Raw genomic sequence first — 48,940 nt, 5'->3', positions numbered from 1 at the left:
CTGTCGCCCAGGCTCAAGTCACCTTTCGTCCCACCGCGTGAGCTGTTTCGGCTCATCGAGTCTCTTTTGGTCGCGTTCTCGGTACGATTCCTCGGGTATCGCACACACCCTCGGTGCAGGAGGTCAGGCGGTTCGACCATGACCATCGCCCTCAAAGTCCTTCTCCAGGACCAGCGCTTGCATGAACACTCCGCCTTCTCAGCGGAGTACAAACGGCACGCCGCAGCCCTGGGATTGGACAGACATGCGGCGCCCCCGCCAACCAAGGGCCAGTACTACAAGTGGCTCGCCGGAACCCTGACCAGCGTTCCGCGAGGCCATCACTGCCGCGTCCTGGAAAGCATGTTCCCGGGCTGGACTGCAGAAGATCTGTTCTCAACGACCGACATGGTGGCTGACCGGTTGAAGCGGCTGTCCCGCAACCGTTTCGGACGAGGACAGCTTGCCGACTCTGTCGCAGCGGCATTGCAGGCTCGGGACATCAGCGTGACGGGTTGGGGCTCCGCGCGTCTACCGGTGGCAGTTGGCACTGGCGCACCTCAATTGCCCGATGCCGTAGGCGATTTCGACAGTGCCGATCTTCCTCCGGATGCAAGGCGGATCGGCAAGAAGCTGGCAGCACTCGCTCAGGTTCTTCGGCTCAGTCCGACGGAGACGGTTCAGTTGGCCGGCTTGGTCGGCAACGTCGTGGAGCTGGAACTGAGAATCGAAGTCCACATCGACGGCAACGGCAACTCCCGACTGGTCTATACGCACGACGTGTTCAACATGTCCGGCGAGCCACTGACGCGCGTCGCCCGCCAACTATGGTTCGAGCACGCCGTGTCGAACGGCCTACGCATCGAACCCCTCCGCCGAGATCACCGCCAAGTCTCCATCGACCGCACACACAATGCGGGCCCGACCATGGCCAAGTTCTCCTGCCAGGTCTCCCCAGCAATCCAGCCAGGTGAAACGGGAGTCATCAGCTACACGTGCACCGGTGGCCAATTCATCGATGCCTTCTACTGGCGGCAAGACATCCTTCGCTACACCCGCCACTTCACCATCGTGATGCGCCAAGCAGGTCGACACCGACTCCTCACCTGCAGCGGCGAGCAAGTCCAGCCGAACGGGCTGATCAACAGCGCGACCGAGGACCTACTGTGGGACTACGACGGCGATGACATCGTGGTCACGCTGACCAGAGACTATCTGCGACCGAACGAATCGGTGACGCTACGTTGGGAGATTGATCGTGACCAGGCCACTACGTGACGCCGCCGAGCACGTTCTACGAGCCTGGAACCGATACGAAATCGAACGCGGCGCGCACCCCGTCATCGACTACGACTGCTCGCCGGTAACCTCCGACGTCCCGGCAGTCGACAACAGGCTCGAAGCCCTGCAACGCCTGTCGGAACTCCACGCCGAAGCCGCAGCCGCTGGCGACACCGCCCTTGCAACCAGAATCGACGCAGACATCGCCTACTGCGCCGCACTGCTCGGTGAGCACGACTCCCTCGATCGGTACGTTCGCCGCACGCAGGGATGCGCGCCCAAGGGATGGTCGGACGAATACCTCCAGCAACACCTCGAGCGAGCACAACACTGCCTCGCCGCACTCGGCATCGACTGGGGACCCAAAACCCTCACCGACTTGATGGAAGCCGAAGGCCCACTCGACGCCTCGGTCAGCGCAGACGCGATCCGCGAAGCCGCCGCCGACCTCGAACCCAGCGTGCGCGCCGCAACAGGAGCGACCGCGGACTACGACCTCACCATCGAATCCGTCGACATCGACGCCTACTGGAGCTACTGGCTCGACGGCGCCGGCCAGAAACCCCGACTACGAATCAACCTCCGAAACGCCCGCTTCACCCAGGTAGTAGCCCGCCAATTCGCACTCCACGAAATCCTCGGCCACGCACTGCAATTCGCAAGCATCGCCGCACGCTGCGCCGAAGAAGACGTGCCGTGGATCCGCCTCTGCTCGGTCCACTCACCGAACCAAGTACTGTTCGAAGGCCTCGCCCAGGCAATGCCGCTATTCGTCACTCCCGACGACGAAAACCTCACCGCCCGAGTGCGTTTGGATCACTACCACCAGCTCGTGCGCGGCCAGCTACACCTCGCGCTAGCAGCCGGACACCCGATTCTCGACCTAGCAGAACATGCCCGGCGCAGCGTACCCTACTGGACCGATTCCCAGATCGCCGACCTGCTCACCGACCGTGGCGCCAATACCCTCTTGCGGTCCTACATGTGGGCGTACTCCGCCGGGATAGATTGGTTCGTTCGCCTCGCCGATACTCCTGATGCGCCGACGGATCACGTCTTGCGCGCCGTCTATCAGGCACCACACACTCCCGGCGACCTCATGGCGTATTGGCCTAGCGGTCCAGACATCGGAGCGGAATGACACCAGCGCCAAGCCCTGCGAACCGACCGATAACTGATCGCGAACTGTCTTCTTATCATTCGTGACACTCCCGAATCCAGTTGGGGCGTCGAGGTGGATCGGATCTGAGATTCTCCGAAGAAAAAGAGCAAGATTCGATATACCCCTTCCCCTTTGGCGACGCGGATGGAAGCCTCGAACGTATCTGGCGTAGCGCGAGGAACTCGATAGGAACCGAATCGAGGCCTCGACCATGCTGCGACTCTGGAATTTCCGCCAAGGTAGTTGCGCCGACAATTCCGAACACAGCTGCACGCCCGGCACGCCGAGCGCACTAGTCGGATTCGAAAGCTGTCCCCGTGCGGCTGCCTACATTTCGCCACCGATTCTTACTTCCGCGGCAACCGTGGATCCGTCCGATGCGGGCAGCACGACCGCAGGACTCGCCTTCCGCCAGGCGGTACGGCGTTGCGCACCGTGCCGACCACTCCAGCAACGCTGCCTTCTCGCCGATGAGCCACACCGACAGCTATCAGACAGCAATCATTCGGTTCTTGTAATTCGATGCAGAGCCGAGAATCTTCATACCCGCAACCAGTCTCGAACGGCCCGCAGTTCGGCCCTCCGGTGCGTCTCAGGAACGTCGGATGCCTAGTGGCGGCGGCAGACCTATCGGCGAGCGACGTGAGCATCACCTTGTCGTCGAAGGCGATCGGCGCGATCCGCCAGATCTTCGCAGGCTCAGCCGAGTCGTCATCGAGCTGGCGAAAGAATCGACAACCACCGAGGAGGAAGACCGTTGAACGGCACCGTCGCGCTCGCTGTCGCCTACCTGCGCGTCTCGGACAAGAAGCAACTGAACACCGCCATCGACATCGACCCCGACGGCAATTCCATTGCCACCCAACGCACGATCGTCCAACAACGAGCCCACACACTGCCCGCCCAGATCGTCCAGGAATTCGTCGAGCCAGGAGTCTCGGCCCAGTCGATCGAAAAGCGCCCCGCCTTCCAGCGGATGCTCACCCACCTCCAGCAGAACCCGCAGATCAAGTACGTCATCGTCTACATGCGCTCCCGCGCCTTCCGCAACTACATCGACGCCGCTATCACCAAACGGCAACTCGACCTGCTGGGCGTGAAGCTGATATCGGCCAAGGAAGACTTCGGCGACGGCATCTACGGCGACATGATGGCCGCCATCACCGACATCTTCAACGACACCCAGAACCGGTTGTCCGGCCAGGACATCAGCACCAAGATGCTGAACAAGGCCATGAACGGCGGCACCTGCAGCCGGGCAAAACTCGGCTACGTCAACGCACGGATCACCGTCGAGGGCCGCCAGGTCAACACCATCAAGACCGACGAAGAACGCGCATCATTGGTCGTTCGGGCATGGGAGCTCTACGCGACCGGCGATTACTCGATCGAGGACCTCGAAGCAGCAATGGCCGACATAGGCCTCACATCCCGCCCCACCGGCGCCCGCCCGAACCCGCGGCCCGTCTCCGCGGCGACTCTTCACAACATGCTGCGCGATCCCTACTACGTCGGCTACGTCACCTGGAAGGGCAAGATCTATCCCGGTCGGCATGAGCCACTGATCGACCATGAACTCTTCGAACGTGTGCAGAACGTCTTGCGCAAGCGAAGCGGCAACGGCACCCGGGACCGCATACACGCCCACTACCTGAAAGGGTGGCTCTTCTGCGCACGCTGCCGAGACGAAGACACCACCGCCAGGTTGGTCTACAACGTCTCCACCGGCCGCAACCGAGTGCGGTACGCCTACTTCGTCTGCCGCAGGAGCAAACAAGGCCTCTGCGACCTACCCCACCTGCCGGCCGAGACCGTCGAAGAAGCGATCCTCGACCACTACCGAACCCTGCAGCTGCCGACCGACTTCGCCGCCACGACGCGACGCCTGCTCGAACAGGTCGTCTCCGACGAACAGAACACCACCCGAGAGTTGCACGCGAACCTGAACCGCCAAATGAAGGAACTCGACCAGAGCGAAAACCGGTTGGTCGATCTGCTCGCCGATGGCTCGATGCCTCAAGCCAAGGTGCGCATGAAACTCATCGAGATCAAAGCTCAGCGCAACCGGATCGAAGCAGCGCTCACCAACACTTCCGAAGAACTCAGCGTCGGAACGACGGTCCTACGTCACGCCCTCGACCTCATCGCCGACCCGTACAGCCTGTATCTGGACGCAGGCCCAGACGTACGGCGACTGCTGAACGAGACGTTCTTCAAGTGCTTCTACATCGATGACCTGGAAGACGCCACCGCACTACGAATCACCGACGACAAGACCGGCATGTTCGCTGACCTTCACTCGGCAGCCCGAAACAACCCAAATCGAGCAGAGGACAAACCTGGGACAAACCGCCGCGATGCACACCTGCGGACGGTCACTGTTTCGAATAAAGAGGTTCTGGTGGTCCCAGCTGGTTTCGAACCAGCGACCTCTCGCGTGTGAGGCGAGCGCTCTCCCGCTGAGCTATGGGACCGGGATATTTCGGGGCGGCTGGAGTGCCGTTCCGAACGAGAAGGAACCTTAACACGCATCCCTGGGGTCACACCAAATCGGGGCCTGACCTGGATGTTTCAGTCGGCCGGCGATGGACGGAACGTGAACGGGCGCAGAAGGTCTCGTGTGAGCCGGATCGTCGCGCGGTCGGCCCCGGGTATCGACGTGAAGCATCGCGAGACATCGGGCGGGGCCGCGTCCGACGGAGACGCAGTTGCGGTTGCCTGCGTCGCAGAGAGGGTCGCAGGGAGAAGGCCGACCGGACTACCCGTCGCCGGTCCGGGCCAGCCGGCGAGCTCGACACCCAGCACCCGGTCCAGTACCACCCACGCTCCGCTTCTACCGCAGCGCGGCGGGCGCCGACTGGGCTCCGCGGCCGCAGTCGCCGCACCGAACGGATGCCCCTTCGGGGCGGGGGACGACGGCGCCGGAAGGACACCGCGCCCTCGGTCCACCACACTGGCGTCACCCGATGGGGCGCACTCACACCCCCGGAAAAACACACCCGTGTTATTCACTTTTACCCCGATCTACCAGGCGATTTGTTGAGCGCGCGGGTTGTGGGCTAATGTTCTCTCTCGCAGCCGGAAGGGGCCGAAAAGCCCCGGAGACGCAGCATGCGGATGTAGCGCAGTTGGTAGCGCATCACCTTGCCAAGGTGAGGGTCGCGGGTTCGAATCCCGTCATCCGCTCGAAGGCCAACCCGGCCTTGGTTGGCGGTGTGGCCGAGTGGTGAGGCAACGGCCTGCAAAGCCGTGCACACGGGTTCGATTCCCGTCGCCGCCTCTTAGTAGGCGAACCACGCGCGATTAGCTCAGCGGGAGAGCGCTTCCCTGACACGGAAGAGGTCACTGGTTCAATCCCAGTATCGCGCACCAACGAAGAACAGGTCAGCCCCGGTTTCGACCGGGGCTTTCTTGTATCCGGACCAGGGAGAATGCGTCCGCTGTCCCTTCGACTGGGATACGGTCGAACAACGAGCCGAGCGGCAAGGAGAGATGTCGTGCGCGATTCGGTAACCGTTCACATGGCCGCGTCGCCGGCGCAGGTGTGGGCGCTGGTCAGTGATGTCACCCGGATCGGCGAGTTCAGTCCGGAGACGTTCGAAGCCGAATGGGTCGGCGGGGCAACGGGTCCCGCGGTGGGGGCGAAGTTCCGGGGGCATGTGCGGCGCAACCAGATAGGGCCGGTGTACTGGACCACCTGCCGGGTCGAGGTGTGTGAGCCCGAACGCGAATTCGCCTTCACCGTCCTCGGCCCCGGGGGGATGAGTATCAACAGGTGGAGTTACCGGCTCGAACCGCGAGACGGTGGCACCGATGTCACCGAATCGTTCGAATTGGCGGCGATCGCGCCGTTGCGGCTGTACTGGACAGCGCTCGGGTGGGCGCGCGGACGGCGCAACCACAACGACATGGCCACCACGCTCAACCGGATGAAGATCGCGGTCGAGCACGGCTGAAGCCGGCCCGGGCTAGCGGGCGAGTTCGACACCCAGCACCCGGTCCAGCACCCGCGCTCCGTTGTCGGTCAACCGCAGCGTGCGGCGGGCGCCGGGCCGTTCCACCCAGCCCGCGGTTTCCATGCGGGTCAGGACCGCGGCGCCGAGCGCGCCGCTCAGATGATGGCGTTGCTCGCTCCAGTCGACGCAGAAACGCAGCAGCGGGCGGCGCCGGCCGCGGGCGGCGTCCAGATCCACGCCCAACTCGGCGAACAGGGGTTCGGCATTCGGGCCCAGGCGGTACGGGTGGTCGGTCATCGGCGCCGAGATCGGATCTCCCTGTGCGCGTGCGGTTCCCGCGACACCGTCGATCCGGGTCAAAGCCTGCCGGTCGAGCAGCGCCTCGGTGACCGCGACACCCAGTTGCCCGGCCAGGTGGTCGTAGCAGCTGCGGGCCCGGCGCAGCGCTGCCGCGCGGGTGGATTCCCGCAGGGAGCGCACGGGCCGCGTCGGCGCCAGCACGGCCAGCGCCTCGATCGCGGCGCCGACCCGGGAATTCGCGATGCGGTAGTACCGGTGCCGGCCGGATCGCTCGACGGTGAGCAGCCCGCCCTCCACCAACCGGGCCAGGTGCTCACTGGCCGTGGACGCCGCGACGCCGGATTCCGCGGCCAGTACCGACGCGGGCAGCGCGCGCCCGTCCGCCAGGCCGATCATCATGCGCGCCCGGGTGGCGTCGGCGAGCAGCGCGCCGACGGCGGCGATATCGGCATATCCGTAGAGAGGTCGGCGATCGGTCATGACTCGAGTCTGCCGTGACAACACTTCGGTCCGCACCGAATTGTCGCCGTCCGCCCGTGCCCACGCCGGAAGCCGCCTCACAACCTTGACTATGGTCCCGGTTCGGCCGACATTGGGGTGGTGCGTGCGCGTGCCGAGGAACTCGATGCGGCGCCGACCGAGGGATTCGACCGGGTCGGAGCGGTCGAGATGACATTGAGCCGGTTCGGCGCCGGCGACATCCACGGCTCCATCGACGAGATCGCCTATGCCGCCGCCGACCTCGGCGGCGAATACTTCTACGTCACCGACTCCCTCGGCCCGCAGGTCACCGCCGTGGTCTATCGCCGTAGTCGCCGGCGCCGCAGGTGGTTCCGCGGCCGGAACTGACCCGCCGATACTTCGGCCCCGACCGAAGGGTTGCGCACCCACACTGCGGATATGACTTCGACTGCACAGGTGCGCAACCCGGCCGTCATCCTCACGGTGATGGGTGCCGGGATGTTTCTGGTGTTGCTGGACGTGACCATCGTGAATGTGGCCCTGCCCGCGATCGGGCGTGGTCTGCATACGGACGTCGCCTCGCTGCAATGGGTGGTGGACGGATATGTGATCGCGATCGCGGGACTGCTGCTGGCGGCGGGGACCGCCGGCGACCGGATCGGTCATCGCCGCATGCTGCTGGCAGGATTCGCGGTCTTCGGGCTGGCGTCGCTGGCGTGTGCACTGGCTCCGGCGATCGGGGTGCTGATCGCGGCGCGGGTCGTCCAAGGCGTGGGCGGGGCGCTGCTGTTGCCCAGCACGATGGCCGTCATCGTGGACGTCTTCCCGGATCGAGCCCGACAGGCGAAGGCATTGGGCACGTGGGCGGCGGTCTCGTCGCTGGCGCTGCCGGCGGGGCCGCTGCTCGGCGGAATACTCGTGGACCGCTTCGGATGGCGGCCGGTGTTCTGGATCGCGGTGCCGCTGACGATCGTGGCGACCGTCGCGGCGCGGGCCGTGGTACCGACCGCACCAGCACGGCGTGGTGGGCGTATCGAGGTGCCGGGGCCGGCCGGGTTCGTCCTCGGCCTGAGCGCGCTGGTGTTCGCCATCATTTCCGCGGGCCACCACGCGGGGATCGCGGTCGTCGGCACCGCGGCGGCGGTGGCGGCAGGCGCTCTGGCCGGCGCGTACGGCGCGGCGCGGCGCAGCACGCATCCGTTCCTGCCGGTGGACCTGTTGCGGCACAAGGAATTTCTCGCTCCCAACGTCGTCGCCCTGATGATGAACCTGATCTTCAACGGCATCCTGTTCATCGGCATGCTGTATCTGCAGGGCACGCTGGGGCGCTCCCCCGTCGCCGCCGGCGTCAGCGTGCTCCCGCTGGCCCTGCCGCTGGTGCTGCTGGCACCGACATCGGGACGGTTGACCGCCCGGTACGGTCCGCGCCCGGCGATCGCGATCGGCTGCGCGCTCGCGGCCTGCGGTTCGGCGATGCTGCTGACACTCGACGGCCGCGGTGGAAGCGGCGGGCTCCTGCTGAGTTTCTCCGTGCTCGGCTGCGGGTCCGGCCTCATCACGACATCGGTGGTCGCGGCGACTGTACGCGCCACACCGGCGGACCGGTCCGGACTGGCGACGGGTGTGTCCAATACCGCCCGACAGGTCGGAACAGCTTGCGGGGTCGCGATATTCGGTGCGGTGGCCGGATCGCCCACCGGGCCGGGCTTCGTCGGCGCCATCCACGCCCTGGCTATCGGATCGGCACTCGCGTGGGTGGTGGCGCTGCTGATCACCGTGTTCGCCATCGAAGCCGGCGGGCCGCGAACGGCTGAAGCGGATCGCAACAGCCGCCTCACCGAACCGGCCCGCCGCTGATATCCGGTCACCACATCGGCGGACACGCCCGCGCGCGAGCGCCCGGAACCCGCACGAGGGCATAGGCTTTCGAATGGACGTGCGAGACAGCGAAAGGCATGTGGTGACGACCAACCGGATCGAGGAGATACAGGCCGGGCTGCTCGACGACCTGCGCGACGGCATCTCCTTCACCTCCGAACAGATGGCCGACACGCTGGCGGACATGGTCGCGGCGCAGGCCGAGGAACGACCCCGTGACGGCGAACTGCTCACCCGCCGGCTCGGGCTCGACGGCGCGCGACCGGAGACCTTGACGCTGCTGGGCGCCCGCTTCGAACTCTCCCGCGACCGGGTGCGCCAGCTCTACACGCGGGCGGCGGGGCAGCTACTGCGTCGAGTACAGGCCACCGGCTACCCCGACCCCGCCGTGTTCGCCGGACAGTATCCGGTCGGCTGGGGCGATCAGCGGCTGACGCGTACGCTGCTCATCGAAACCTACGTCGGAGATTGCGATATCGCCGCTCAGGATCTCGCGTATCTGAAGCTGCGGCTGGCCGGACATTCACTGATCGACGCCAAACGGGTCGCGGGTTTCGTCTATCAGCGCATCGCGGGATGGCAGCAGCGCGGCCGCTGGCATCTCGATCGCCCCCGAGCGGCCGAACCCGCTGCCGGGCAACTGCTTCCGCTGCTGCGGCGGGTGGAGTGGCCGAGTGGCGATCCCGACGATCTGCCCGAGCTGCCCATCACGACGGTCGACGCCGACGACGACGCCCGCGGCCACATGTTCGCCGAGAAGCTGGGCCGCGAAACCACATTCGACACCGCGTTGCAGGCCCGGCTGCTGCGCATGCTCGACGACGGCGAACAGGTCGACAGCTACACCGAGCGGCCCGTGGCCGTCGACTTCGCCGTCGACGAAGTCGCGGACTCCTACTGCCCCACCGTCGGCGCGCGACTGACCGACGGACGGGTGCTGCTGATCGATGTGGTCGCGTTGGGGCAGTTGGGTTTACACGCCAACCGGGTGCGGCTCGCGGCGGCCCGTGCGCAAGCGCACGCCCGCGGCTGGGGTTGGCTGGTGTTCACCGGCAGCAGGCTCGGGGAGCCGGATCTCTTGCGGCACACCGTGTCCGCTCGCTCGGAGAACATCCTCCGCAACCGGATCGCCACCGGCGCCGTGCACTGGGCCGAGTTCCGCGGCCTGGCCGACGAGACCGGCCTGGAACCGGTGGACCTGATCGCGCTCGTCCTGCGCCACGGCTGGCGCTGGGATCGCGCCCCGTTCCGGCTGAGCGCGACCTGACCAGCCCTACTTCAACATGAATCCCGCAACGATGAACGTCACGATCACCAGCATCGCGAAACAGGTCATCAGCTGCCAGTGCAGCACCGCCTCGCGCTGACGCGCGATCCGCACCCGCAGGCCGGCCTCCAGCCGGTCGCGATCCGACAGCCGGCGTTTGACCGCGTCCAGCTCCCCGGCGACGATTTCGGCGCGTTCGAGCCGGTGCATCATCTTGTGCATCTGTTTGGCCTTGTCGCGAGTCGCCCTGCGCGCCAAGGCCAATTCGGTGCGCTGGTCGAGCAGTTCCTGCCGCTGCTGCGCGATCATCATCGCCTGTGCGTGGGTGTGGGCCTCCCAATCGCTCACCGTCGCCCACCCTCTCGTGTCCTCGTCCAGATACCCGCAGGCCAACGTGCCCGCGACCCAACCATCGATGAATTCCCTTATTCCCCACGGGGTTTGCCTGGGGCTGAGGATACCGTCGGAATCGACGACCAGCCCACCCGACAATGCCCGGTACTCACAGCCGGCGGCGGCGAAATCGTCCACGCCCAGCGCCGGTATCTGCCCGATCCAGTATCCGGTCGGGCACAACCACAACACCTCGTCGCAGCCCACCGCCTTCAACCTGGCCGTGCGTTTTCGCGCGTCCTCGATCGAGACCGGCGCGCTGCGCACCTCGATAGCGCACAACCGGTTCCCACGCCGCCACAGCAGACCCGGTGTCTGCGCACCCAGCGGTTTGTCCACCTCGGCATCGTCGGCGCCCGCCGCCAGCAGCCTGCCGCGCAACCAGTACTTGAGCCGCTGCACATCCCAGTGACAATCGCCACATCCGGGTTCGCGACACCGGTCACCCGCCTGATGTCCGCGCGGATTCGGCTCCACCACAGGCAGTTTCACCGGCTCCAGGGGAGCCAGCGTCGTCGTCTGCTGCCTCGTGTCGGCCCGTTCTGTCGTACTCACGCGACCACTCCCCTACCCGTGCACCAGCGGCCCGTGCGGTCCGCTGTATCCAGAGTGCCGCACCGGCCAGGGGGCTACACGTCCCCGTGACCGGTTTCGTTATCCAACCGGGAGCCCGACGTGATCATCGAGTCCGGTGAACTGCGGAATCGCCCGCCCTCGGACAGCGGCGTAATCGCGACGTTGCGAAGCCGGAACGTCCGTCGGCAGCCCCGGGGCCCAAGCGCTCCGCTACCGCCTCCGGGCACTCACCCATTAGGCTGCGCAGATGTTCGACCGCGGATACATTCCTGTATCGACCACGCTGCGGGCCGCCCGCACCGCCAATTCGGTGGCATTCGCGCTCCAGGGCTTCTTCCTCGCGGTCGTTCTCACCGAACTGCCGCAACAGCGGGATCGGCTCGGGCTCACCGACACCGTCATCCTGGTCGCGGTCGTGATGATCTCCGGCCTGGCCGCCGGCGGCAGCCTGCTCGCCGAGCGGGTGGCGGTGCGCTGGTCGAGCCGGGTGGCGCTGCGGGCCGGGCTGACGCTGATAGCGGTGAGCGGGCTCGCGATCGCGGTCGCCCCGAATCTCGTGGTCGATCTGATCGCCCTCGGCTGCTACGGGGTCGCCGTGGGCATGGTCGACGCGGGCACGAATATGCAGGCGGTCTTCATCCAGCACGGGTACGGGCGATTCGTGCTGTCGTCGTTCTACGCCGCGTGGAGTGCCGGGTCGATTCTGGGCGCCCTGTTCGTCTCCGGCTGCCAGAAGGTGGGAATCACGCTGCCCTACGCGGTCACCGTCGCCGCCGCGGTGGTCGCGGTGGCGAGTCTGGTGTTCGGGCCGCGACTGCTCGGCGCCGCCCAGGCCGAGGCCCAGCCCACCGATTCGGGCCGTACCCCCGAACCCGTTGCGGCCGTTGCCCTGCGGGGCTACCTCGCCCTCGGAATCGCGATGGCGCTGGTGTTCGCGATCGACCTGGCCGTGGGCAACTGGTCGGCGCTCTACCTCACCGACGATCTGCTGTCCTCGTCGGCGACGGCGGCCCTGGCACTGGCCGCCTATCAGGGTGCCTCGCTGTTCACCCGGCTCAGCGGCGACTGGTGGGTGCGCCGCTACGGCGCACGGGCGGTGGTGCGGGTGGCCGCGGGTATCGGCGTGCTCGGACTGACGCTCGTGGTGGCCGCGCCGGGACCGGCCACGGCACTGGTCGGATTTCTCGTCGCGGGCCTCGGCCTGCCCGTGATCGCGCCACTGTGCTTCAGCGAGGCCGGGCGACTCACGGAAGGCCACGGACTGGACGCGGTGATCGCCCGGCTCAATCTGTTCAACTACGCGGGCACGTTGATCGGCGGCGGCGTGGTGGGTGCGGTCGCCGCCGCGTCGAGCCTGCGGATCGGGTTCGTGATCCCGCTGCTGTTCGCGCTGGTCCTCATCGTCACCGCGCGCTTCTTCCGGCCGCGTCCGGCGCCCGGCGACCTGTCGGCGACGCGCACCGGACATGTTGTACTGGACCCATGACCGAGCAGGAAGTCGTCGTCGACCGCGCCGGACTCTGGGACGCCGAGGAATTGAGCGATGTCGCCACCGCGACGTTTCCCCTGGCCTGCCCGCCGGAGCTGACCGAGGAGAGCATCGACACCTTCATCGCCGAGGTGCTGTCCGGCGAGCGCTTCGGCGAGTATCTGAGCGATCCGCAGCGGATCGTGCTCAAGGCCGTCCTCGGCGGCGACATCGTGGGTTACACCATGCTGATCTCCGGTGAACCGGTCGATTCCGCCGTCGCCACCCTGATCGAAGCACGCCCCGCGCTCGAGATCAGCAAGATGTACGTGATGCCCGGACACCACGGCGGTGGCGTCTCGACCGCCCTGATGAACGCGGCGGTGGATTACGCCCGCCGCGGCGGATATCCGGTGATCTGGCTGGGTGTGAATCAACGCAACGAGCGTGCTCAGCGCTTCTACGCCAAGCACGGTTTCCAGCGAATCGGCACCAAGACCTTCACCGTCGGCGACCAGGTGTGCCACGACTTCGTGATGCAGCGGAAGTTGTGAATCCGGCTGTCCCGCAACCGGATTCCACCCCGCGTGCCGAAATCTCCGGTCAGGACAGCAGTTTCGCCTTCAAGGTCGCGATATCGCCGTCGGTCAGCTTCAATCCGTCGTGCACGTAGTTGTCGAAACTGCCGTAGCTGCGATCCACCTGATCGAAGGCGGAATCCAGCGCCGACTGCACGACCCCGTTGATCGTGTCGCCGTCGGCGGCGTCACGGTAGTAGTTCGACAGCAGGAAGTCGTAGTTCACCGTGCCGCGGTCCACGCCGAGGATGGTCAGCAGCACGGCCGCGGTCCAGCCGGTGCGATCCTTACCGGCCGAGCAGTGGAACAGCACCGACCCGTCGCTGCCGGCGATGTCGTGCAGGACTCCGGCGAACGCCTCGCTCGCACCGGGAGCCGTGATGAACGCGCGGTACAGGTCGCTGCCGGCGCTCAGCGTCGACGCCATGACCTGCGGCGGCGCCTGGCCGATCACATCGCGGATGTTCAGCGTCGCCCCCACCGGCACCCGGTCCGGCCCCAGCGCGCGCTCGTAGCTCGTGCGCAGATCGTCGACGACCCGCAGCCCGCGCGCGGACAGCGCGGCGGAATCCGCGTCGGACAGTTTGCTCAGGTCGGCGGTACGGAACACCAGGCCGGTCCGGACGACGTGGCCGTCGGTGGTGCGGTATCCGCCGATATCGCGGGCGTTCTGCACACGCGCCAGATGCAGTGACCGATCCTCGGTGTTCACCGAGACCGGCGAGGGGGCCGCGGGCGGGTCGGCGGCGACCGCGACACCCAGCGCCGGACCGGTCGCGATCAGGGCACCGGCGGCGACGGTGGCGGCGAGGCGAATCGAACGATGGGCCATGTCAGCTCCGTTCAGAGGGAAACTGGACAGTCGTCCATGATGGCTTCGCCTCCCGACAGTACGCCGTACGAACCGGCCTCAGCTCGCCGGGACCTCGAATCGCGACAGCGCCAACAGGCGCGAGATCGCGCGCAGGTACTTCTTGCGGTAGCCGCCGCCGAGCATCTCCTCGGAGAAGATCTTGTCCAGCGGCGCGCCCGACACGGTGACCGGCGTGCCGGCGTCGTAGAGCCGGTCGGCCAGCACCACCATTCGCAGCGCCACCGCCTGATCGGTGATGGTGTGCACCGCCGAGATGTAGACCGACGACACCCCGGCGATCAGCGAACCGTACTTCGACGGATGCAGCGTGCTCAGGTGAGCGAGCAGCGCGTCGAAGTCGTCGAGCGTGGAATCCGGTGTGGCCGCGGCCTTTTCGGACAGCAGCCCCGGATCGGTCGGCTCCGGCGCGGGCGGCAGATCCCGGTGGCGGTAGTCGGGACCGTCGACGCGGACGGCGTCGAACAGCGAACCCAGCTTGCGGATCTCGCGCAGGAAGTCCTGCGCGGCGAACCGGCCCTCGCCCAGCTGATCGGGCAGCGTGTTCGACGTCGCCGCCACCGACACGCCACGCGCGGTCAATTCGGTGAGCAGTCGCGACACGAGCATGGTGTCGCCCGGATCGTCGAGTTCGAATTCGTCGATGCACAGCACGCTGTTGCCGCCCAGGCGTTCCACCGCGTTCGTGAAGCCCAGCGCGCCGACCAGATTGGTCACCTCACCGAAGGTGCCGAACGATTTCGGACCGGGCGAGGCATGGAAGATCGAGGCCAGCAGGTGCGTCTTGCCGACACCGAATCCGCCGTCGAGATACAGCCCGGCGCCGTCGACCTGCTTCTTCTTCCCGAACAGGGATTTCTTACCGGCGGCGGCGTGGATCTTGCCGACCCGCGCGGCGAATTCCTCGGCCGCGCGCACGGCCGCCGCCTGAGTCGGTTCCTTGGGGTCGGGGATGTAGGAGGCAAAACTCACCTCGTCGAAGGTGGGCGGGGGCACCATCTGGGCGATGAGTTGATCGGCCGGAACCTCCGGATGACGATCGACGAGGCGTTGTTGCACGCTCGTAGCGTACTGACGTGGTGTGATCGGACCTTATGCAGCGTGTCCCCGATGCGATCCAGTTCACAGCACTGACCACCGACGGTGCCGGCGAGATCACCGACCTGGTTCAGCTCTACACCTATCCGACGGCCCTGGAGCGGCCGTGGATCCGGGTCAACTTCATCGCCAGCCTCGACGGCGCGGTCACGGTCGACGACCGCTCCGGCGCCCTGGGCCGGCCCGCCGACGCCACCGTCTTCGCCATCCTGCGCGATCTGGCCGACGTGATCCTCGTCGGCGCCGGAACCGCGCGCGTGGAGAACTACGGCGGTGCGCGCACCGACTCCCGGCGCCGCATGCGCCTGCATCACCACGGGCTGGGCGGGGCGCGCGACGGTGCGCCCCCGCCGATCGCGGTCGTGACCGCCAGCGCGGCGCTGGACCCGGCGAGCCGGCTGTTCACCGACACCCAGCGCCCGCCGATGATCCTCACCACCGCCGCGGCCGACGGCGAACGCAAACGCCTGCTCGCCGAGACCGGCGCGGAGGTGATCGAGGCCGGGCAGAGCACCGTCACCGCCGCCGACATCCGCCGCGTGCTGGGCGAACGCGGACTGCTGCGGGTGCTGTGCGAGGGCGGGCCGTCGCTGTTCGGCGAACTGATCGGCGCGAGCGCGGTCGACGAGTTGTGCCTGACCGTCTCGCCGCTGCTGGTCGGCGGTACGGCGGGCCGAATCGCGGTGTCGCCCAATGCCTTGCCGACCGCGATGAGCCTGCGCCACGCGCTGATCGACGACGACGGCACGGTGCTGACGCGGTGGGAGCGCAGCCGCACCCAAGGCTGAAACGGCGCACCGGACCTGGCAGGCTGTAGCGCATGCGTTGGACTCGCGCCGCTCTGCTGGCATCGTCGCTGACGGTTCTGCTGACCACCGCCTGTGGTGCCGGGCCGTCGCAGCGGCCGGGCGTGGCGGTGGAACAACCGCACGGCGGCTCGGGTCCGGCCACCAGCACCAGCGCCGCGCCGGCGCCGCCACCGCAGGCCCAGGCCCCCAAAACCGATCTCGCCTGGCACGATTGCGCGGCACCCACCTTCGCGCTGCTGGGGACCGGGGCGGCCCCGGCCGGGGTGAGTTTCGATTGCGCGGAGTTCTCGGCGCCGATCGATTCCGGTGGCACCGTCCTGGGCACCTTCCGGATCGCCGCGGTCCGCGCGCGCACGCCGCAGACGCCCGCCGACGCGGCCCCGCTCGTGGTGACCTCCGGCGGCGACCGTTCCTCCACCGCGACCGTCGCGGGCCTGGTGTCCGGCCCGGGTGCGGCGATTCTGGCGAACCGGCCGGTGGTCGGGGTGGACCGGCGCGGTACCGGCAGCTCCCAGCCCATCGACTGCCTGCCCGACGACACCCGGCAGGGACTGGCCGACAACGCCCAGTTCGCGCCCGGCGGCGGCGATCGGGTGGACGCGGTGGCGACACTGAGCCAGAACGCCACCATCGCCTGCCAGGACTTCCTGCAGCCCTATCAGGGCACCTTCGACGCCCCGCACGCCGCCGACGACATCGAACAGCTGCGCAAGCAGTGGCAGGTCGACCACATCGATCTGCTGGGCACCGGAAACGGTGCGCGGGTGGCGCTGAGCTATGCCGCCAAATTCGGCGACCGGCTGGCCCGGCTGGTGCTCGATTCGCCGGAACCGGCGAACACCGACGCGGTGACCCGGACCGAACAGCAGGTCAAGGGCGCGGAGGCGGCGCTGACCGGATTCGCCCGCCGCTGCGCCGATCTCGGATGCGCACTGGGCCCGGATCCGCGCGCCGCGATCACCGATCTGATCAACCGGGCGGGAGCGGGACAGCTCGGCACCCTCTCGGCCTCGGCGCTGACCACCACGATCACCGCGTTCCTCGGCGATCCGCGCGCGGATCAGGCCGCACACACCACCGAACTCGCCGATGCGCTGTCGGCGGCCGGACGCGGCGATCAGGGGGCTTTGCAGACTCTGGTCACAAGGGAGGCGGCGGCGGTGGGAGCCGACGGGCAGTTCGTCTCCCGGTGCAGCGACGACCAGCAGCCCGCTACCCCCGACCGTGCCAAGCAGCTCGAAATCGACTGGGCTGCCAAATATCCCGCCTTCGGTAAGACGGCGGCGACCGGACTGATGGAATGTTCGGCGTGGCCGGTGGCGCAGGCGCCGCGACTGCCGGACAAGTTCACCCTGCCGGTGCTGGTGCTGGGCACGACCGCCGATCCCGTCGTCGGCGGCGACGGGCGATCCTCGATCACCGGCGCGCTGGGCGCCGCCGGGGCGCGCACCTCCACCGTGCAGTGGCAGGGCTGGGGGCATCCGGTGTTCACCCATTCGGGCTGCGCACAGCAGAACATCATCGGCTACCTGAACGACGGCACGCTGCCCGCCGACGGCACCGCCTGCCCGGCCTGAGGTGATCGTGCGGGTGCGCACGAAGTGGCGCGGCATACACCCGGCAAAAGCGGTCCCCGGCGCGCCCGACGGCGGGTCCGCGCAACCGTCGCCCAGGTTTCCGGTGTACCGTGCCCCAGTGTTCCTTCGTCAGCTCGAGCCGCGCACCGCTCGCACCACCGCCGAAGTGTTCAACTTCGCTTTGTGGCCGTTTGCGATCCTCACAGTGCTGCATCAGGTCATCGTCAAAGGGACCAACTTCTCCATCACCGACGATTTCGCGCCCGTCTACAAGGCATCGCTGGCCTTCCTCAACGGACGCGCCATCTACGGCGAGAACTTCGACCTGGTCGACCCGCACTACCTGTACCCGCCCAGCGGCACCCTGCTGATCGCGCCGCTGGCGCTGATCGACCCGGAGAAATCGCGCTGGTGCTTCATCGCGCTCAACGCGGTGGCGATCATCCTGGCCTGGTATCTGCTGCTGCGGCTGTTCAAGTACTCGACGAAATCGGTGGCCGCGCCGCTGCTGCTGTTACTGATGTTCGCCTCCGAAACCGTCATCAACACACTGGGTTTCGGCAATGTCAACGGCTGCCTGCTCCTGGCCGAGGTGCTGTTCATCTACCTGCTGCTGCAGCGGCGCGATCTGCTGGCCGGACTGGTCATGGGACTCACGATCGCGGTCAAACCGACGCTGGCGCCGATGCTGCTGATACCGCTGGCGCGACGCCAGTGGCAGGTCTTCATCACCGCGATCGGCGTGCCGGTGGTGCTGATGGCGGTCGCGTGGCCGCTGACCAAGGATCCGATGGACTTCGTCCACCGCACGCTGCCGTATCTGCTCAAATCGCGCGACTACTTCAACAGCGCGATCGTGGGCAACGCCGAGTACTACGGCCTGCCGATGTGGCTCACCTGGGGTATGCGCATCGTGCTGGGTGTGCTGGTGCTGGTCTCGCTGTGGCTGCTGTATCGGTACTGCCGCGACGACGAGCTGTTCTTCGTCTGCACCACCGCCGGCATCATCCTCATCGCCTCCTGGCTGCTGTCGGGTCTGGGACAGCAGTACTACTCGATGATGCTGTTCCCGTTCCTGATGACCGTGGTGCTGCGTAATTCGGTGCTGCGCAACTGGCCTGCCTGGCTGGCGATCTTCGGGTTCATGACCTACGACAAATGGCTGCTGGACCACTGGCAGAGCACCGGGCGGGCGCTCGAGTACCTGCGGGTCACCTTCGGCTGGGCGCTGCTGCTGATCGTGACGTTCTGTGTCCTCGGCGACCGGTATCTGGCGGCACGGCGCGAGGGCCGGCTGGATTCCGGCATCGAGCCGGCGTTCCTGCTGCCGGAGGCGACCACGACGCCCGCCGCTCCTGCCGAGCCGGCGCCGCGCATCGAGCGTCACGAACCGGTGCCCGACGACGAGACGCTGGATCCGACTGCTCAGTCCGAGGCCGGCGCACTGCGCTGACCTGCGATGATCCGGCGCGGCCGGTAGTGGTCGGGCGGCGCCACTAGACTCGCGTCATGAGCTCACAGGATGGTTCGCCCGCGACCTCATCGCTTCCGGCACCCAAGATCGAGCTGAGTCCGCAGCAGTGGCGGACGCGGCTGACCCCGCAGGAGTACGCGGTGCTGCGCGAAGCGGGCACCGAACGCGCCTTCACCGGTGAATACACCGACACCGAAACCACCGGCGTCTACACCTGCCGGGCCTGCGGCGCCGAATTGTTCCGCAGCACCGAGAAGTTCCATTCGCACTGCGGGTGGCCGTCGTTCTTCGATCCGGCCGATTCCGATGCGGTGATCCTGCGGGCCGACGACTCGCTGGGGATGCGCCGGGTCGAGGTGCTGTGCGCCAACTGCCACAGCCATCTCGGGCACGTCTTCGAGGGCGAGGGTTATCCGACCCCGACCGACAAGCGGTATTGCATCAACTCGATCGCGCTGCGCCTGCACCCCTCGGACGACGCGGCGGGCTGATCGCGACACGGCGCGGGTTCGAGCGCACTGGAGTTCGAACCCGCCGCCCGAGTGCCGGATGCGATCCGCCGGCCGCTGCGGATCGCGCGCCGAGCAGGCGCGCGACCGAGCTGACGGGAAGACCTTACGGGCCCGGCCGCATTCCGGCACGCCCCGAATTCCGGGGGCACCGGCGGACTCGCGGCTCAGGGCAGGGCGTTGACCAGCTGTTCGACGTCCACGCGCGGGCCGCTGAAGAACGGAATCTCCTCGCGCACATGGTTGCGGGCGTCGGTGGCACGCAGATCGCGCATCAAGTCGACGATGCGGTGCAGCTCCGGCGCCTCGAAGGCGAGGATCCACTCGTAGTCGCCGAGGGCGAACGAGGCCACCGTATTGGCCCGCACGTCCGGATAGGAGCGGGCCTGCTTGCCATGGTCGGCGAGCATGCGGCGACGCTCCTCGTCGGGCAGCAGGTACCAGTCGTAGGAGCGCACGAACGGGTAGACGCAGATGTAGTTGCCCGGTTCCTCACCGGCCAGGAAGGCCGGGATGTGGCTCTTGTTGAACTCCGCGGGGCGGTGCAGTGCGGCGTTGCTCCACACCGGCGTGCTGGCACGGCCCAGATCGGTGGTGCGGCGGAAGTCGGCGTAGGCGGCCTGCAGATCCTCGATCCGCTCGGCATGCCACCAGATCATGAAATCGGCGTCGGCGCGCAGGCCGGCCACGTCGTACAGGCCGCGGACCACGACGCCACGTTCCTCGAGCGAGTCGAAGAACTCCCGCGCCTGCTTGACCACGGTGTCGCGCTGATCGCCCAGCACTCCGGGTTTGACCTGGAACACCGAGAACATCAGATACCGGATGGTCGAATTGAGAGCTTGGTAATCGAGTCGCGCCATAGCCTCCATCGTGCCACTGGGCGCTGTGCGGCAGAACGGCCGCATCCCGTGTTCTGCGGCACGACAACGGTCGTGGGGTCCCCGGTCAGGTCGCACGGACCACCCCAGGGCCACCCCGCCGGACTCGTCGGCGACCGACCGACCGGCGAGCAGCGCTGGACCTCGCGCCCAAAGACTTGCGGTGTCGTCCGTTCGAGCCCCTGGAGTCTTCTGCGGGGGCCCGATCTTCCGTCGCCGGGCTCCGAGGTTGTGATCCGCCGCCGAGCAGAACCGGCCACCCGACAGCCCGTCCACAGGGTGCGGGCACGCCATCCTTCAGTGCGACAGAACGCGTTGCGCCGCAGCGGTTCCCGAGGCAGCGCAGGCAGGGACGCCGACGCCGTGCAGGTAGGCACCGGCGATCGCCAGGCCGGGCAGTGCCGCGACCGCCGTCTCCAGTTCCGCGATGCGAGTGGTGTGGCCTGGCGCGTACTGCGGCAGGCCGCCGCGCCAGCGCTGCACCAGGGCGGTTTCCGGGCGGATCGGCAGTCCGGTGACGGTGGACAGATCGGCCACCGCGGCCGCTACGAGATCCTCGTCCGACCAGTTCAGCGGGGTGTCGTCACCGAAGCGACCGAAGGACGCGCGCACCAGCGCCACATCACGCTCCGCAAGATGCGGCCATTTGCGGCTGGACAGCGTGAAGGCTTTGGCGCGCAACGGTTCTCCGGTGGCGACCAGGATCCCGGAATTGTCGGGCAGCGGGGTGTCGGCCGACAGGCCCAGCGCCACTACCGCCGACGAGGACAGTTCGATGGTGGCGGCGACCCCGGCGGCGTCCGGAGCGACTTCGCGCAGCAAGGTCGCGGTGACAGGGGCCGGGGTGGCGAGGATCACCGCATCGGCCTCACCGACCGGATCGACCCGCCAGCCCGTGGCCGTACGCGTCAGACCGGTTGCGGCCGTGTCCATTTCGACCTTCGGCGCGGCGGCCTCGCGCAGGGTGTCCAGGAGTACCCGATATCCGTCGCGCAGGCCGCCGAAGACCGGGGCCGTGGACGGCGGCGGCAGGGCGGCGGCGACGGCGCGGGTGAGATTCGGGGCGCCGGCGTCGAGGGCGGCGGCCAGGGTCGGCAGCGCCGCTCGCACACCGATCGACTCCGCACGACCGGCATACACCCCGCCCAGCAGCGGATCGACACTGCGCCGGACCACCTGCGCGCCGAAGCGGTCCCCCACCAGCTCGGCGACCGAGACGTCACCGCCGCGTTCCCAGCGCAGCGGCCGGGCAGGCTCGGTGGTGATGTGCTCCAGGGTGTCGGCGTCGACGAGGCCCGCCACGGCATCCGGCCCGGCGGGAATGCCCATCAGCGTGCCTTCCGGCAAGGGGTGGGCGGTGCCGCCGGACCAGATCAACGGGCGCCGCCCGGCCGGGTGCACCAACTGGTCGGACAGTCCCAATTCCGCTAGCAGCGCCGGGATTTCGGGTCGGCGGCCCACGAACGCCTCCGCTCCCAGATCCATCGGTTCGCCTGCCAGCTCACCGGTGTGCAGAATGCCGCCGATCCGATCGCGTCGCTCCACCACCACCAGTTCGAGCTCCGAGCCGAGGGCCACCCGCAGCCGATACGCCGCGACGAGACCACTGATCCCGCCCCCGACCACCACGACCCGCATAGCCTGCTCCTCACTCGTCGAGCGCGTCGGCGCCGCACCGCGCCCGCGTCTCTGCAAGGTACCCGCCCGGAGACGAGCGCCCGGTCACCGCCTGATGCGGTATCGCGGCCGGCCACGTCTCGCGTCACCCGACGCCGGCAGCGGTTCAGTACCGGCCGGCGCGGCCCCGCCACGGTGGTACCGGACCTCGCCGAACCGATCTTGTTCGGTTACAGCGGCGTGGGCAGGTTGTGGATCAGCTCGACCGCCGCGGTGATCGCGCCGGGGTCGGTGTCGGGCAGCACGCCGTGGCCCAGGTTGAAGATGTGGCCGGTGGCACCGAGGGTGATCGCCTCGTCGGCCTCGTGGGCGATGCGGCGGATCTCCCGGTCGACGACCTCGCTGCCGGCGAACAGAACGGCCGGATCGAGATTGCCCTGCAACGCTTTTCCGGGTCCGACCCGGCGCGCCGCGGCGGTCAGCGGCACCCGCCAGTCGACGCCGACGACATCGGCTCCGGCCTCCCCCATCACGCCCAGCAGTTCACCGGTGCCGACTCCGAAATGAATGCGCGGCACACCGGCTTGCCCGATCTCGGCGAAGACCCGTTCCGAATGCGGCAGAACGAATTCCCGATACTGCGCCAGCGACAACGCGCCCGCCCACGAGTCGAACAATTGCACCGCGTCCACGCCGGCCGTGATCTGGGCGCGCAGGAATTCCACGGTGATATCGGTGAGCACACCGAGCAGCGCGTGCCAGGTCTGCGGATCGCCGAGCATGAGCGCCTTGGTCCGCTCGTGGTGGCGGCTCGGGCCGCCCTCCACCAGATAGGACGCGAGAGTGAAAGGGGCACCGGCGAATCCGATGAGCGGTGTCTCGCCGAGTTCATCGAGCAACAGGCGCACGCCGTCGGTGACCGCGCCGACCTCCTCGCGCCGCAGTCGCGGCAGCGCGCGCACATCGTCGACCGAACGCACCGGATTCGCGATGACCGGGCCCACGCCGGGCACGATATCGAGATCGATGCCGGCCGCCTTGAGCGGAACGACGATGTCGGAGAACAGGATTGCCGCGTCCACACCGTGACGGCGGACCGGCTGCATGGTGATCTCGCACACCAGCTCGGGGTCGAAGCACGACTCCAGCATCCCGATGCCCGCGCGCAGTTCGCGGTACTCGGGCAGTGACCGGCCTGCCTGCCGCATGAACCAGACGGGACGGCGGCCGGGTCCGGCGCCGGTGGCGGCGGCGAGGAACGGCGCATCGGGCAAGCGGCGGCGGGTTGGTGTGCTCATCCCCGCTATCGTATGCCGCCGCCGACCGCCTACCCGCGCGGCCGTCCCCGCCCGGTCACGGCGCCGTAGCGGCGCGCCTCCGCGTGCCGGACACCGGAGAGGTCTACCGTTCACAGTCGTGACACCGCTCGACTTCCGCGACGGCGCCGCACCGACCCCGGGCCCTGACAGCGAACCAGCCCAGTTTCGCGCCGCGGTCGATGCGATGGGCACCGCATCCGTCCATCCTCGGATCGAGCTCGCACCGATCCGGCCCCCACAACGCCTGGCACCCTATTCGTACGCCATCGGAGCCGAGGTCAAACATCCCGACACCAATGTCATCCCGGTCGATTCCGACGACGACGCCTTCGGCCGCCTGATCCTGCTGCACGACCCGAACGGGCACGAGGCCTGGCACGGGGTCTTCCGGTTGGTGGCCTACATCCAGGCCGATATCGATGCCGCGCTGGCCGGCGATCCGCTGCTGCCCGAGGTGGCCTGGAGCTGGCTGGTCGACGCCCTGGAATCGCGCGGCGAGGAGTTCACGGCCCTGGGTGGCACGGTGACCTCGACGAGTTCGGTCCGCTACGGCGATATCGCCGGACCTCCGCGCGCCTATCAACTGGAGTTGCGTGCCTCGTGGACGGTCGGTTCGCCCCAGCTGGCCCCGCACGTCGAGGCGTTCTGTGAGGTGCTCGCCTACGCCGCGGGCCTGCCCCCGGCCGGTATCACCCATTTGCGGCCGCATCCGCAGATTGCCGACGACCAGTTCTGAGCGACACGTAGAGTTCGGGCTATGCCCGAAGCCGACGAGTCCGACACCCTCGCGAGGACATCACAGCCACCGCAGCAGCCCACGCAGCACGACGCGGACAGCGCGGTTCCTCTGCTCGCCCCGGCCGACGGCATCCCCCCGGTTCTCGATTCCGCTCGCGAGATCGCCGATGCGGCCGCCGCGCTGGCCGCCGGTTCCGGCCCGCTGGCCGTCGACGCCGAACGCGCCTCCGGATTCCGCTACTCCAACCGGGCCTATCTGATCCAGCTGCGCCGGCGCGGCAGCGGAACCTTCCTCATCGATCCGATTCCGGATCCGGCCGCGGTGGACGCGTTGGCGGCGGTGATCAACGACCTGGAATGGGTACTGCATTCCGCCGACCAGGACCTGCCGTGTCTGGCCGAACTGGGGCTGCGACCGGCCCGGCTGTTCGACACCGAACTGGGTGGCCGGTTGGCCGGATTCGAGCGGGTCGGCTTGGCCGCCATGGTGGCGCGGCTGCTGGGCCGGGAACTGCGCAAGGGGCACGGCGCCGCCGACTGGTCGACCCGGCCGCTGCCGCAGGACTGGCTCAACTACGCGGCCCTGGACGTGGAACTGCTGGTCGAATTGCGCGACGAGGTCGCGGCCGTGCTGGCCGAACAGGGTAAAACCGACTGGGCCGCACAGGAATTCGACCATGTGCGCACCGCACGTCCCGCCCCGCCGAAGCCGGATCGCTGGCGGCGCACCTCGGGCATCCACACACTGCGGCGGGCGCGACAGCTCGCGACCGTGCGCGAATTGTGGACGGCCCGTGACGGTATCGCGCGCCATCGCGATGTGGCGCCGGCGCGGATCCTGCCGGATTCGGCGATCATCGCCGCGGCGCAGGCGGATCCGAAGACCGTTCCGCAGTTGCGCACGCTGCCGGTGTTCGGCGGACCGCGGCAGCGGCGATATTCGCGGGAATGGCTCAACGCGGTGGAACGTGCTCGCGCGCTACCGGATTCACAGTTGCCGCCGATGTCGCAACCGTTCGACGGCCCGCCACCGGTCAATCGCTGGGAGCGCCGCGATCCGGTCGCGGCCGCCCGTCTGGCCGCTGCCCGGGCCGCGATGAACGGGCTGTCGGACCGACACGCGGTGCCGGTGGAGAATCTGCTGACCCCGGATCTGCTGCGCCGGCTCTGCTGGGACGGCCTGCCCGAATTCCGTACCGGCACAACGCCGTCCGACCCGGCGGCGGCGATCGGCAAATATCTCGAAGCCGGCGGCGCCCGGGCCTGGCAGCGTGAACTGGCGGTTCCCGAGCTGACCGCGGCGTTGTTCCCGGGCTCGGATCAGTCCTCGTAGACCGGGGAGCGCCGGTCGCGGCGGGCGCGGATGGCCTCGTCGAAATTCTCGGTGGTCAGCCGCACATACAGTTGCGCCGTACCTTCGTGCTGCATATGTGATTCCAGGCTGCCGGCCTCCATCCCGCTCCACAGCATGCGCTTGGTGAGCTCGGTGCCCACCCGGCTGTAGCCGATGATGCGTTCGGCCAGTTCGTAACACGTGTCGAGGAGTTTGTCGGCGGCGACCGTGCGGGAGACCAGACCGATCCGCTCGGCCTCGGCGGCGTCGATATCGCGGCCCGACAGCATGATCTCGAAGGCCCGGGAGGCGCCGATCGCGCGCGGCAACAGATAACTGATGCCAAGCTCGGCCGAGGTCAGGCCGTTGTTGATGCCGGCGGCGCGGAAATAGGCCTGCTCCGACGCGATGCGGATATCGGTGGCCATGCTCAAGCAGAATCCACCGCCGATCGCGGCCCCGTTGATCGCCGCGATCACCGGCTGATGCATGCGCCGCAGCGTGGTCATCACGTTGTCGAGCAGGTCCATCGAACGCCGCGCCACGGTGGTGCGGGTGAGGCCCTCGATATTCGGCACCCGGCCGGGGCCTTGCAGATCGGCGCCGGAGCAGAAGCCGTGACCCGCTCCGGTGAGCACGACGACGCGGACGTCGTTGTCGGCGGCCACCGATTCGAGCGTTTCCCGCAGCGGGATCATCACATCGAACGCCATGGCGTTCATGCGTTCGGGCCGGTTCAGGGTGACCAGCGCGATCTGCGGGCGAGGCTTCTCGACGAGCACGAACGACATGCGGACTCCTACCGGCGACGAAAACTGTAACCGGTTTCAGAATCTACACCGCGCCACCGGTCAGCCACCGGGTAACGCGCTCGGCGATGTTCTCGGCCGTCAGGCCCAGCTCCTGATGGATCTGGGCACGCGAGCTGTGCTCCAGGAACTGCTGCGGCACGCCGAGTTCGCGGGTCGGCACGTCGAGTCCGGAATCACGCAGCCGTGCCGAGACGGTGCAGCCGATACCGCCGTGCAGGCCACCGTCCTCCACGGTGACCACCATGCGATAGTTCTCGGCCAGTTTGACGACGGTGTCGGAGACCGGCAGCACCCAGCGCGGGTCCACCACCGTCACCGAAATTCCTCGGTCCGCCAGCAGATCCGCCGCGGCGACCGCGGTGGCGCCGAGCGCCCCGACCGCCACGAGCAGGACGTCACCGCGCACCGCCTGCGCCGAGGACCCTTCCGGCCTCCGCAGCACGTCGACGCCGTCGAGCCGTTCCAGCGCCGAAACCTCCTCGACGACAGGGCCTTTCGGAAAACGCAGCGCGGTCGGCCCGTCGGCGACGGCCAGCGCCTCGGCCAGTTCCTCGCGCAGGGTCACCGCATCGCGCGGAGCGGCGACGCGAATACCGGGCACGATGCCCAGCACCGACAGATCCCACATGCCGTTGTGGCTGGCGCCGTCGTCACCGGTGATACCGGCGCGGTCGAGCACCAGTGTCACCGGCAGTTTCAGCAGCGCCACATCCATCAGCAGTTGATCGAAGGCGCGGTTGAGGAAGGTCGAATAGATCGCGACCACCGGATGCAGGCCGCCCAGCGCCAATCCGGCGGCGGAGGTCATCGCATGCTGTTCGGCGATTCCCACATCGAACAATCGGTCGGGGAAGCGCTCACCGAACGGCGCCAGCCCCGTCGGACCCGACATGGCGGCGGTGAGGGCGACGATATCGTCGCGCTGTTCACCGTGACGGATCAGTTCCTCGGAGAACACCGACGTCCACCCGACGGTCTTGCCGCCGGTCGGCTGTCCGGTCTCGGGGTCGATGGCGCCGATGGAATGCATCTGGTCGGCGACGTGGTCGACCGCGGGCTGATATCCGCGGCCCTTGAGCGTCACCGCGTGCACCACGACCGGACCGCCGAAATCCTTGGCGCGCCGCAACGCGGCCTCGAGCGCCACCGGATCGTGCCCGTCCACCGGGCCGACGTATTTGAGTCCCAGATCGCTGAACAGCTCCTGCGGAGCGACCGCGTCCTTGATGCCGGCCTTGAGCGCGTGCAGCATCGAATACGCCGAGCTGCCGACGCGCGGAATGCCCTGGACGAACCGTTTGGTGGCGTCGAGCGCCTGTTCGTAGGCCGGTTGCATGCGCAGCGCGGTCAGCCGGTCGGCCAACCCGCCGATGGTCGGCGAATACGAGCGGCCGTTGTCGTTCACCACGACGATCAGGGACCGATCCTGACCGGCGGCGATATTGTTCAACGCCTCCCAGCACATACCGCCGGTGAGCGCGCCGTCCCCGACGACGGCGACCACATGGCGATCCTGCCCGGTCAGCGCGAAGGCCTTGGCCAGACCGTCGGCATACGACAGCGAGGCCGAGGCATGGGAGGACTCCACCCAGTCGTGCTCGCTCTCGGCGCGGCTCGGATATCCGGACAGCCCGCCGTGTTTGCGCAGCCGATCGAATCCGTCCTTGCGGCCGGTGAGGATCTTGTGCACGTAGGCCTGGTGCCCGGTGTCGAAGATGATCGGATCGGCCGGGGAGTCGAAGACCCGATGCAGGGCGATGGTCAATTCCACCACCCCCAGGTTCGGACCCAGATGGCCGCCGGTGACCGCTACTTTGCGGACCAGGAACTCCCGAATCTCCTCGGCCAGTTCGCGCAGCTGCGGCACCGTCAGCCGGCGCAGGTCCTCGGGCGTATCGACCCGGGAAAGAACTCCCACCGTTCTCGCTCCCTCTCCGTGGCTCGTCTGTCTGGAACAGTCTACGGAGCCGCATCCGGGCCCGACGACGGGAACGACCGGCGAGCTGCGACATCCGATCTCGGTGTGAGGCTCGACATAGATCAACCGCATTACAGTGGGTGACTGCCCGTCCCGCCCGCAGGAAGGACGATATGACCGTCGAGCAGCAACGAGCCGACTCTTCGGCGCGGCAGCGACACGCCACCGTGACCACATTCGGTCACGGTGTGGCGACCGCGACGCCCGACCGGATGCAGGTATCGATCTCGATCGAGACGCGCGCCGAGGCGGTGGCCGTCGCCTACGGCCGGGCAGGCGAACGCACCGCCGCGGTCACCGGCGCACTGCGCGCCGACGGGGTGGCAACGAGCGATATCGCCACCACCGGCTTGTCCGTACGGACCGAGACGACCTGGACCGAGAACGAGGGCACGCGGATCACCGGTTACGTCGCGACCACGTCGCTGACGGTCAGCCTGCGCATCCCCGGCGCTCCCACCGCGTCCGCGGCCGACCTCGGTACCACGGCCCGTCCCGATGCGACCGCACCGGCCGATCCCGCCGCCGTCATCGCCCGTGCCGTCGAGGCCGGGGGCGACGACGTGCGACTGGGCGGGTTGAACCTGGCTGTCGCCGACCGCGCCGACCTGCTGATCCGAGCCCGCGAGGCGGCATGGGACGACGCCCTCGACCGCGCCCGCCGCTACGCCGCACGCGCCGGCCGCAGCCTCGGATCTGTCCTCGAGATCACCGAAAACGCCGCGGGCACACCGGAACCCCGCGGCGACATCCGATTCGTGGCCGCTCGTTCGGCCGCCCCCGGCGCCCCGGTCCCCGTCGAATACGGCGAACACGAGGTCACAGCCGACCTGCGGGCCACCTGGCACTTGGCCTAGAGCAGCGACGTCGCCGTTACGCCCGTTCGAGCAGCGCCAGACACTCCACATGGTGTGTTGCGGGAAAGGCGTCGAACGCGCGCAGTTCACGCACCCGGTACCCCGCCTCGTGGTAGAGACCCACGTCGCGGGCGAAAGCGGCTGGGTCGCAACCGATATGAACGATGCGCGCGGGCGCGGCGGCAGTGAGCGGGGTGACGACCTGTTTTCCGGCGCCCGCACGGGGCGGGTCGAGGACGACGACCTGCGGGGCGCGGTCCTGGGTGGCGATCCAGCGTTCCACCCGATCGGCATGCAGATCGACGGCGGGGAGATCGCGCAGCGCGGCGGCGCCGTCCGCGACCGCCGAGCGGGCGGATTCGACGCCGAACACCGATCCGCGTGGTCCCGCCTGCTCGGCCAGCCGGGCCGCGAAAACCCCTACGCCGCAATACAAGTCCCAGGCAGTGGAGCCGGGATCGAGATCCGCCCAGTCGGCCACCACATCGGAATAACGTTGCGCCGCATCGCGATGCGGCTGCCAGAACCCGGTCGCCGAGACGTCCCAACGGCGGCCCGCCACGTATTGGACGGCCCGTCCGCTGCCGGACATCACCCGCTCGCGGCGGCGGGCATGGGCCGCGGCACGGCGGGCGGCGGTGGCACGACGGTCGCCCCCTCGGCGCGGCGGCGTGGCCGGCGGGGCGAGTTCCACCACATGCCGCATACCGTCGGCGTCCACCGCGATCACCAGTTCCGCACCGGGCGTCCACCTGCTCTCGGCGATGCCGTCCACCGCACCCGAAACCGGTTGCGGGCAGCGCAGATCCGCGATCACCTCACTACTGCGATGACGATGCACACCCGCCCGGCCTTCGACGTCCACCACCAACCGGACGCGGGTCCGCCACCCGGTTTCGGGCATTTCACCGGATCGCTCGGGAGCCGCTCCCCCCACGGGCGTCTCGTCGCCGAGGCCGAGCGGCAGCGGTTCCACCACGATGTCGGTGTCCCAGTGGGCGAGGCGCTGCAACTGCTCGCGCACCACCGCCGCCTTCAGTCCACGCTGGGCTTCGGGGGTGGCGAAGGCGAAATCGCAGCAGCCGGCGCCGCCGGGACCGGAGACCGGGCAGTTCGGCGCCACGCGGTCCGGGGAAGGCTCCAGGATCTCGATGGCCTCGGCGCGGCAGAACGAGCCGCCGCGGTCCTCGGTCACCCGGGCTCGCACCAGCTCACCGGGCAGACCGTGACGGACGAACAGCACCCGGCCCTCGTGCCGGGCGACACAGAAACCACCGTGGCCGGGTGGTCCCAGCCGCACCTGCAGTGTGCGTCCGGACCAGTCCGGCCCGGCACTCACGAACGATCCTCGTAGCCGCGGCGAACCGCGCCGGGTGCGTTGACCACTTCGGGACGGCGCGCCTTGGCCGACGAACTCAACTGCCACGGCACACTCGTCACCATCACACCCGGCTCGAACAGCAGCCGGCCCTTGAGCCGCAGCGCACTCTGGTTGTGCAGCAACTGCTCCCACCAATGGCCGACCACGTATTCGGGGATGAACACCGTCACCACGTCGCGCGGCGAATCCTTGCGCACCCGCTTGACGTAATCCACCACGGGCTTGGTGATTTCACGGTAGGGCGATTCGATCACCTTGAGCGGCACCGGAATATCGCTGTCGGCCCACTCCCGCACCAGCGCCCGGGTGTCGGGTTCGTCGACGTTGACGGTGACCGCCTCCAACGTGTCCGGCCGGGTGGCCCGGGCATAGGCGAGCGCGCGGCGCGTCGGCAGATGCAGTTTCGACACCAGCACGATCGAATGGGTGCGGCTGGGCAGCACCCCGGTGAACTCCTGTTCCTCGAGTTCGCGCCCGACCGTGTCGTAGTGGCGGCGGATCAGCCGCATCAGGCCGAAGATCGCGGCCATGGTGACGATCGCGATCCAGGCGCCGGCGAGGAACTTCGTGATGAGCACGATGATCAGCACGGCGCCGGTCATGGTCAGGCCGATCGCGTTGATCACCCGCGAGCGCAGCATCCGCCGGCGCACCGCCGGATCGGTTTCGGTGCGCAGCAGCCGCGTCCAGTGCCGCAGCATGCCGGTCTGGCTCAGCACGAACGAGACGAACACGCCGACGATGTAGAGCTGGATCAGCCGGGTCACCTCGGCGCCGAACAGCACCACGAACGCGATCGCGGCGCCGGACAGGAACAGGATGCCGTTGCTGAACGCCAGCCGGTCGCCGCGGGTGTGCAACTGCCGGGGCAGGAACCGGTCCTGCGCGAGAATCGAGCCGAGCACCGGGAAGCCGTTGAACGCGGTGTTCGCGGCCAGCACCAGGATCAGCGCGGTGACGATGGTGATGTAGAAGAAGCCGGCCGGAAAGCCGGAGAAGATCGAGTCGGCGAGCTGCGCGATGAGCGTCTTCTGCTCGTAGCCCGGTGGCGCGCCCACCAGATCCGCCTTGTCCGCGGCGAAGACGACGCCCAGTTTGCGCGCCATGAGGATGATCCCCATCAACAGGGTGATCGCGATGGCGCCGAGCATCAGCAGTGTGGTGGCGGCGTTGCGGGATTTCGGTTTGCGGAAGGCCGGCACGCCGTTGCTGATCGCCTCCACACCGGTCAGCGCCGCACATCCGGAGGAGAACGCCCGCGCTATCAGGAAGGCGAAGGCGATGCCCTGCAGATGCGACTCGTTGCCGTTGAGGCTGAATCCGGACGATTCGGCATGCAGATCGTCGCCGAAGACGAAGATCCGCACCACGCCCCAGGCCAGCATCAGGAAGACACCGATCATGAAGCCGTAGGTGGGAATCGAGAACGCGGTGCCCGATTCCCGCACGCCGCGCAGATTCACCGCGGTCAGCAGCACGATCGCCGCCACCGCGAACAGCACTTTGTGGGTGGCCACGAACGGCACGGCGGAACCGATGTTCGACGCGGCCGAGGAAATGGAGACCGCGACGGTGAGCACATAGTCGACGAGCAGCGCGCTGCCCACGGTGAGCCCGGCCATCGGGCCGAGATTGACGGTGGCGACCTCGTAGTCGCCGCCACCGGACGGATAGGCGTGCACGTTCTGGCGATAACTGGCGACCACGACCGCCATCACGGCCGCCACCGCCAGCCCGATCCACGGCGTATAGACGTAGGCGGACAGGCCGGCCGTGGAGAGCACGAGGAAGATCTCCTCGGGCGCGTACGCCACCGACGACAGGGCGTCGGAGGCGAAGACGGGCAGCGCGATCCGCTTGGGCAGCAGGGTATGTCCCAGGGAATCGCTACGGAAAGGGCGGCCGACCACCATACGCTTGACGGCCGTCGTCAACTTGGACACTCGGCACAGCATAAGGGCACGGCCTCGAGGGGCATAGCGGGCGGTTCACTCGCGTTTCGGTGCCGGCGAATGGGGGAACGTGCTGCGGGGAACCGTCAACGGGTACGGTTCCCCCGAGAGGGAACCAGACCGCACACCACGGTTTTCGGCGGAATTGGGGTTGACACGGTGTACGTAGTGATCATGGGGTGCGGCCGAGTCGGCTCCGCATTGGCGCGCGCCCTGGTCCGGATCGGCCATGAGGTAGCCGTGATCGACCGGGATCCGGGCGCATTCCTGCGCCTGGGCAAGGATTTTCCCGGTGAGCGGGTCACCGGCGTCGGCTTCGATCGTGGAGTGCTGACCCGCGCGGGCATCGAGCGCGCCGGGGCGTTCGCCGCGGTGTCCAACGGCGACAACTCCAACATCATCTCCGCGCGCGTCGCCCGCGAGACCTTCGGCGTCGAACGGGTGGTGGCCCGCATCTACGACGCCAAACGCGCGGCGGTCTACGAGCGGCTCGGCATCCCGACCATCGCCACCGTGCCGTGGACCACCGACCGGTTCCTGCGCACACTCACCGGCGACGAAACCACCGCCACCTGGCGCGATCCCACCGGCACCGGCTCGGTCACCGAACTCGTCCTGCACGAGGACTGGTACGGGCGTACCGTGCGTGATCTGGAGGATGCGGTGCCGGTGCGGGTGGCCTTCCTGGTCCGCTTCGGGCAGGCACTGCTGCCCACCAGCAAAACGGTGCTGCAGGCCGACGACGCGGTCTACATCGCCGCCGTCTCCGACAAGGTCGGCGAGGCCGTCGCCGTCGCCGCCACCGCACCGTCGAGCGAGGACAAGTCGTGAACGTAGTGATCGCGGGAGCAGGCGCTGTCGGCCGCTCCATCGCCCAGGAATTGCTGCGGGGCGGGCATCGGGTGACCCTGCTCGAGCGGCGGCTCGACCACATCGACCCGACGGTCGCGCCCTCGGCCACCTGGATGCACGGCGACGCATGCGAACTCGAACTGCTCGAGGAAGCGGGCCTGCAGGACTACGAGGTGGTGATCGCGGCCACCGGCGACGACAAGGCGAATCTCGTGTTCAGCCTGCTCGCCAAGACCGAATTCGGGGTGCGCCGGGTGGTCGCGCGCGTCAACGATCCGCGCAACGAATGGCTGTTCGACGGTTCCTGGGGTGTGGACGTCGCCGTCTCGACACCGCGGCTGCTGGCCTCGCTGGCCGAGGAGGCGGTCTCGGTCGGCGACCTGGTCCGGCTGATGACGCTGCGTCAGGGCCAGGCGAATCTGGTCGAGATCACCCTGCCCACCGATACCGCGCTGGCCGGTCGCGCGGTCCGCACGCTCTCGCTGCCCCGCGACGTCGCCCTGGTGACGATCCTGCGCGGCGGCCGGGTGATCGTCCCGCAGCCCGACGATCCGCTGGAGGGCGAGGACGAGCTGCTGTTCGTGTCCACGGTGGAGGCCGAGGACGAACTGCGCCGCAGCCTGGCCACGGAACCGGCGGGCGCGGCGCCCACCGGCGCGCAGCCGCACACCTCGATCTGAGCTTCGCTCAAGCGCTTTCGGGGACGAGTTGCGCGCGCAGTTTGGTCAGCGCGCGATGCTGCATCACCCGGACCACGCCGGGACTCGTGCCGATCGCCTCGGCGGTCTGCGCGGCCGTCCAGCCGAGCACGATCCGCATCACCAGCACCTCGCGATGGGCGGGCGCGAGGATCTTCATCAGCTCGCGCGTGGCCTGGCGGCGCTCCAGATTGAGCGCCAGCTCCTCGGGTCCCGGTGCGGTGGAGGCGCTGTCGGGGAATTCGGCCACCGGATAGGACGGGTGCTGCTGGGCGCGGCGGAACGCGTCGGCCACCTTGTTCGCGGAGATGCCGTAGACGAAGGCCAGAAACGACTTTCCCTGATCGCGGTAGCGAGGAATCGCGGTGACGGTCGCGATGCAGATCTCCTGCGCGATGTCGTCGGCGGTGACGTGCGGATTGTTACTGCTTCCGACGCGCGCGGCGCAATAGCGGCGTACCAGGGGATGCACGATGCGGATGATCTCGGTGACCGCGCGCTGATCGCCCGCGGCGGCCGGCCCGATCAGGCGGTCCAGTTCGGCGGCGGCGCGGCGGCTGTCGGAACCCACGGGCGCCGATCTCGGTGACCGCACCCCCGCACCCTTCGCCGGACCGAGTGCCGTCACCGTGTTGTTCTCGGTATCCACCGGGGATCCTCTCGCCGATCGCTACTGACAAACACGATCGTGCGCCGAATCCGGTTCGCGGAATAGATACCCCAGGGGTGGGTTCACCCCACCCCATCGTTGTATGCCCCCAGAATCGGGGGCACAAGCCGACTTCGAGTCGGTTCGGTCCGCCGGTCGAACGTCCGGCGCGTTACTCGGTGGCCGAGGAGACCGGCATATGGCCGGCGCGGCGCACCGCCCACACCGTGACCAGCAGGGCGACCGCGGTCAAGGGCCAGCCCATCGCGATGCGGGCGGCGGCCAGCCAGCCGGTGCTGTCGGTGTCGTAGAAGTGGTTCTGCACCAGATAGCGGGCGCCGAAGACGACCACCCACACCACCGTGGCCAGATCGTAGAGTCGCATCGCGCGCCGATCCGAACGCCAGCTGTGGCCGTGGCCGTTGAGCACTCCCCAGATCACCCCGGCCAGCGGCCAGCGCACCAGCAGCGACACCAGGAAGACTCCGGCGTAGACCAGGCTCGCCCAGATACCGAAGAGGAAGTATCCCTTCGCCGCGCCGGTGCGGTGGGCGATGAAGGCACAGACCGCGACCCCGATGAATCCGGATATCGCGGGCTGGATCGGCGAACGGCGGATCAGCCGCCAGACCAGGACACCGGCGGCGGTGGCCAGCGCCGTCCAGATGGCGGCCGTCAGACCCCACAGCGTGTTCGCGGGGACGAACACCACCACCGGCAGCGTGGAATAGATCAGTCCGCTGATACCGCCGAGTTGCTCGAGCAGCGTCTGCTGGATCTCTTCCTCGCGGTCCTCGCCGGTGTAGGCATGGCCGTCCTCGCCGGCGGCCGGATGCCGGGCCGGGGATTCGCCGTCGGACTCACGCAGGCGGTGACGGCCGCGCCCCGCAACGGGGTTCGCGCGGAGTCCGGCCACGGCGGCCGGGTCGGCGCCCTCGTCGTTGTGGGGTATCGGCATACGTCAGGAATTCTCGCGGAGTTCGTAGTAGGGGTTGTACATCACCTTGTCGCCATCGCGTTCACCGATGCGACCACGGACCAGGATACGGCGTCCCGATTCGACACCGGGTATGCGGCGCCTGCCGATCCACACCAGTGTCACCGCATCCGTGCCGTCGAAGAATTCGGCCTCCACCGAAGCGCTGGCCGACTTCGGACACGCCTCCACACTGCGCAATCGCCCCAGCATGGTGACCTCTTCGCCACGTCGGCATTCCGCCGCCCTGCACGCGCCCGACGCTTCGGAGGTCTCCGCCAGCTCCTCCGCATCGAGGACGTCGAGATCGGCCGTCAGACGACGCCCCAGACGCCGGAAATAACCGCTGTCGGGTCCCACCTTGCCCGTGGCACCGGAACCCGCCTTGTTTCCGCCTGTGAAAGGCATCTTGCAACACTTCCTGCACTACAGACGGCGTGGGTCACACGTCGTCGGTTTCCCACACGACCGGCTGATGGGCCGTACACCGCCACTGTAGATGCACCCGGACACCCTCGCTACGGGAGCCCGGTACCACCGAGACGGCGCTGACCGCACCGTTTGCTGGGTTCCCCGCCGATCCGCGCGCGAACCCTCGGATTCGAGTGGTCGAGAACACGTTTTCCGAGCCTCGCGAGGCGGGCTCGGCCGGCTTACCGGCTAGGCTGCGGCCCGTGTCAGAGCTACCCCGTTCCGGCGGCCCGCGCCCGGCTGTCGTCGTCGCCCTGCCGGGGACCGGATCCGACGCCGACTTCGCCCGGCGCGCGTTCGAACCCGCCTGTGCCGCAATCGATCTGCCGTTCGTCGCGGTGGAACCGGATCCGCGGGCCGTGGTCGCGAGCTGCCGGGCGGCGCTCGACGAGGCGGCCCGCACCGGGCCGGTGCTCGCCGCGGGGATCTCGCTGGGCGCCGCGATCGCGGTGGAATGGGCCGCCGCCCACCCGGAATCGGCGGTCGGTGTGGTCGCGGCCCTGCCGGCGTGGACCGGCTCCGACATCACCGGGTGCCCGGCGGCCCTGAGCGCGGCGACCACGGCGGCTCAGCTGCGCGCCGACGGCCTGGAGCCGGTGATCGAACGGATGCGGGCGGGCAGCCCGGCCTGGCTGGGACGGGCGCTGACCCAGTCGTGGCGCACCCACTGGCCCGATCTGCCGTGGGCACTGGAAGAGGCCGCCACCTATACCTGGCCGGACACGAAACTGCTTGCGGCACTGCGGGTTCCGACCGCGATCGTGGGCGCGATCGATGATCCGGTGCATCCGCTGACCGTCGCCGAACAGTGGTACGAGCTGATCCCGCAGGCGCGCATCCACCGCATCACCCTCGACGAACTCGGCGCCGATCCGGGGATTCTCGGTGCCCGGGGCATCCCCGGCCTGATCGCGCCCCGACAGCAGGCGTGACGGCCGCCGGGCGCCCGCACTACCGCGGGCGCCCGGCGCCGATCAGTTGCGACCGAGTTGCTGCATCGCCGAACCTTCGGCGCCGCGGCGCGGTCCCTGCTGTTCGGCGGTGACCACGGGGAAGGTGCCCGTCGCGGCCGCCTCGGCCGCGGCCGCCTGCGCGGCCAGCGCCTGCTGCTGCGCCTCGACCTGCTGCTGATGCGCGGCGATCAACTGGTCGGCGAGTTCCTGCGGCAGCACCACCGGCAGCGGTTCCCGCACCGGCATCGGCTCGTCGCCGCGACGCACGACGGTTTCGGCGAGGATCGCGCGGGCCGCCTCGACCAGCGGGCCGCCCTCGTCGGCGGCGCCCGACGGCCCCGCCGCCACCAGCCGGACCATCCAGCGATAGCCGTCGACGCCGATGAAACGCAGATCGGCGCCCTCGGTCACCGCGTGCAGTTCGCGGCCCCACGGCCCGGTCTGCACCGAGACCTGCGCGCCGTCGGCCCGCAGCGATTCCGCCAGGTCCGCGGCGACGGTTCGCCACTGCCCCGGCGACTTCGGTGCCGCGTAGGCGGCCACGGTGAGACGTCCGTGCGGGGTCGCCAGATGGACCGCCTGCGGCGTGCCGTCCGGCGTCATCTCCACCTGCAACTGACCGCCGTCGGGGACCGGGAGCAGCACCGAACCCAGATCGAGATGCTGATCGGAGATCTCGGCGAGGATCTCGGACACCTCTTCATAATCGAAGGGGCCGGTCCGCGGCGCGGAATCCTCGGTCTGGCCGTCCTCGTCGTCATAGTCGTCGGCGTCGTACTCGTCGTCGTAGTCGGAGTAGTCAGCATCGGAGTAGTCGGCATCGGAGTAGTCGGCGTGGTACTCGTCGGCGCCGTGATCGAGGGGTTCGGCGTCGTAGCCGTCGTCCTCGGCGTACGCCTCCGCACCGGCATAGGCGGAACCGTCCGCGTAGCCGGGCGTTCCGGCGGGCTCCTCGGCGTAGGCATCGGCGTAACCGGGAGTCTCGGCGTACGCGTCGCCCGGGTGTGCCGCGGCCGGCTGCCGGTAGGGGTCGGCAGCGGCGAAACCGCCTGTGGCCGGGCCGGATTCGGCGGGATCGTAGCCGTGGTCGGCGTAGGGGTGCGGCACCGCCGCACGCGGCTGCGCGGGCTCGCGATAGCCGGCGTCGACATCCGCGGGACGATGGCGCCCCCGCTGCGGATGGCCGTAGTCGGCGTCGCCGGAATCCGGGCGCTGGTGCGCGGGCACCACGGGGTGCCGGCCGGTAGCCGTCGGCGCGGGCGCCCCCATCGGCTCCTGCCTGCGCCGCGGCGGAGGCGGAGCTCCTGGCGGCGGGCTCGCCGGAGCCGGCCTCCCGCCCGGCAGCGAACCCGGACCCGGCGCCGGACGTCCCGGGCCGGGACCAGCGGGAAGGCGTGGGACCGAGCCCGTCGGGGGGCCTGCCGAGTTCGGGCCGGGCGGAATCCGCCGGACCGCTCCCGTCACCGGCCCTACCGGTCCGGGCGCCGCGCCGGGAAGCCGCGGCACCGCACCCGTGCCTTCCGGCCCCGGAGGATTGCGCCACGTCGGGCCCGTACCGGCCGACGGGCCGGGAATACGCGGCACCGCACCGGTGTCGCGCGGTCCGCCGGGAATCCGCGGCGTGGCCCCCGTGCCGGCCGGACCACCCGGAATCCGCGGCGTCGCACCGGTTCCCGCCGGACCGCCGGGAACGCGCCGGGTCGCACCGCTACCGATCGGGCCGCCGGGGACACGCGGGGTCGCACCGGTGCCGGCCGGGCCGGGAATACGCGGCATCGCGCCCGTACCCGCCGGGCCGTCGGGTACGCGCGGGATCGCACCCGTGCCGCCCGCGTGCCGCGGAGGCAGCGGGCCGGGCGGAATCCGTGGAATGGGCCCGGTGTCGTCCATATCTCCGTGCGCCGGCGGCAGATCCGGCCGCGGTCCGCCCGGCGCTCGCCGCGGCGGACGGACCGGCACTTCACCGTGCGACGGAGTACCGGGGCGCGCCGGAACTCGCGCGTGCGTGCCCGTCTCGTACGGGTCCGGTCGCGCGCCGGGATACGGCGGAGGCACCGGTCGGCCGGGCGACCCGTATCCGGGCGGAGTCATCTCGGGGTCCGGCTCCGCGCGGCCGTGCCGCCCCCCGGTGCGCCCGCGCGGGTACTCCGGCTCGGAATAGCCGGTGGCGTAGCCGGATTCGCCGTACTCTCCCCCGTCCCCCAGATCCGGTGCCCGGTGGGTCCCGGTCCGGTAGCCGCCCTCGGCGTATCCCTCGCCGTAATAGGAATCGCCGTAGTCGGTGTCGTCCCGCTCGGAGTCATGATCGGATCGATGATCTCCACGGCCGAACATGTTCATACCTCCCCTCCGGCGCGGCCCACCCCGCCGGATTGCGGCGACAGACTGTGGTGTCCGCCGCTCGACCCGTAACCGCCTGCGCCGCGCGATGTCTCGTCGAGCTGGTCGACCTCCACGAAATCCACCAGTTCCACACGCTGCACCAGCAATTGTGCGATCCGATCGCCGCGACGCAACTGAATCGCCGTACGCGGGTCGTGATTGATCAGGCAGACCTTGATCTCACCCCGGTAGCCGGCATCGACCGTGCCGGGCGTGTTGACGACGGACAGCCCCGTCTTGGCGGCCAGTCCCGACCGGGGATGAATGAGGCCGACGGTGCCCACCGGCAACGCGACGGCGATGCCGGTACCGACGAGCACCCGCTCGCCAGGCTCCAGGATGACGTCTTCGGTGGTGCACAAATCCACTCCGGCATCGCCCGGGTGCGCACGCGTGGGCACCGGGACGCCGGGATCGAGCCGCAGCAGAGGTATGGGTGCATTTCCGGTCACGTCCAGCGAGCCTACGCGTCCGGCGGCCGGGCCGTGGGAGCGCCGGGCCCCGATGTGGCGGCAACGATCGACGGCGGTCGCGGACCGCGCGCAGCGGCTCCCGCCGACAGCGAATATGTCGGCCTGACCTAGCATGATGTGGTGTCCGACCAGTCCCCCGCAGTACCTCCCCACGAGTCTCCGGCGCGCGCGCACGCCGACGCCCCCGCCCCGGTCTACTCCGAACGGCTGTGGGTCCCGCTGTGGTGGTGGCCGGTGGCGCTGGCGGTGACCGGCCTGCTTGCCGCCGAAATCCACATGGGCGCGCCGGGGATCCGGGCGTGGCTGCCGTACGTGCTGCTGTTCCCGGTACCCGTCTGGGCGTTGGTATGGATGAGCCGCCATCGCGTGGAGGTGGCGCCGGATGCCGACGGCATCCTCGAATTGCGCGCGGACCGGGCCCACCTACCGGTAACGTATGTATCCCGGGCGGTGGCGGTGCCGGCCAGCGCGAAGAGCGCGGCGCTGGGTCGTCAGCTCGACCCGGCCGCGTTCGTCCAGCATCGTCCGTGGATCGGGCCGATGGTCCTGCTCGTCCTCGACGATCCGGACGACCCCGCTCCGTACTGGCTGATCAGCACGCGTAAACCCGAACAGGTGCTGGCCGCGCTCGGCGTACCGAGCGCGGGCTGACGGGACCTGCCGGGCTGTTTGTCGTCGTTTCTTCTGCTACCCGCGGAACGAATCCGCTGCGGCCGCACGGACCCGCTCAGGCAGCGCAATCCATGCAGATCATCTGCCCGCCGGCCTCGCTGGCGAGTCTGCTGCGGTGATGAACCAGGAAGCAGCTCGAGCAGGTGAACTCGTCGGCCTGTTTCGGGATCACCCGGACCGAGAGCACCTCCTCGGACAGATCCGCGCCGGGAAGCTCGAACGACTCCGCGGTATCGGATTCGTCGATATCCACGACGGCGGACGCGGCCTCGTTGCGACGAGCCTTCAGCTCCTCGAGCGAGTCCTCCGACACTTCATCGGATTCACTGCGCCTAGGTGCGTCATAGTCGGTTGCCATGTCGTCTTCCCCTCGTCCTTACTCCGTATATCCCGGACCGGCTCCGCCGAACGTCGATCCCTGTCGGAATCGCCCGGCGATGCCGCCCCGCCGTGGTGTACGTCACGTGTACACCGCTCGCCGCCCGGCCGGATCACCCTGACCCATACCGGATCGCGCTCGGTCAACGCAGGACATGCCCTGGTTGTTCCCGAAATCGCTTCCCTGATTCACATCAGCCGATTCGTATCGGGCCGCCAGACAATAGCGGACGCCGGGGCAAAAGTCGCAATCAAAACTCGAGCGAGTCGAAACCGACGGGTAATCGTCACTGCGACCGCACGGGTGTGGCGATACGCCACCGCTTCGTGCCCGGCGGTTCCCTGGCCCGTGACCCGATCGCGATCCCCGCGGCTCCGCCGATCGTTACGATCCCGATATCCGCCGCGGCCGCAACTGCCGATTTCCACCGCGGCGGTAGCCACTTTCCCGCTGTCCCGGTAGCCCCTGTTCCCGCGATGCCGCCCCGCGAATCGGCGCGCAGGTGTCCGCGTGCGCGACCGCGGCCCGCCAACTCGTAAGGTGTGCGTGTGGTTTCACTGATCACCGAAGGCAGCGCGGTCGACAACAAGGGCCGTCCGTTCCTGCGGCGCCGCTACCAGCCGTGGGTCGCACTCATCGCGGTTCTCGCCCTCATCTGCGCAATCGTGTGGATCAAGGCACTGACCACCGCCGACACCGCCCATACCGCGATGGCCTGCAATTCGCCGGCCCCCGCGGCGTCGGATCCGAACGCCCCGCAGCCCGCGCCGCTGGGCGAGGTGGTCTCCCCGTCGCGGCTGCACGATGTGGAGCCGGCGCCGCTGGCTCAGGCGAAGGTGCGCGTGCTCAACGGTTCCGGCCAGCGCGGCCTGGCCGAGCACATCGCGTCGAAACTCGGTGACTACGGCTTCGCCAGCCCGCCGGCCCCGGTCTTCGGCAACGATCCGGTCTACCTGAGCGGCGACCTGGTGTGCACCGGTCAGATCCGCTACGGCGTGAGCGGGCGCCCCGCCGCGGCCGCGGTCCAGCTCGTCGCGCCGTGCGCCGAGCTGATCGAGGACCAGCGCACCGACGACACGGTCGACCTGGCCCTGGGCACGCTGTTCGGCAACGATCTGCAGCCGAGCACCGATGCCGAGGAAGTGCTGCGCGCCCTGAAGAACCCGGCCCCGAACGGCCCGGACGTCGATTCGGCGCTGCTGCAGGCCGCCCGCACCGCCCGCTGCTGAGCCGCGCTCACTCCTCCGGGATGGGGGCGGCGATACCGAGCCGGTCGAAGAGTTCGGCGAGCTCATCAGCGATGCCCGCGGCGGCGGCCACGGTCAGCGCCCCCTGCGCACCGGTGGAGTCCGCCCCGGGCAGCCGCAGCACCGCGCCCGCCTCGGCCGCGATCAGCGCGCCGGCGGCCCAGTCCCAGGGATTGAGGCCGTGCTCGTAGTGGGCGTCCACGCGGCCCGCCGCCACCATGCACAGGTCGAGGGCCGCCGAGCCGATCCGGCGGATGTCGCGGACTTTCGGCAGCAACCGCGCCACCAGTTCGCCCTGCCTTTCCCGCCGCGCCGCTCCGTAGCCGAAGCCGGTGGCCACCAGGGCCAGCCGCACCGAGTCGATATCGTTGCAGCGCAATGCGATCGGCTCGCCGTCGCGGCCGGACACGGTGGCGCCCGCGCCCAGTCCGGCGCTGTAGGTGAGCTCCCGGGCCACGTCGACGACCGCACCGGCCAGGGAGCGGCCACCGCGCATCGCGGCCACCGATACCGCATAGGCCGGGATGCCGTACACGAAGTTGACCGTGCCGTCGATCGGATCGACCACCCACACGATCTCGCCGGCGGCGCCGAGGCTGCCGCCGCCCTCCTCGCCGAGGACCGTCTCCCCCGGGCGGGCCTCTTCCAGCAGCGAGCGGATCAGCCGCTCGGTTTCCGTGTCGACCACGGTGACGGGATCGGTGGGCGTCGATTTGGTACGGACCGAGCCGCCCCCGGTCCGCCCCGGGCCGAAGACCTCGGGACGGCGGCGGCGGACGTGTGCGGCCGCGGTCTCGGCCAGATAGACTGAGACACGGCGTAATTCGGCGATTTCGGCAGGATCGAGGACGGGCGCTTCCGCGATATCGGCGGGTGAATTCGTCTCGGGCACGGTTTCCATCCGACCACAGATCCGCCCGGACTCGCATCTGCGCGGTCGCAGCCGTGGGCGCGTCGCGCGGTGTAACGTGCCGCTGGCACCTTCATCGGCCTAGACCACAGGGAACGAGGAGTTCGCGATGTCCGCTCGGGGGCAAGCATTCGGTATCGATATCGGGGGCAGCGGGGTGAAGGGCGCGGTCGTCGACCTCGCCACCGGCGACCTCGCCCACGAACGGATCAAGATCTCCACGCCCCACCCGGCCACCCCCAACGCCATCGCCGAAACCGTCGCCAAACTCGTCACCCAGGCCGACTGGGACGGCCCGGTCGGCCTCACCCTGCCCAGCGTCGTGGTCAACGGCATCGCCCGCACCGCCGCCAACATCGACAAGAGCTGGATCGACACCGACGCGCGTCAGCTGTTCTCGCTGGCGCTGGGCGGACGCGAGGTCGTGGTGCTCAACGACGCCGACGCGGCGGGCCTGGCCGAGGACCGCTACGGCGCGGCCCGCAACATCGACGGCCTGGTGATGCTGCTGACCTTCGGCACCGGCATCGGCTCGGCGCTGCTGAACCACGGCGTCCTGGTTCCCAACACCGAGCTGGGCCACATCGAGGTGCACGGCAAGGAGGCCGAACATCGGGCCGCGTCGTCGGTGAAGGAACGAAAGAATCTGTCGTACAAGGAGTGGGCCGCCGAGGTGACCAAGGTGCTGGTCACCCTGGAGGACCTGTTCTGGCCGACGGTGTTCGTCGCCGGCGGCGGGATCAGCCGCGATGCCGAGCATTGGATCCCGTTGCTGGCCAATCGGACTCCGGTCGCGGCCGCCCATCTGCGCAATACCGCGGGTATCGTGGGCGCCGCGATGGCCGTGGATAGCGGTATCGCGCCGTGAGCACTCGTTGCCGATAGTTACAATGGAACGAGACCGGCGGTGAGCCGGAAAACAACCCCGGCACGTAGAGCCGGGTTCAACCCCGACAGAACCGCTCCGCCGGATGATTACTCTGGCGTGACGCCGCACGAGACCGTCACGAAAGGGCGTACGTGGTAGCCACGAATACCCGACAGACCGCCGAATCGGCCGAAGCTGCCGACTCCGCAGAAGGCACCGCAGCACGGCCGGTCCGCAAGGCTGCCGCGAAGAAGGCCCCGGCCAAGAAGGTCGCCGCGAAGAAGGCCCCCGCCAAGAAGGCGGGAGCCAAGGCTGCGAAGAAAGCGCCCGCCAAGAAGGCCACCACCAAGAAGGCGGCCCCCGGCGCGGACAACGAATCCGACGAACACCTCGAGGACGAGTCGCTGGAACTCGACGATCTCGGTGATCTGGAGGTCTCCGAGGACGATCTGAGCGAGGACGGCGAAGATCTGGTCGAAGAGACCGCCGAGGACGAAGAGGCCGAAGCCGAGGACGAGGAAGCCGACGAGCCCTCGGAGAAGGACAAGGCCTCCGGCGACTTCGTCTGGGACGAAGAGGAATCCGAGGCTCTGCGCCAGGCCCGCAAGGACGCCGAACTCACCGCCTCCGCGGACTCGGTGCGCGCCTACCTCAAGCAGATCGGCAAGGTCGCGCTGCTCAACGCGGAGGAGGAGGTCGAACTCGCCAAGCGGATCGAGGCCGGTCTCTACGCCACCGAGAAGCTGCGCGAATTCGCCGACAAGGGCGAGAAGCTGCCGGTGGCCACCCGCCGCGATCTGCAGTGGATCATGCGCGACGGCAATCGGGCCAAGAACCACCTGCTCGAGGCCAACCTGCGTCTGGTCGTCTCGCTGGCCAAGCGCTACACCGGCCGCGGCATGGCGTTCCTGGACCTGATCCAGGAGGGCAACCTGGGTCTGATCCGCGCGGTGGAGAAGTTCGACTACACCAAGGGCTACAAGTTCTCCACGTACGCCACCTGGTGGATCCGGCAGGCCATCACCCGCGCGATGGCCGACCAGGCCCGCACCATTCGTATTCCGGTGCACATGGTCGAGGTCATCAACAAGCTGGGCCGCATCCAGCGCGAGCTGCTGCAGGACCTGGGCCGCGAGCCCACGCCCGAAGAGCTCGCCAAGGAAATGGACATCACGCCGGAGAAGGTCCTCGAGATCCAGCAGTACGCGCGTGAGCCCATCTCGCTGGACCAGACCATCGGCGACGAGGGTGATTCCCAGCTCGGCGACTTCATCGAGGACTCCGAGGCGGTCGTCGCGGTCGACGCGGTGAGTTTCACGCTGCTGCAGGATCAGCTGCAGTCGGTGCTGGAGACGCTGTCCGAGCGGGAGGCGGGCGTGGTCCGGCTGCGCTTCGGCCTCACCGACGGCCAGCCGCGCACCCTCGACGAGATCGGCCAGGTCTACGGGGTCACCCGTGAGCGCATCCGCCAGATCGAGTCGAAGACCATGAGCAAGCTGCGCCACCCCAGCCGCTCCCAGGTGCTGCGCGACTACCTGGACTGATATCTACGCCACCGACGATGCCGCCGAGGTTCCGCCTCGGCGGCATCGTCGTTATGTCCGGCGTATCGCCGCGACGGCCCCATAGGGTGGGCTGTCGTGGATCAGTTGGTGTTGGTTTTCGTGCTGGCGTTCGCGACGATCCTGGCGCAGCCGCTGGGCCGGCGCATCGGTTTGGCGCCCGCGGTGCTGATGACGGTCTTCGGACTCGTCATGGCCGTTCTGCCGTTCGTACCGAATATCGCGCTGGCGCCCGATCTCATCCTCCCGCTGGTCCTGCCGCCGCTGCTGTACGCCTCGGCCCGGCGCACCTCCTGGCAGCAGTTCGCGTCCAACGCGGGTGCGATCCTGTTGCGCGCGGTCGGCCTGGTGGTGGCCACCGCGGCCGCGGTCGCCGCGATCTTCCACGTCTGGTATCCGGCGCTGCCGGTGGGCACGGCGTTCGCACTGGGCGCGGTGGTGGCGCCGCCGGATCCGGTGGCGGTGAGCGCGATGGCGGACCGGCTGGGCCTGCCGCGGCGGCTGGTGGCGGTGCTCGAAGGTGAGGGTCTGTTCAACGACGTGACCGCGGTGGTGATCTACGACGTCGCGGTGCACGCGGTGGTGACCGGGCAATTCTCGGCTTGGCGGACGGCGATCGACTTCGTGGTCTCCGCGGTGGTGGCGGTCGCGGTCGGACTCGCGCTCGGCTGGGCCGGCAGTGCCATGATGCGGCGGCTGACCGAAGCGCCGTGGCAGGTGGCCCTCGGCTTGCTGCTGCCGTTCGCCGCCTACGGGCTGGCCGAGGCCGCACACGGTTCGGCGGTGCTCGCGGTACTGGTGTGCGCGCTGTATCTCACCGATGCGGCAACGGATTTCAGCGATGTCGGCTACCGGATCGTCGGCGATTCGTTCTGGGATGTGATCGACATGCTGGTCACCGGGTTCGCCTTCGGGTTGGTAGGCCTGGAGCTGAGCACGGTGCTCGCCACTACCGGCCCGAACTGGCCGCGTCTGCTCGGCGGTGCGGCGGCGGTGGTCGGCGTGGTGGTCGGGCTGCGGCTGGTGTGGCTGCTCGCCAGTACCGGGCTGTTCCGCGGCTGGTGGCGGCGCCGGCGCGTGGACGAGCCCTACACCTGGCGCGAAACCGTGGTCACCTGGTGGGCCGGCATGCGCGGGGTGGTGACCGTCGCGCTGGCGCTGGCCTTGCCGCTGTCCACCGATTCGGGGGCGGACTTCCCCGGCCGCACCGAGGTCTTGTTCATCGCGTTCGTCGTCGTGCTGTTCACACTGCTGCTGCAGGGGCCCACGTTGCCCTGGGTGGCCCGCTGGACCGGAGTGAAGGCCGATACCGAGGTCGAACGGGCCATGGAGCGGCGGTTGTGGACGCGGATCCTGCGCGCGGAACTTGCCCGGCTGGAGGAGATCGCCGACAACGAGGATCTGCCCGACGAGGTGTATCAGCGGCTGCGCGACACCGTGGAACGCCGGTTGATGCGCGCCGATCCGGAAGCGGCGGAGGCCGCCGACGGCAGCAAGGCCGTCGAGCACGCCATGCGATTGACCGGCAAGTTGCGCACGATCAGCAACGACGTCCTCGACGCCGGGCGCGGTGAAGCCCTGGCGGCCCGGCGCGAACCGGGAATGCCGCCGGATCTGGTGGATCGGGTGATGCGCCGATTGGATCTGCGCCCGCCGCCGCTGCTGTGAGATTGCGGGGACCCCGGCGCGGTCGAGTCCCCTGAACACGTAGCGGCGATCGGCGGTCGGTAGGGCGAACCGCCGATGCGAACTGGGCTCGAGCTCCGGCAAACATCAGCTATTTTCCAGGACTAACGTTCGGGAAATTTACTACCTGCGAGTATATCGCTAATGTGCGGACGGTCACCGGCATGGGGATGCGGTGACGCACTTTCGGCAAGGAGTCCGCATGCTTCAGATCGACCAGTTCACCTACGGGTGGTTGACACCCGCACTGGCCTACCTCATGTCCGTCATCGGTTCGTTGCTCGCGCTGCGCTGCATGGTGCGCGCGCGAGCCAACCCCGGGCACCGCGGATGGATCGTCACCGCGGCGATCGCCCTGGGCGGCACGGGCGTCTGGGTGATGCACTTCATCGCGATGCTGGGTTTCTCGGTCCGCGGGGCGACCATTCGCTACAACATCCCGATCACGTTGATCAGCGCCGCGATCGCGGTGGTCGTGGTGTGGATCGGCCTGTCGCTGGTGAGCCGCCGGCAGGGCGACACCTCGGCCCTGCTGACCGGCGGAGCGGTCACCGGACTGGGGGTGGCCGCGATGCACTACGCCGGCATGTACGCGATGAAGACCGATGTCGCGATGCACTACGACCCCTGGCCGGTCATCGTCTCCATCGTGATCGCGGTGGTGGCGGCGACCGCGGCGCTGTGGTTCGCGCTGCACGTGGAGGGGCTGCCCGCCACCATCGTTTCGGCGATGATCATGGGCGTCGCGGTCTGCGGCATGCACTACACCGGTATGTACGCCATGCAGGCCCATATGGCCGACCACATGCAGGCACCGTCGGGCGCCCAGGCCAACGAGTTGCTGACCCCGCTGATCATCGGCGTGAGCATGGTGACGCTGCTGCTGTTCCTGCAGGTCGGCATCACCGATATCCACGAACCGGATCTGTCGCGTATCCGTGGGCAGCGCGCGAGCCGGTACTGGCCGAGCAGCGCCGAGTCCGGAGGCCGAGCGGCCGAGCCGTTCGCCCGCGAGGAGTACCCCGCCGACGAGACGCATCGGCACCGTCGATAACGACCGCGGTCGTGAACCCCGCGCAATCCGGTGATCGCACAGCTCGCTCGCAGGAATCCGCCGCGAGGCGAACCCGCGGCATCGGATTGCGCGGGTCGGTGGGCGGAGCGGCGCGGCGCGGGCGACACTGGCATACGTGGCGTCCTCCGCATTGAATCACTACCGGTCCCCGTGGACCCGGACTCTCGACCTCGACGCCGGGCGGCGGCAACTGCTGGACTGGTGGCACGGCCAGGACCGGATCTACCGGGCCGGGAAGGCCGTCCACGACCATCTGGCCGGTGCGCCCGCCTCCTGCGCCTACGCGTTCACGCTGTTCGTCACCTGGTGGACGCTGCGCGGGATCAGCGATTTCGCCGGGCATCGGCTGATCCTGTCGGCCTCGACGAATCTGCACAACATGCGGCGTGAGCCGGTGCAGGTGCTGGTCGCTTCCGCGTTCTGGACCGACGGCGGATTTCCGTGGGTGATCATCCTCGGTTTCCTGACCGTGATGGCTTTCGCCGAGCGCTGGCTGGGCACGTTGCGCTGGATCATGGTGTTCGCCTGCGGCCATGTCGGCGCCTCGATGATCGTGGTCACCGGCATCGCCTTCGCGGTGC

Annotated in this window: 43 protein-coding genes, 4 tRNA genes and 2 pseudogenes (1 of these 49 running past the window's edge); 29 read left to right on the top strand and 20 right to left on the bottom strand. The window is 68.8% G+C overall.

What is annotated here, in order from left to right; genetic code table 11:
• Nucleotides 1–138: 138 nt before the first annotated feature.
• From AC5592_RS28860 to AC5592_RS28850, 3 genes and pseudogenes are all read left to right on the top strand, one after another.
• Nucleotides 139–1,257 (top strand): hypothetical protein, encoded by a 1,119-nt coding sequence (locus tag AC5592_RS28860; protein WP_063066034.1) that lies wholly within the window; start codon nt 139–141, stop codon nt 1,255–1,257.
• Entirely contained in the window at nt 1,232–2,401 is a 1,170-nt protein-coding gene (locus tag AC5592_RS28855) for a hypothetical protein (protein ID WP_198163962.1), read from the top strand. The genes AC5592_RS28860 and AC5592_RS28855 overlap by 26 nt, the downstream gene beginning before the upstream one ends.
• Before the next feature lie 778 nt (nt 2,402–3,179).
• Nucleotides 3,180–4,205, top strand: a pseudogene (locus tag AC5592_RS28850) (recombinase family protein); the annotation flags it as partial.
• 6 nt (nt 4,206–4,211) lie between these two features.
• Here the strand turns inward: AC5592_RS28850 and AC5592_RS28845 are convergent.
• Nucleotides 4,212–4,358 (bottom strand): hypothetical protein, encoded by a 147-nt coding sequence (locus AC5592_RS28845; protein WP_232329594.1) that lies wholly within the window; start codon nt 4,356–4,358, stop codon nt 4,212–4,214.
• A 463-nt stretch (nt 4,359–4,821) separates the two neighbouring features.
• Nucleotides 4,822–4,896 (bottom strand) — tRNA-Val (locus AC5592_RS28840).
• 639 nt (nt 4,897–5,535) lie between these two features.
• On the opposite strand from AC5592_RS28840, the gene AC5592_RS28835 reads away from it, so the two are divergent.
• The 4 genes from AC5592_RS28835 to AC5592_RS28820 all read left to right on the top strand — a co-directional run bounded on the left by AC5592_RS28835 (nt 5,536) and on the right by AC5592_RS28820 (nt 6,378).
• Nucleotides 5,536–5,608: transfer RNA gene (locus AC5592_RS28835), tRNA-Gly, on the top strand.
• 23 nt (nt 5,609–5,631) lie between these two features.
• A tRNA-Cys gene (locus AC5592_RS28830) sits at nt 5,632–5,702 on the top strand.
• 17 nt (nt 5,703–5,719) lie between these two features.
• Nucleotides 5,720–5,794: transfer RNA gene (locus AC5592_RS28825), tRNA-Val, on the top strand.
• Nucleotides 5,795–5,919: 125 nt separating this feature from the next.
• On the top strand, nt 5,920–6,378 hold the full coding sequence (locus AC5592_RS28820; protein ID WP_036502976.1) for an SRPBCC family protein: 459 nt from the start codon (nt 5,920–5,922) through the stop codon (nt 6,376–6,378).
• 12 nt (nt 6,379–6,390) lie between these two features.
• Here AC5592_RS28820 and AC5592_RS28815 read toward each other — a convergent pair whose 3' ends face one another.
• Nucleotides 6,391–7,158: an ArsR/SmtB family transcription factor gene (locus AC5592_RS28815; RefSeq protein ID WP_063066030.1), complete on the bottom strand. Its 768-nt coding sequence runs from the start codon at nt 7,156–7,158 to the stop codon at nt 6,391–6,393.
• Between the two features lie 120 nt (nt 7,159–7,278).
• On the opposite strand from AC5592_RS28815, the gene AC5592_RS28810 reads away from it, so the two are divergent.
• The 3 genes from AC5592_RS28810 (at nt 7,279) to AC5592_RS28800 (ending at nt 10,285) form a co-directional block, all read left to right on the top strand.
• Nucleotides 7,279–7,527 (top strand): hypothetical protein, encoded by a 249-nt coding sequence (locus AC5592_RS28810; RefSeq protein ID WP_146161329.1) that lies wholly within the window; start codon nt 7,279–7,281, stop codon nt 7,525–7,527.
• A gap of 51 nt (nt 7,528–7,578) precedes the next feature.
• Nucleotides 7,579–8,997 (top strand): MFS transporter, encoded by a 1,419-nt coding sequence (locus AC5592_RS28805; protein ID WP_063920414.1) that lies wholly within the window; start codon nt 7,579–7,581, stop codon nt 8,995–8,997.
• Nucleotides 8,998–9,070: 73 nt separating this feature from the next.
• On the top strand, nt 9,071–10,285 hold the full coding sequence (locus AC5592_RS28800; RefSeq protein WP_232329593.1) for a hypothetical protein: 1,215 nt from the start codon (nt 9,071–9,073) through the stop codon (nt 10,283–10,285).
• 6 nt (nt 10,286–10,291) lie between these two features.
• Here AC5592_RS28800 and AC5592_RS28795 read toward each other — a convergent pair whose 3' ends face one another.
• Complete coding sequence (locus AC5592_RS28795; protein ID WP_157122294.1) at nt 10,292–11,233, bottom strand: hypothetical protein; 942 nt, start codon at nt 11,231–11,233, stop codon at nt 10,292–10,294.
• Between the two features lie 268 nt (nt 11,234–11,501).
• Between AC5592_RS28795 and AC5592_RS28790 the strand changes: the two genes are divergently transcribed.
• Nucleotides 11,502–12,740 carry an MFS transporter gene (locus tag AC5592_RS28790; RefSeq protein WP_063066028.1) on the top strand — a complete coding sequence of 413 codons (1,239 nt, stop codon included), beginning with the start codon at nt 11,502–11,504 and terminating at the stop codon, nt 12,738–12,740.
• Nucleotides 12,737–13,276 (top strand): GNAT family N-acetyltransferase, encoded by a 540-nt coding sequence (locus AC5592_RS28785; protein ID WP_036502983.1) that lies wholly within the window; start codon nt 12,737–12,739, stop codon nt 13,274–13,276. The genes AC5592_RS28790 and AC5592_RS28785 overlap by 4 nt, the downstream gene beginning before the upstream one ends.
• A gap of 49 nt (nt 13,277–13,325) precedes the next feature.
• Here AC5592_RS28785 and AC5592_RS28780 read toward each other — a convergent pair whose 3' ends face one another.
• A complete protein-coding gene (locus AC5592_RS28780; RefSeq protein WP_036502984.1) occupies nt 13,326–14,132 on the bottom strand; it encodes a tyrosine-protein phosphatase in 807 nt (268 codons plus the stop codon).
• Nucleotides 14,133–14,210: 78 nt separating this feature from the next.
• Nucleotides 14,211–15,230: a cell division protein ZapE gene (gene zapE, locus AC5592_RS28775; RefSeq protein WP_063066027.1), complete on the bottom strand. Its 1,020-nt coding sequence runs from the start codon at nt 15,228–15,230 to the stop codon at nt 14,211–14,213.
• A gap of 35 nt (nt 15,231–15,265) precedes the next feature.
• On the opposite strand from zapE, the gene AC5592_RS28770 reads away from it, so the two are divergent.
• From AC5592_RS28770 to msrB, 4 genes are all read left to right on the top strand, one after another.
• Nucleotides 15,266–16,057, top strand: a complete 792-nt coding sequence (locus AC5592_RS28770; protein ID WP_036502987.1) for a pyrimidine reductase family protein — start codon at nt 15,266–15,268, stop codon at nt 16,055–16,057.
• Nucleotides 16,058–16,089: 32 nt separating this feature from the next.
• Nucleotides 16,090–17,655 (top strand): alpha/beta hydrolase, encoded by a 1,566-nt coding sequence (locus AC5592_RS28765; RefSeq protein ID WP_036502990.1) that lies wholly within the window; start codon nt 16,090–16,092, stop codon nt 17,653–17,655.
• Between the two features lie 118 nt (nt 17,656–17,773).
• Nucleotides 17,774–19,108: a glycosyltransferase family 87 protein gene (locus AC5592_RS28760; RefSeq protein WP_051024732.1), complete on the top strand. Its 1,335-nt coding sequence runs from the start codon at nt 17,774–17,776 to the stop codon at nt 19,106–19,108.
• 56 nt (nt 19,109–19,164) lie between these two features.
• A complete protein-coding gene (gene msrB, locus AC5592_RS28755; RefSeq protein ID WP_036502993.1) occupies nt 19,165–19,620 on the top strand; it encodes a peptide-methionine (R)-S-oxide reductase MsrB in 456 nt (151 codons plus the stop codon).
• Between the two features lie 185 nt (nt 19,621–19,805).
• Here the strand turns inward: msrB and hemQ are convergent, their stop codons facing one another.
• The 3 genes from hemQ to hemE form a co-directional block, all read right to left on the bottom strand.
• On the bottom strand, nt 19,806–20,501 hold the full coding sequence (gene hemQ, locus AC5592_RS28750) for a hydrogen peroxide-dependent heme synthase (protein ID WP_063066026.1): 696 nt from the start codon (nt 20,499–20,501) through the stop codon (nt 19,806–19,808).
• A gap of 315 nt (nt 20,502–20,816) precedes the next feature.
• The gene (locus tag AC5592_RS28745; protein ID WP_063066025.1) at nt 20,817–22,157 is read right to left on the bottom strand and encodes a protoporphyrinogen oxidase; all 1,341 of its coding nucleotides are present in this window, start codon (nt 22,155–22,157) and stop codon (nt 20,817–20,819) included.
• A 209-nt stretch (nt 22,158–22,366) separates the two neighbouring features.
• Nucleotides 22,367–23,434, bottom strand: coding sequence for a uroporphyrinogen decarboxylase (hemE, locus tag AC5592_RS28740; RefSeq protein WP_084507347.1), 1,068 nt, complete (start codon nt 23,432–23,434; stop codon nt 22,367–22,369).
• A gap of 118 nt (nt 23,435–23,552) precedes the next feature.
• Between hemE and AC5592_RS28735 the strand changes: the two genes are divergently transcribed.
• Nucleotides 23,553–24,191, top strand: coding sequence for a DUF3000 domain-containing protein (locus AC5592_RS28735; RefSeq protein ID WP_081879712.1), 639 nt, complete (start codon nt 23,553–23,555; stop codon nt 24,189–24,191).
• A gap of 21 nt (nt 24,192–24,212) precedes the next feature.
• Nucleotides 24,213–25,526 (top strand): HRDC domain-containing protein, encoded by a 1,314-nt coding sequence (locus tag AC5592_RS28730; RefSeq protein WP_084507344.1) that lies wholly within the window; start codon nt 24,213–24,215, stop codon nt 25,524–25,526.
• Here the strand turns inward: AC5592_RS28730 and AC5592_RS28725 are convergent.
• Both AC5592_RS28725 and dxs read right to left on the bottom strand, forming a co-directional pair.
• Nucleotides 25,514–26,317 (bottom strand): enoyl-CoA hydratase, encoded by an 804-nt coding sequence (locus AC5592_RS28725; RefSeq protein ID WP_063066024.1) that lies wholly within the window; start codon nt 26,315–26,317, stop codon nt 25,514–25,516. The genes AC5592_RS28730 and AC5592_RS28725 overlap by 13 nt on opposite strands.
• A gap of 43 nt (nt 26,318–26,360) precedes the next feature.
• The gene (gene dxs / locus AC5592_RS28720) at nt 26,361–28,256 is read right to left on the bottom strand and encodes a 1-deoxy-D-xylulose-5-phosphate synthase (protein WP_036503005.1); all 1,896 of its coding nucleotides are present in this window, start codon (nt 28,254–28,256) and stop codon (nt 26,361–26,363) included.
• Between the two features lie 173 nt (nt 28,257–28,429).
• Between dxs and AC5592_RS28715 the strand changes: the two genes are divergently transcribed.
• Complete coding sequence (locus AC5592_RS28715; protein ID WP_063066023.1) at nt 28,430–29,173, top strand: SIMPL domain-containing protein; 744 nt, start codon at nt 28,430–28,432, stop codon at nt 29,171–29,173.
• 16 nt (nt 29,174–29,189) lie between these two features.
• On the opposite strand, the gene AC5592_RS28710 is transcribed toward AC5592_RS28715, so the two are convergent.
• Both AC5592_RS28710 and AC5592_RS28705 read right to left on the bottom strand, forming a co-directional pair.
• Entirely contained in the window at nt 29,190–30,512 is a 1,323-nt protein-coding gene (locus AC5592_RS28710; RefSeq protein WP_063066022.1) for a class I SAM-dependent RNA methyltransferase, read from the bottom strand.
• Nucleotides 30,509–32,497, bottom strand: a complete 1,989-nt coding sequence (locus AC5592_RS28705) for an APC family permease (protein WP_063066039.1) — start codon at nt 32,495–32,497, stop codon at nt 30,509–30,511. The genes AC5592_RS28710 and AC5592_RS28705 overlap by 4 nt, the downstream gene beginning before the upstream one ends.
• 168 nt (nt 32,498–32,665) lie before the next feature.
• Here AC5592_RS28705 and AC5592_RS28700 point away from each other — a divergent pair, with 168 nt between their 5' ends.
• On the top strand, nt 32,666–33,337 hold the full coding sequence (locus AC5592_RS28700; protein WP_063066021.1) for a potassium channel family protein: 672 nt from the start codon (nt 32,666–32,668) through the stop codon (nt 33,335–33,337).
• Entirely contained in the window at nt 33,334–34,038 is a 705-nt protein-coding gene (locus AC5592_RS28695; RefSeq protein ID WP_036503010.1) for a potassium channel family protein, read from the top strand. Before AC5592_RS28700 ends, AC5592_RS28695 begins: the two co-directional genes overlap by 4 nt.
• Nucleotides 34,039–34,045: 7 nt before the next feature.
• On the opposite strand, the gene AC5592_RS28690 is transcribed toward AC5592_RS28695, so the two are convergent.
• From AC5592_RS28690 to AC5592_RS28680, 3 genes are all read right to left on the bottom strand, one after another.
• On the bottom strand, nt 34,046–34,705 hold the full coding sequence (locus AC5592_RS28690) for a sigma-70 family RNA polymerase sigma factor (RefSeq protein WP_306304679.1): 660 nt from the start codon (nt 34,703–34,705) through the stop codon (nt 34,046–34,048).
• Nucleotides 34,706–34,877: 172 nt separating this feature from the next.
• Nucleotides 34,878–35,663 carry a DUF3159 domain-containing protein gene (locus tag AC5592_RS28685; RefSeq protein ID WP_084507341.1) on the bottom strand — a complete coding sequence of 262 codons (786 nt, stop codon included), beginning with the start codon at nt 35,661–35,663 and terminating at the stop codon, nt 34,878–34,880.
• A 3-nt stretch (nt 35,664–35,666) separates the two neighbouring features.
• Nucleotides 35,667–36,089 (bottom strand): OB-fold nucleic acid binding domain-containing protein, encoded by a 423-nt coding sequence (locus AC5592_RS28680; protein ID WP_083870851.1) that lies wholly within the window; start codon nt 36,087–36,089, stop codon nt 35,667–35,669.
• 266 nt (nt 36,090–36,355) lie between these two features.
• On the opposite strand from AC5592_RS28680, the gene AC5592_RS28675 reads away from it, so the two are divergent.
• Entirely contained in the window at nt 36,356–37,084 is a 729-nt protein-coding gene (locus AC5592_RS28675; protein ID WP_063066020.1) for an alpha/beta fold hydrolase, read from the top strand.
• Nucleotides 37,085–37,126: 42 nt separating this feature from the next.
• Here the strand turns inward: AC5592_RS28675 and AC5592_RS28670 are convergent.
• Both AC5592_RS28670 and dut read right to left on the bottom strand, forming a co-directional pair.
• Nucleotides 37,127–37,930 (bottom strand): annotated as a pseudogene (locus AC5592_RS28670) (DUF3710 domain-containing protein); the annotation flags it as partial.
• Between the two features lie 1,511 nt (nt 37,931–39,441).
• The gene (gene dut, locus AC5592_RS28665) at nt 39,442–39,939 is read right to left on the bottom strand and encodes a dUTP diphosphatase (RefSeq protein WP_036503081.1); all 498 of its coding nucleotides are present in this window, start codon (nt 39,937–39,939) and stop codon (nt 39,442–39,444) included.
• Between the two features lie 228 nt (nt 39,940–40,167).
• On the opposite strand from dut, the gene AC5592_RS28660 reads away from it, so the two are divergent.
• On the top strand, nt 40,168–40,611 hold the full coding sequence (locus tag AC5592_RS28660; protein WP_063066038.1) for a DUF3093 domain-containing protein: 444 nt from the start codon (nt 40,168–40,170) through the stop codon (nt 40,609–40,611).
• A 76-nt stretch (nt 40,612–40,687) separates the two neighbouring features.
• Here the strand turns inward: AC5592_RS28660 and AC5592_RS28655 are convergent, their stop codons facing one another.
• The gene (locus AC5592_RS28655) at nt 40,688–40,990 is read right to left on the bottom strand and encodes a DUF4193 domain-containing protein (protein WP_025351469.1); all 303 of its coding nucleotides are present in this window, start codon (nt 40,988–40,990) and stop codon (nt 40,688–40,690) included.
• 569 nt (nt 40,991–41,559) lie between these two features.
• Here AC5592_RS28655 and cei point away from each other — a divergent pair.
• Nucleotides 41,560–42,240, top strand: coding sequence for an envelope integrity protein Cei (gene cei / locus AC5592_RS28650; protein WP_063066037.1), 681 nt, complete (start codon nt 41,560–41,562; stop codon nt 42,238–42,240).
• Nucleotides 42,241–42,247: 7 nt separating this feature from the next.
• Here the strand turns inward: cei and AC5592_RS28645 are convergent, their stop codons facing one another.
• On the bottom strand, nt 42,248–43,159 hold the full coding sequence (locus AC5592_RS28645) for an inositol monophosphatase family protein (protein ID WP_084507338.1): 912 nt from the start codon (nt 43,157–43,159) through the stop codon (nt 42,248–42,250).
• A 118-nt stretch (nt 43,160–43,277) separates the two neighbouring features.
• Here AC5592_RS28645 and ppgK point away from each other — a divergent pair, with 118 nt between their 5' ends.
• The 5 genes from ppgK to AC5592_RS28620 form a co-directional block, all read left to right on the top strand.
• A complete protein-coding gene (gene ppgK, locus AC5592_RS28640; protein WP_063014606.1) occupies nt 43,278–44,036 on the top strand; it encodes a polyphosphate--glucose phosphotransferase in 759 nt (252 codons plus the stop codon).
• 152 nt (nt 44,037–44,188) lie between these two features.
• A complete protein-coding gene (locus AC5592_RS28635) occupies nt 44,189–45,580 on the top strand; it encodes an RNA polymerase sigma factor (protein ID WP_036503057.1) in 1,392 nt (463 codons plus the stop codon).
• Between the two features lie 96 nt (nt 45,581–45,676).
• Nucleotides 45,677–47,266: a Na+/H+ antiporter gene (locus AC5592_RS28630; protein WP_063066019.1), complete on the top strand. Its 1,590-nt coding sequence runs from the start codon at nt 45,677–45,679 to the stop codon at nt 47,264–47,266.
• 220 nt (nt 47,267–47,486) lie between these two features.
• Nucleotides 47,487–48,338: an MHYT domain-containing protein gene (locus tag AC5592_RS28625; protein WP_083870855.1), complete on the top strand. Its 852-nt coding sequence runs from the start codon at nt 47,487–47,489 to the stop codon at nt 48,336–48,338.
• A 136-nt stretch (nt 48,339–48,474) separates the two neighbouring features.
• Nucleotides 48,475–48,940: the 5' portion of a rhomboid-like protein gene (locus AC5592_RS28620; RefSeq protein ID WP_198163961.1), read on the top strand. Its footprint extends 401 nt past the window's final position; 466 of the gene's 867 nt are visible here — the first part of the coding sequence; its start codon is at nt 48,475–48,477; the stop codon falls past the right edge of the window.

Source organism: Nocardia violaceofusca NBRC 14427, from assembly GCF_963869435.1.
GTDB classification, from domain to species: Bacteria; Actinomycetota; Actinomycetes; order Mycobacteriales; family Mycobacteriaceae; genus Nocardia; species Nocardia aobensis.
The sequence above is the reverse complement of the archived record's forward strand: the minus strand, read 5'-3'. Positions and strand labels throughout refer to the sequence as shown.

Coding starts and splice junctions, on each gene's coding strand:
- AC5592_RS28645 (WP_084507338.1), bottom strand. CDS start 43,159: ATGGAAACCGTGCCCGAGACGAATTCACCCGCCGATATCGCGGAAGCG.
- AC5592_RS28790 (WP_063066028.1), top strand. CDS start 11,502: ATGTTCGACCGCGGATACATTCCTGTATCGACCACGCTGCGGGCCGCC.
- AC5592_RS28625 (WP_083870855.1), top strand. CDS start 47,487: ATGCTTCAGATCGACCAGTTCACCTACGGGTGGTTGACACCCGCACTG.
- AC5592_RS28780 (WP_036502984.1), bottom strand. CDS start 14,132: ATGGCCCATCGTTCGATTCGCCTCGCCGCCACCGTCGCCGCCGGTGCC.
- hemQ (WP_063066026.1), bottom strand. CDS start 20,501: ATGGCGCGACTCGATTACCAAGCTCTCAATTCGACCATCCGGTATCTG.
- AC5592_RS28725 (WP_063066024.1), bottom strand. CDS start 26,317: ATGTCGTTCGTGCTCGTCGAGAAGCCTCGCCCGCAGATCGCGCTGGTC.
- AC5592_RS28805 (WP_063920414.1), top strand. CDS start 7,579: ATGACTTCGACTGCACAGGTGCGCAACCCGGCCGTCATCCTCACGGTG.
- AC5592_RS28655 (WP_025351469.1), bottom strand. CDS start 40,990: ATGGCAACCGACTATGACGCACCTAGGCGCAGTGAATCCGATGAAGTG.
- AC5592_RS28715 (WP_063066023.1), top strand. CDS start 28,430: ATGACCGTCGAGCAGCAACGAGCCGACTCTTCGGCGCGGCAGCGACAC.
- AC5592_RS28815 (WP_063066030.1), bottom strand. CDS start 7,158: ATGACCGATCGCCGACCTCTCTACGGATATGCCGATATCGCCGCCGTC.
- msrB (WP_036502993.1), top strand. CDS start 19,165: ATGAGCTCACAGGATGGTTCGCCCGCGACCTCATCGCTTCCGGCACCC.
- AC5592_RS28860 (WP_063066034.1), top strand. CDS start 139: ATGACCATCGCCCTCAAAGTCCTTCTCCAGGACCAGCGCTTGCATGAA.
- AC5592_RS28680 (WP_083870851.1), bottom strand. CDS start 36,089: ATGCCTTTCACAGGCGGAAACAAGGCGGGTTCCGGTGCCACGGGCAAG.
- ppgK (WP_063014606.1), top strand. CDS start 43,278: ATGTCCGCTCGGGGGCAAGCATTCGGTATCGATATCGGGGGCAGCGGG.
- AC5592_RS28785 (WP_036502983.1), top strand. CDS start 12,737: ATGACCGAGCAGGAAGTCGTCGTCGACCGCGCCGGACTCTGGGACGCC.
- AC5592_RS28745 (WP_063066025.1), bottom strand. CDS start 22,157: ATGCGGGTCGTGGTGGTCGGGGGCGGGATCAGTGGTCTCGTCGCGGCG.
- AC5592_RS28765 (WP_036502990.1), top strand. CDS start 16,090: ATGCGTTGGACTCGCGCCGCTCTGCTGGCATCGTCGCTGACGGTTCTG.
- AC5592_RS28770 (WP_036502987.1), top strand. CDS start 15,266: ATGCAGCGTGTCCCCGATGCGATCCAGTTCACAGCACTGACCACCGAC.
- AC5592_RS28685 (WP_084507341.1), bottom strand. CDS start 35,663: ATGCCGATACCCCACAACGACGAGGGCGCCGACCCGGCCGCCGTGGCC.
- AC5592_RS28730 (WP_084507344.1), top strand. CDS start 24,213: ATGCCCGAAGCCGACGAGTCCGACACCCTCGCGAGGACATCACAGCCA.
- AC5592_RS28800 (WP_232329593.1), top strand. CDS start 9,071: ATGGACGTGCGAGACAGCGAAAGGCATGTGGTGACGACCAACCGGATC.
- hemE (WP_084507347.1), bottom strand. CDS start 23,434: ATGAGCACACCAACCCGCCGCCGCTTGCCCGATGCGCCGTTCCTCGCC.